The sequence below is a fragment of the Methylovulum psychrotolerans genome, from assembly GCF_002923755.1.
Taxonomy (GTDB): Bacteria; Pseudomonadota; Gammaproteobacteria; order Methylococcales; family Methylomonadaceae; genus Methylovulum; species Methylovulum psychrotolerans.
In genome coordinates this window covers 121,064-178,734 of sequence record NZ_PGFZ01000005.1, presented here as the reverse complement: position 1 = coordinate 178,734, position 57,671 = coordinate 121,064, and the positions used below count along the sequence as shown (strand labels likewise).

The 57,671-nt window shown below is 50.4% G+C and carries 57 protein-coding genes and 1 tRNA gene (2 of these 58 running past the window's edge); 26 read left to right on the top strand and 32 right to left on the bottom strand.

Features of this window, described 5'->3' with window-relative positions:
• From carB to carA, 4 genes are all read right to left on the bottom strand, one after another.
• Nucleotides 1–527, bottom strand: the 5' portion of a protein-coding gene (gene carB, locus AADEFJLK_RS12695; RefSeq protein ID WP_088620037.1) for a carbamoyl-phosphate synthase large subunit. 2,692 nt of this gene lie to the left of the window's left edge; the window shows 527 of its 3,219 coding nt (coding positions 1–527); the start codon lies at nt 525–527; its stop codon lies off the left edge, out of view.
• 167 nt (nt 528–694) lie between these two features.
• Nucleotides 695–946, bottom strand: a complete 252-nt coding sequence (locus AADEFJLK_RS25125) for a PIN domain-containing protein (RefSeq protein ID WP_103974533.1) — start codon at nt 944–946, stop codon at nt 695–697.
• A complete protein-coding gene (locus tag AADEFJLK_RS12680) occupies nt 943–1,176 on the bottom strand; it encodes a hypothetical protein (protein ID WP_088620039.1) in 234 nt (77 codons plus the stop codon). The genes AADEFJLK_RS25125 and AADEFJLK_RS12680 overlap by 4 nt, the downstream gene beginning before the upstream one ends.
• Before the next feature lie 314 nt (nt 1,177–1,490).
• Nucleotides 1,491–2,615, bottom strand: coding sequence for a glutamine-hydrolyzing carbamoyl-phosphate synthase small subunit (gene carA, locus AADEFJLK_RS12675; protein WP_103974626.1), 1,125 nt, complete (start codon nt 2,613–2,615; stop codon nt 1,491–1,493).
• A 272-nt stretch (nt 2,616–2,887) separates the two neighbouring features.
• Between carA and mtnA the strand changes: the two genes are divergently transcribed.
• The 9 genes from mtnA to AADEFJLK_RS12630 all read left to right on the top strand — a co-directional run bounded on the left by mtnA (nt 2,888) and on the right by AADEFJLK_RS12630 (nt 11,896).
• Nucleotides 2,888–3,913 (top strand): S-methyl-5-thioribose-1-phosphate isomerase, encoded by a 1,026-nt coding sequence (mtnA, locus tag AADEFJLK_RS12670; RefSeq protein ID WP_103974532.1) that lies wholly within the window; start codon nt 2,888–2,890, stop codon nt 3,911–3,913.
• Nucleotides 3,910–4,632, top strand: coding sequence for a sulfate transporter CysZ (gene cysZ, locus AADEFJLK_RS12665; protein ID WP_103974531.1), 723 nt, complete (start codon nt 3,910–3,912; stop codon nt 4,630–4,632). The genes mtnA and cysZ overlap by 4 nt, the downstream gene beginning before the upstream one ends.
• A 167-nt stretch (nt 4,633–4,799) precedes the next feature.
• Nucleotides 4,800–5,288, top strand: a complete 489-nt coding sequence (locus AADEFJLK_RS12660) for a protein YgfX (RefSeq protein WP_088620043.1) — start codon at nt 4,800–4,802, stop codon at nt 5,286–5,288.
• A gap of 99 nt (nt 5,289–5,387) precedes the next feature.
• Complete coding sequence (gene hfq / locus AADEFJLK_RS12655; protein WP_088620044.1) at nt 5,388–5,630, top strand: RNA chaperone Hfq; 243 nt, start codon at nt 5,388–5,390, stop codon at nt 5,628–5,630.
• A gap of 56 nt (nt 5,631–5,686) precedes the next feature.
• Complete coding sequence (hflX, locus tag AADEFJLK_RS12650; RefSeq protein WP_088620045.1) at nt 5,687–6,952, top strand: ribosome rescue GTPase HflX; 1,266 nt, start codon at nt 5,687–5,689, stop codon at nt 6,950–6,952.
• Nucleotides 6,953–7,179: 227 nt separating this feature from the next.
• A complete protein-coding gene (hflK, locus tag AADEFJLK_RS12645; RefSeq protein WP_103974530.1) occupies nt 7,180–8,409 on the top strand; it encodes an FtsH protease activity modulator HflK in 1,230 nt (409 codons plus the stop codon).
• Complete coding sequence (gene hflC, locus AADEFJLK_RS12640; protein ID WP_088620047.1) at nt 8,406–9,266, top strand: protease modulator HflC; 861 nt, start codon at nt 8,406–8,408, stop codon at nt 9,264–9,266. Before hflK ends, hflC begins: the two co-directional genes overlap by 4 nt.
• A gap of 86 nt (nt 9,267–9,352) precedes the next feature.
• Nucleotides 9,353–10,555, top strand: a complete 1,203-nt coding sequence (locus tag AADEFJLK_RS12635) for an ATP phosphoribosyltransferase regulatory subunit (RefSeq protein ID WP_088620048.1) — start codon at nt 9,353–9,355, stop codon at nt 10,553–10,555.
• Nucleotides 10,556–10,603: 48 nt separating this feature from the next.
• Nucleotides 10,604–11,896 (top strand): adenylosuccinate synthase, encoded by a 1,293-nt coding sequence (locus AADEFJLK_RS12630; protein ID WP_088620049.1) that lies wholly within the window; start codon nt 10,604–10,606, stop codon nt 11,894–11,896.
• 244 nt (nt 11,897–12,140) lie between these two features.
• Here the strand turns inward: AADEFJLK_RS12630 and AADEFJLK_RS12625 are convergent, their stop codons facing one another.
• The 12 genes from AADEFJLK_RS12625 to AADEFJLK_RS12575 all read right to left on the bottom strand — a co-directional run bounded on the left by AADEFJLK_RS12625 (nt 12,141) and on the right by AADEFJLK_RS12575 (nt 22,923).
• Nucleotides 12,141–12,377 carry a BrnA antitoxin family protein gene (locus AADEFJLK_RS12625; RefSeq protein WP_249028040.1) on the bottom strand — a complete coding sequence of 79 codons (237 nt, stop codon included), beginning with the start codon at nt 12,375–12,377 and terminating at the stop codon, nt 12,141–12,143.
• Nucleotides 12,346–12,681 (bottom strand): BrnT family toxin, encoded by a 336-nt coding sequence (locus AADEFJLK_RS12620; RefSeq protein ID WP_103974528.1) that lies wholly within the window; start codon nt 12,679–12,681, stop codon nt 12,346–12,348. The genes AADEFJLK_RS12625 and AADEFJLK_RS12620 overlap by 32 nt, the downstream gene beginning before the upstream one ends.
• Before the next feature lie 331 nt (nt 12,682–13,012).
• Nucleotides 13,013–15,091, bottom strand: a complete 2,079-nt coding sequence (pnp, locus tag AADEFJLK_RS12615) for a polyribonucleotide nucleotidyltransferase (RefSeq protein ID WP_103974527.1) — start codon at nt 15,089–15,091, stop codon at nt 13,013–13,015.
• Between the two features lie 81 nt (nt 15,092–15,172).
• The gene (gene rpsO, locus AADEFJLK_RS12610; protein WP_088620051.1) at nt 15,173–15,442 is read right to left on the bottom strand and encodes a 30S ribosomal protein S15; all 270 of its coding nucleotides are present in this window, start codon (nt 15,440–15,442) and stop codon (nt 15,173–15,175) included.
• 149 nt (nt 15,443–15,591) lie between these two features.
• Nucleotides 15,592–16,494 carry a tRNA pseudouridine(55) synthase TruB gene (gene truB, locus AADEFJLK_RS12605; RefSeq protein ID WP_103974526.1) on the bottom strand — a complete coding sequence of 301 codons (903 nt, stop codon included), beginning with the start codon at nt 16,492–16,494 and terminating at the stop codon, nt 15,592–15,594.
• A gap of 42 nt (nt 16,495–16,536) precedes the next feature.
• Nucleotides 16,537–16,818 carry a hypothetical protein gene (locus tag AADEFJLK_RS23940; RefSeq protein ID WP_088620053.1) on the bottom strand — a complete coding sequence of 94 codons (282 nt, stop codon included), beginning with the start codon at nt 16,816–16,818 and terminating at the stop codon, nt 16,537–16,539.
• Nucleotides 16,790–17,176: a 30S ribosome-binding factor RbfA gene (gene rbfA / locus AADEFJLK_RS12600; protein WP_103974525.1), complete on the bottom strand. Its 387-nt coding sequence runs from the start codon at nt 17,174–17,176 to the stop codon at nt 16,790–16,792. The genes AADEFJLK_RS23940 and rbfA overlap by 29 nt, the downstream gene beginning before the upstream one ends.
• Before the next feature lie 3 nt (nt 17,177–17,179).
• Nucleotides 17,180–19,951 (bottom strand): translation initiation factor IF-2, encoded by a 2,772-nt coding sequence (gene infB / locus AADEFJLK_RS12595; protein ID WP_103974524.1) that lies wholly within the window; start codon nt 19,949–19,951, stop codon nt 17,180–17,182.
• A gap of 12 nt (nt 19,952–19,963) precedes the next feature.
• Nucleotides 19,964–21,478, bottom strand: coding sequence for a transcription termination factor NusA (gene nusA, locus AADEFJLK_RS12590; protein WP_088620056.1), 1,515 nt, complete (start codon nt 21,476–21,478; stop codon nt 19,964–19,966).
• On the bottom strand, nt 21,468–21,968 hold the full coding sequence (gene rimP, locus AADEFJLK_RS12585; protein ID WP_088620057.1) for a ribosome maturation factor RimP: 501 nt from the start codon (nt 21,966–21,968) through the stop codon (nt 21,468–21,470). The genes nusA and rimP overlap by 11 nt, the downstream gene beginning before the upstream one ends.
• Before the next feature lie 124 nt (nt 21,969–22,092).
• Nucleotides 22,093–22,169, bottom strand: a tRNA-Met gene (locus AADEFJLK_RS12580).
• A gap of 109 nt (nt 22,170–22,278) precedes the next feature.
• Nucleotides 22,279–22,923 carry a uracil-DNA glycosylase gene (locus AADEFJLK_RS12575; RefSeq protein ID WP_103974523.1) on the bottom strand — a complete coding sequence of 215 codons (645 nt, stop codon included), beginning with the start codon at nt 22,921–22,923 and terminating at the stop codon, nt 22,279–22,281.
• 198 nt (nt 22,924–23,121) lie between these two features.
• Here AADEFJLK_RS12575 and AADEFJLK_RS12570 point away from each other — a divergent pair, with 198 nt between their 5' ends.
• A complete protein-coding gene (locus AADEFJLK_RS12570; protein ID WP_103974522.1) occupies nt 23,122–25,344 on the top strand; it encodes a CHASE2 domain-containing protein in 2,223 nt (740 codons plus the stop codon).
• A gap of 95 nt (nt 25,345–25,439) precedes the next feature.
• Here AADEFJLK_RS12570 and AADEFJLK_RS12565 read toward each other — a convergent pair whose 3' ends face one another.
• Nucleotides 25,440–26,666 carry an aspartate kinase gene (locus AADEFJLK_RS12565; protein ID WP_088620060.1) on the bottom strand — a complete coding sequence of 409 codons (1,227 nt, stop codon included), beginning with the start codon at nt 26,664–26,666 and terminating at the stop codon, nt 25,440–25,442.
• Nucleotides 26,667–26,855: 189 nt separating this feature from the next.
• Nucleotides 26,856–27,521 (bottom strand): thiopurine S-methyltransferase, encoded by a 666-nt coding sequence (locus AADEFJLK_RS12560; RefSeq protein ID WP_103974521.1) that lies wholly within the window; start codon nt 27,519–27,521, stop codon nt 26,856–26,858.
• A 633-nt stretch (nt 27,522–28,154) separates the two neighbouring features.
• On the opposite strand from AADEFJLK_RS12560, the gene AADEFJLK_RS23935 reads away from it, so the two are divergent.
• Complete coding sequence (locus AADEFJLK_RS23935; protein WP_088620062.1) at nt 28,155–28,544, top strand: glycine zipper family protein; 390 nt, start codon at nt 28,155–28,157, stop codon at nt 28,542–28,544.
• Between the two features lie 159 nt (nt 28,545–28,703).
• Here AADEFJLK_RS23935 and AADEFJLK_RS12550 read toward each other — a convergent pair whose 3' ends face one another.
• Complete coding sequence (locus tag AADEFJLK_RS12550) at nt 28,704–29,048, bottom strand: NrtR DNA-binding winged helix domain-containing protein (RefSeq protein ID WP_249028039.1); 345 nt, start codon at nt 29,046–29,048, stop codon at nt 28,704–28,706.
• Here AADEFJLK_RS12550 and AADEFJLK_RS12545 point away from each other — a divergent pair.
• Entirely contained in the window at nt 29,035–29,340 is a 306-nt protein-coding gene (locus AADEFJLK_RS12545; RefSeq protein ID WP_249028038.1) for a hypothetical protein, read from the top strand. The genes AADEFJLK_RS12550 and AADEFJLK_RS12545 overlap by 14 nt on opposite strands.
• A gap of 88 nt (nt 29,341–29,428) precedes the next feature.
• On the opposite strand, the gene truA is transcribed toward AADEFJLK_RS12545, so the two are convergent.
• Nucleotides 29,429–30,259: a tRNA pseudouridine(38-40) synthase TruA gene (truA, locus tag AADEFJLK_RS12540; protein ID WP_103974520.1), complete on the bottom strand. Its 831-nt coding sequence runs from the start codon at nt 30,257–30,259 to the stop codon at nt 29,429–29,431.
• Between the two features lie 156 nt (nt 30,260–30,415).
• Between truA and AADEFJLK_RS12535 the strand changes: the two genes are divergently transcribed.
• Nucleotides 30,416–31,966, top strand: a complete 1,551-nt coding sequence (locus AADEFJLK_RS12535) for a cation:proton antiporter family protein (protein ID WP_103974519.1) — start codon at nt 30,416–30,418, stop codon at nt 31,964–31,966.
• 206 nt (nt 31,967–32,172) lie between these two features.
• Nucleotides 32,173–32,871: a TSCPD domain-containing protein gene (locus AADEFJLK_RS12530; protein ID WP_088618881.1), complete on the top strand. Its 699-nt coding sequence runs from the start codon at nt 32,173–32,175 to the stop codon at nt 32,869–32,871.
• Between the two features lie 116 nt (nt 32,872–32,987).
• Here the strand turns inward: AADEFJLK_RS12530 and AADEFJLK_RS12525 are convergent, their stop codons facing one another.
• The 4 genes from AADEFJLK_RS12525 to leuS all read right to left on the bottom strand — a co-directional run bounded on the left by AADEFJLK_RS12525 (nt 32,988) and on the right by leuS (nt 40,743).
• Entirely contained in the window at nt 32,988–36,557 is a 3,570-nt protein-coding gene (locus tag AADEFJLK_RS12525) for a transglycosylase domain-containing protein (protein ID WP_103974518.1), read from the bottom strand.
• Between the two features lie 67 nt (nt 36,558–36,624).
• Nucleotides 36,625–37,647, bottom strand: a complete 1,023-nt coding sequence (holA, locus tag AADEFJLK_RS12520) for a DNA polymerase III subunit delta (protein WP_103974517.1) — start codon at nt 37,645–37,647, stop codon at nt 36,625–36,627.
• A 1-nt stretch (nt 37,648) separates the two neighbouring features.
• On the bottom strand, nt 37,649–38,143 hold the full coding sequence (locus AADEFJLK_RS12515; protein ID WP_103974516.1) for an LPS-assembly lipoprotein LptE: 495 nt from the start codon (nt 38,141–38,143) through the stop codon (nt 37,649–37,651).
• Between the two features lie 11 nt (nt 38,144–38,154).
• On the bottom strand, nt 38,155–40,743 hold the full coding sequence (gene leuS / locus AADEFJLK_RS12510; RefSeq protein WP_103974515.1) for a leucine--tRNA ligase: 2,589 nt from the start codon (nt 40,741–40,743) through the stop codon (nt 38,155–38,157).
• An 82-nt stretch (nt 40,744–40,825) separates the two neighbouring features.
• Here leuS and AADEFJLK_RS12505 point away from each other — a divergent pair, with 82 nt between their 5' ends.
• The 4 genes from AADEFJLK_RS12505 to AADEFJLK_RS12490 all read left to right on the top strand — a co-directional run bounded on the left by AADEFJLK_RS12505 (nt 40,826) and on the right by AADEFJLK_RS12490 (nt 43,584).
• Nucleotides 40,826–41,311 carry a zinc ribbon-containing protein gene (locus AADEFJLK_RS12505; RefSeq protein WP_103974514.1) on the top strand — a complete coding sequence of 162 codons (486 nt, stop codon included), beginning with the start codon at nt 40,826–40,828 and terminating at the stop codon, nt 41,309–41,311.
• A 70-nt stretch (nt 41,312–41,381) separates the two neighbouring features.
• The gene (locus AADEFJLK_RS12500) at nt 41,382–42,164 is read left to right on the top strand and encodes a ParA family protein (RefSeq protein WP_088618875.1); all 783 of its coding nucleotides are present in this window, start codon (nt 41,382–41,384) and stop codon (nt 42,162–42,164) included.
• Between the two features lie 18 nt (nt 42,165–42,182).
• Nucleotides 42,183–43,325, top strand: coding sequence for a GNAT family N-acetyltransferase (locus AADEFJLK_RS12495; protein ID WP_088618874.1), 1,143 nt, complete (start codon nt 42,183–42,185; stop codon nt 43,323–43,325).
• Nucleotides 43,326–43,413: 88 nt separating this feature from the next.
• The gene (locus tag AADEFJLK_RS12490) at nt 43,414–43,584 is read left to right on the top strand and encodes a rubredoxin (RefSeq protein WP_088618873.1); all 171 of its coding nucleotides are present in this window, start codon (nt 43,414–43,416) and stop codon (nt 43,582–43,584) included.
• Here the strand turns inward: AADEFJLK_RS12490 and AADEFJLK_RS25120 are convergent.
• Nucleotides 43,581–43,757: a hypothetical protein gene (locus AADEFJLK_RS25120; protein WP_157679058.1), complete on the bottom strand. Its 177-nt coding sequence runs from the start codon at nt 43,755–43,757 to the stop codon at nt 43,581–43,583. The two genes, AADEFJLK_RS12490 and AADEFJLK_RS25120, sit on opposite strands and share 4 nt — an antisense overlap.
• A gap of 67 nt (nt 43,758–43,824) precedes the next feature.
• Here AADEFJLK_RS25120 and AADEFJLK_RS12485 point away from each other — a divergent pair, with 67 nt between their 5' ends.
• The 3 genes from AADEFJLK_RS12485 (at nt 43,825) to AADEFJLK_RS12475 (ending at nt 47,384) form a co-directional block, all read left to right on the top strand.
• Nucleotides 43,825–45,519: an ABC transporter ATP-binding protein/permease gene (locus tag AADEFJLK_RS12485; protein ID WP_103974513.1), complete on the top strand. Its 1,695-nt coding sequence runs from the start codon at nt 43,825–43,827 to the stop codon at nt 45,517–45,519.
• An 80-nt stretch (nt 45,520–45,599) separates the two neighbouring features.
• On the top strand, nt 45,600–46,721 hold the full coding sequence (locus AADEFJLK_RS12480) for a glycoside hydrolase family 5 protein (protein WP_103974512.1): 1,122 nt from the start codon (nt 45,600–45,602) through the stop codon (nt 46,719–46,721).
• Nucleotides 46,722–47,018: 297 nt separating this feature from the next.
• Entirely contained in the window at nt 47,019–47,384 is a 366-nt protein-coding gene (locus AADEFJLK_RS12475; protein ID WP_088618870.1) for a hypothetical protein, read from the top strand.
• A 54-nt stretch (nt 47,385–47,438) separates the two neighbouring features.
• Here AADEFJLK_RS12475 and AADEFJLK_RS12470 read toward each other — a convergent pair whose 3' ends face one another.
• From AADEFJLK_RS12470 to AADEFJLK_RS24510, 7 genes are all read right to left on the bottom strand, one after another.
• Nucleotides 47,439–47,945 (bottom strand): L,D-transpeptidase, encoded by a 507-nt coding sequence (locus tag AADEFJLK_RS12470; protein WP_103974511.1) that lies wholly within the window; start codon nt 47,943–47,945, stop codon nt 47,439–47,441.
• 118 nt (nt 47,946–48,063) lie between these two features.
• Nucleotides 48,064–48,921: an FG-GAP repeat domain-containing protein gene (locus AADEFJLK_RS12465; protein WP_103974510.1), complete on the bottom strand. Its 858-nt coding sequence runs from the start codon at nt 48,919–48,921 to the stop codon at nt 48,064–48,066.
• A gap of 716 nt (nt 48,922–49,637) precedes the next feature.
• Nucleotides 49,638–50,975 carry a 23S rRNA (uracil(1939)-C(5))-methyltransferase RlmD gene (gene rlmD, locus AADEFJLK_RS12460; RefSeq protein ID WP_103974509.1) on the bottom strand — a complete coding sequence of 446 codons (1,338 nt, stop codon included), beginning with the start codon at nt 50,973–50,975 and terminating at the stop codon, nt 49,638–49,640.
• A gap of 144 nt (nt 50,976–51,119) precedes the next feature.
• A complete protein-coding gene (cysM, locus tag AADEFJLK_RS12455) occupies nt 51,120–52,010 on the bottom strand; it encodes a cysteine synthase CysM (RefSeq protein ID WP_088618866.1) in 891 nt (296 codons plus the stop codon).
• Nucleotides 52,011–52,197: 187 nt separating this feature from the next.
• The gene (locus tag AADEFJLK_RS12450) at nt 52,198–52,545 is read right to left on the bottom strand and encodes a roadblock/LC7 domain-containing protein (protein WP_103974508.1); all 348 of its coding nucleotides are present in this window, start codon (nt 52,543–52,545) and stop codon (nt 52,198–52,200) included.
• Nucleotides 52,546–52,671: 126 nt separating this feature from the next.
• Nucleotides 52,672–53,085, bottom strand: coding sequence for a PilZ domain-containing protein (locus AADEFJLK_RS12445; protein WP_088618864.1), 414 nt, complete (start codon nt 53,083–53,085; stop codon nt 52,672–52,674).
• A gap of 66 nt (nt 53,086–53,151) precedes the next feature.
• Nucleotides 53,152–53,289 carry a hypothetical protein gene (locus AADEFJLK_RS24510; RefSeq protein ID WP_170065104.1) on the bottom strand — a complete coding sequence of 46 codons (138 nt, stop codon included), beginning with the start codon at nt 53,287–53,289 and terminating at the stop codon, nt 53,152–53,154.
• A 617-nt stretch (nt 53,290–53,906) separates the two neighbouring features.
• Between AADEFJLK_RS24510 and AADEFJLK_RS12435 the strand changes: the two genes are divergently transcribed.
• The 5 genes from AADEFJLK_RS12435 to AADEFJLK_RS12415 all read left to right on the top strand — a co-directional run.
• Nucleotides 53,907–54,773, top strand: a complete 867-nt coding sequence (locus tag AADEFJLK_RS12435) for a polysaccharide pyruvyl transferase family protein (RefSeq protein WP_088618863.1) — start codon at nt 53,907–53,909, stop codon at nt 54,771–54,773.
• Between the two features lie 173 nt (nt 54,774–54,946).
• Nucleotides 54,947–55,426: a Fe-S cluster assembly transcriptional regulator IscR gene (gene iscR, locus AADEFJLK_RS12430; protein ID WP_088618862.1), complete on the top strand. Its 480-nt coding sequence runs from the start codon at nt 54,947–54,949 to the stop codon at nt 55,424–55,426.
• A 4-nt stretch (nt 55,427–55,430) separates the two neighbouring features.
• On the top strand, nt 55,431–56,540 hold the full coding sequence (locus tag AADEFJLK_RS12425; protein WP_103974505.1) for a cysteine desulfurase family protein: 1,110 nt from the start codon (nt 55,431–55,433) through the stop codon (nt 56,538–56,540).
• Nucleotides 56,541–56,549: 9 nt separating this feature from the next.
• Nucleotides 56,550–56,876, top strand: a complete 327-nt coding sequence (locus AADEFJLK_RS12420) for a HesB/IscA family protein (protein WP_088618860.1) — start codon at nt 56,550–56,552, stop codon at nt 56,874–56,876.
• Nucleotides 56,877–57,063: 187 nt separating this feature from the next.
• Nucleotides 57,064–57,671, top strand: the 5' portion of a protein-coding gene (locus AADEFJLK_RS12415) for a GlcG/HbpS family heme-binding protein (protein ID WP_088618859.1). It continues 136 nt past the right edge of the window; the window shows 608 of its 744 coding nt (coding positions 1–608); its start codon is at nt 57,064–57,066; its stop codon lies off the right edge, out of view.

The following is a 57,671-nucleotide window of genomic DNA, read 5'->3' as shown; positions in this document are numbered from 1 at the left end:
CCGCCCATGGTAAAGGACGGGCGGATGACGGTCGGATAGCCGACTTCTTTTTGCGCCGCAAAGGCTTCTTCCATGGTATGCGCGGTTTTTGACTTGGCGACCTCAAAACCGATACGCGCCATCGCATCGTTGAACAATTGGCGGTCTTCGGCTTTGTTAATCGCTTCTTTGGTCGCGCCGATCATTTCGACATTGTATTTTGCCAAAACCCCGTGCTTGTCTAAAGCCAAGGCGCAATTGAGCGCGGTCTGCCCGCCCATGGTCGGCAAAATGGCATCGGGACGTTCTTTGGCGATGATTTTTTCCACGGTTTGCCAGTCGATAGGCTCGATATAAATCGCGTCCGCCATATCGGGGTCGGTCATAATCGTCGCGGGATTGGAGTTAACCAAAATCACGCGGTAGCCCTCTTCACGCAACGCTTTACACGCTTGGGTGCCGGAGTAATCGAATTCGCAAGCCTGACCAATAACGATGGGGCCTGCGCCTAATAATAAAATGGATTTTATGTCGGTTCTTTTGGGCATATTTTTGCTTTGTTAATATAATTAATCAGTTAAACCCACCAAGCCCTAACAGTTAACTATGAAGGGGTTTATTACATTTAAATGGGCAATCTCCGCAAAGTCTTTTACATTACGCGTTATGATTGTTGCGTTATAGCACAAGGCTGTTGCGGCTATAATGGCATCACCTAATGACATTTTACGTTGTGGCGCAGAAGGATTGCCCTATCGATAATGCTGTTATTTATTTCAATTAAATTAATAAATTGAAAACAGCTTACAAAATACTGCCTAGCTTCATCGTTCAATCGATGGAAGCCTAAAACTTCAAGCTGGGTGATTTTTGAAACGGCACTGTCTTGGTCGAAGATAAAGGGACGCAAATAAGCATATTCCGATAGCTGTGAATAAATCAGGATATTACTGTCCAGCAGCTTCATTCGTTTCTAAAGGGTAAATGCCTATCTTGGCGGCTATCATTAAATTCTTGCAAAAAACCATCAAAGTCAGCCATATCGACACCACGCTCAATAATCTGCCGATGATAAGCAAGGCTTTCATTATTATCTTCTTTTTTTAACGTTGAATACCTGATGCCCAACCTCTGTAACAACGGCAACAAAAGCATCTCATCTTCGTTATTTTTGAGTTCTAGGGTTACTTGCAGCATATCTAGCCTCCAAAGTTATTTTTATTGCCTTAAACGCCATGAGAGGCAATTTGCTTTGCTTCAACTCAACTGCTAGCCTTAGGTGGACAATCTAGCTTGATACTTTCAAAAATAGGCTTGACAGATAATAAACAGCGCGTCGCTTTGCATGAAAAAAATGAGTCAACAAGGAAAAATATCAGTTTGAGCAACTCCTTCGAGAAAACGGCCTCATATCCCTTAAGCCTATCCCGTATATTTTGACTCGTTGCAATTGATAATGTATAGCCACCGCACGATGGCTAAAAACACCATTATCCCAGCAAAACACGCATTTAATGCGCAGCCATCATCGCCATAAACTCATCAAACAAACCTTCCACATCATGCGGCCCCGGACTCGCTTCGGGATGCCCCTGAAAACTGAAAGCCGGCACGTCCGTCCGCTTGATACCCTGTAAGCTACCGTCGAATAACGAGCGGTGGGTGGCGATCAGGTTATCCGGCAAACTGGCCTCATTAACGGCAAAGCCGTGGTTTTGGCTGCTGATCATGACATGCCCGGTGGCGAGATTCTGTACCGGATGGTTAGCGCCATGGTGGCCGAATTTCATTTTCTCAGTCTTCGCGCCACTGGCTAAAGCCAACAATTGGTGGCCCAAACAAATGCCGAACACCGGAATCTTGGTCGCCAAAATGTCACGGATAGCATCAATAGCATAAGTACAAGGCTCTGGATCGCCCGGGCCGTTGGACAAAAATACCCCATCGGGGTTCAGTGCCAACACGTCGGCGGCAGGGGTTTGGGCAGGTACGACCGTGACACGGCAACCGCGCTTAACCAGCAAACGCAAGATATTACGCTTGATGCCAAAATCATAAGCCACGACATGCTTGCCCAGATTTTCACCCGGCAAATGCCCGTCTTGCAACGTCCAAGTGCTTTCTGTCCAGGCGTAACTGTCGGCGGTGGTGACTTCTTTCGCCAAATCCAAGCCTTTTAGGCCCGCAAAGCCAGCAATGGCCGCCGTGGCGGTCGCCACATCAACTTCTTCACCCGCCACTATCGCGCCACGTTGCGCACCTTTGTCGCGTAACAGGCGGGTCAGTTTGCGGGTGTCGATTTCGGCAATCGCCACCACGTTATTGTCCAGCAAATACTGCTGCAAGGTTTTCTCGCTACGCCAGTTACTGGCCAACAACGGCAAATCCCTAATCACCAGGCCACTGGCGAATACGCCCACCGATTCGTCATCTTCGGCGGTGGTGCCGACATTGCCGATATGCGGATAGGTCAGGGTGACAATTTGCCGGGCGTAAGACGGGTCACTGAGAATTTCCTGATAGCCGGTCATGGCGGTGTTGAACACCACTTCGCCGACCGAACAGCCGTCTGCCCCTACCGAGACACCGCTAAATACCGTACCATCTTCTAACACTAATAAAGCAGACTTAGTCAAACACGTTACCTCAAATATGCAAAACGGGATGAACCCAGAAGGACGCATCCCGTTATCAATAAACGAACTGTAACACTATACAAAATTATGCCGTTTTGGTCATTAACAATTTTGGGTAATCTTAAAAACAGTTAGCTTGCCGCACCGCCGCCGACAAAACTTCAGCGGTGATCCGCAAGTCTGTAATAAAATGCCGTTATAGTTTCAGGCCTGTTGCCCTAGATATCCGCAGCGGCCCACGCAACCCTAATTTTTACTGACAATTGCTATCAATGACTAAATTAACCGTACAAGCCCTAGAATGGACAGGCTCCGCCTTAAAAGTGCTGGACCAACGGCAGTTGCCGGACACGATCGCTTATGATGTGTATGATGACGCGGCGGGGGTGCATGATGCCATCGCCTCCATGCGGGTGCGCGGTGCGCCTGCAATAGGCATTGCGGCAGCTTACGGCGTGGTGTTGTCGGCTTATCGCCATTATCGGGACACACCTAGCCAATGGCAAGCCAAGGTAGCGGCGGACATGGCGTTTTTGGCGCAATCCCGGCCTACAGCGGTGAACCTGTTCACCGCCTTGGCAACCATGAAAACGGTGCTGGACAAGGTTTCCGAACAGCCATTGGCGGACTTATTAGCCTGTGCAAAAGCCATCCATGCTGACGATGTTGCGGCAAATCGCCGCATGGGGGAACTTGGTGCAGATTTAATCGGTCATGCTAAAGGCATCCTAACCCACTGCAATACCGGGGCTTTAGCGACAGGCGGTTACGGTACGGCCTTAGGGGTCATCCGCAGTGTCCGGCAACGCCAAGACGTGGCGGTGTTTGCCGGCGAGACCCGGCCTTGGTTACAAGGTGCGCGGCTGACCGTTTGGGAATTGGCGCAAGAAGGCATTCCGGTGACCCTCATCGCCGATTCGGCGGCAGCATGGCTGATGCAATCCGGGGCGGTTGACTGGGTGATCGTCGGCGCCGACCGGATTGCCGCCAATGGCGATACCGCCAACAAAATCGGCACTTATGCCTTGGCGGTGCTGGCACGGCAACATCAAGTCAAGTTTATGGTGGTCGCACCAACGACGACCATAGACTGGAGCATCGCTTCGGGCGTGGCGATTGACATTGAACAACGCCATGCCCGGGAACTGTTACCCGCCTGTTACCACACGCCCGACTCGTTGGTCACTGCTTGGAATCCGGTCTTTGACGTAACCCCCGCCGAACTGATTACGGCACTGGTCACGGAACGCGGCGTGGTGATGCAGCCCTCGTTAACCACTATGGAAGCCTTGCAATGAGAGTAAGCAAACAAACCAATAACCCGCTGGCGGCGACCCGCTATTTTTTCCAAGGTGTCGGTCTGCTGATGCGGCCTGAGTTACGGCCTTTTTTGCTCATGCCCTTGCTGATCAATTTTCTCATCTATGCCGTGGCCTTGGTATTGGGCTACCACTACATGGACGAACTGATCCGGCACTTTATCCCCGCGTGGCTCAATTGGCTAAGCTGGGTGTTATGGCCGTTATTTTTCATCTGTTTTTTTATTGCCGGGTTCTTTACCTTTACGGTGGTGGCAAATATATTAGCCGCGCCTTTTTACGGTAAGCTGGCGGCTAAGACCTTAGCGCTGGTGAGCGGCAACAATGCCGTTACGGTAGCGGAACTGCCCGTCGCCAAGGTGATGGCGGCCGAACTGAAACGGGTGCTATACCTAGCGACCCGCGCCCTGCCCTTGCTGGTGCTGTTTTTAATCCCAGGCCTTAATGTCATCGCCCCCTTTTTATGGGCATTATTTGGCGCGTGGGGCATGGCCTTGGAATATATGGCCTTTCCGCTAGAAAATGCCGGTTTCTTGTTTCCTGAGCAAAAACAACTGGCTAAAGATATGCGCTTAGGCTCTTTAAGCTTTGGCGGCATCACTATGATGGGGCTGACTTTGCCAATCGTGAATATCCTCGTCGCTCCAGCGGCAGTTATTGGTGCAACCCTTTATATTAAAGCGGTGCAAGAACAGTAACGGGCAGGCTTGAATTGGCAGGCGATTAGGCTATATTGCCGTAAAGTGCTCTAAAAATTGGCAACAGTGATGAAATTAATCTTTTGGCGGCCTGAGGTAAAGTGGGTGGTGCAACGCACAAAAGCCAGCCTTCCCTAAAGCAACTTAAACCAGTGCAGTGCGTAGCCATGACCGAATTTCCTTTAATTTGCTCAAAACGCTTAAAAATAGCCTTAACGGGCGGTTATACGCTGGCGGTGTGCGCCTGTTTCAGCAACGCCCTGCCACTCATGGTGCAAGGGTTGCTGGCAACGGCAGTGCTGAGCCACTATCGCCGCGCCCTCAGCTGTTGCCGGCCGATGTGGCGTACCTTAAGATACAGCACGGCTTTGGGCTGGGAAGTGGCCGATAGCGGCGATTTTAGCGCGGTGCAAATTTTACCCACGACCGTCATGACCACTTTTGCATTATTTTTGCATGTTGAAATTCGGGGCAACCATACCCATATCAAACCCACGGGCCTGTTTGACCGCATCATCCCGCCTAATCGGCATACGCTATTGCTGTTGCCAGATAGCGTATTAGGCCAAGGCGCGTATCGTCGCCTTGTTGTCAAACTAAAAACCACATATAAAATTAAAAGCAAGTCATCGAATCTATTGGTAAAATCTACCTAACCGACACAGCAAGCGTTTTGTTTGCCAGATTATGATTTGTATTGACTGATAATTGCAGTTATCTTAACCAGCATTTCTATAAAAATAAGGAGAAATCGGATGTCAAAAGGCCAAAATTTGCAGGACAACTTTTTAAACACCCTCAGAAAAGAACATACCCCCGTATCTATTTTTCTGGTCAACGGCATCAAGCTGCAAGGCAAAGTCGATTCGTTCGACCAGTATGTGATTATGCTGAAAAATACCGTCAGCCAAATGGTGTATAAACACGCCATTTCTACTATCGTCCCCAGCAAAGCGGTTAAAATGACCCGCGAAGGCGATGACAGCAGCGATGAGTAAGATGATGCCACATCGCCAACTTATCCCCTTATCCTTCTGCTTTAATGAGGCACTAATTGTTTGACCGTCCTGATTCAGGTGAACGGGCTGTTCTTGTTCATCTGACCTTTCATACCGGACAGGAAGATCTTGCAGAACTTAAAGAACTGGCTAAATCCGCCGGAACTGATCCTGTCTATGTTGTCACTGGTAGCCGCAAACGCCCCGATGCCAAATATTTTATGGGCACGGGCAAACTTGACGAGCTAAAACTCGCCGTCCAAGACTATGCCGCCGATGTCGTACTCGTCAACCATCCGCTATCGCCCAGCCAAGAACGTAACTTGGAAGGCTATCTGGGGGTGCGGGTAGTCGACAGAAACGGCTTGATCTTGGATATTTTTGCCCAGCGGGCGCAATCTTTTGAAGGCAAACTCCAAGTCGAATTGGCGCAGCTTAAGCATTTGTCAACCCGTTTGGTACGCGGCTGGACGCATTTGGAGCGGCAAAAAGGCGGTATCGGCTTAAGAGGGCCGGGTGAAACCCAGTTGGAAACCGACCGCCGCCTATTAGCCGGGCGCATCAAACAAATCCAACAACGCTTGGATAAAGTCGACAAACAACGCCACCAGGGGCGCAGCCAACGCAAAAAAGCCGAAATCCCTACCGTCTCCTTGGTCGGCTACACGAATGCCGGGAAATCGACGCTATTTAACCAACTGACCGGGGCGGGCATTTATGCAGCAGACCAATTGTTCGCCACCCTAGACCCGACCTTGCGTAGCGTCCAACTGGCCAACAATAGCGAAATTGTCTTAGCCGATACGGTGGGCTTTATCCGCCACCTACCGCATGAGCTGGTCGCCGCGTTTAAATCGACCCTACAGGAAGCCAGCGAAGCGGAGTTATTGCTGCACGTTATTGATGCCCACAGCGATGACCGTGATACCATCATTGCCCAAGTCAACCTAGTGCTGACCGAAATACAAGCCGATACCGTCAAGCAAATCGAAGTGTTCAACAAAATCGACCTGCTCGACGGCATCCTGCCGCATATTGACCGCGATGATGCGGGCAATCCGGTGCGGGTTTGGTTATCGGCGGAAACCGGTGCGGGCATGGAGCTTTTAGTGCAGGTTCTCGTGGAGCTGTTTGCCAGCACCAAAGTGACCCGCCGCTGCTTTTTGACCCCGCAACAGGGCGGCATCCGCGCTAAATTATTTACTTGCGCAAAAATCATTGCCGAGGATATTGATGAACTGGGTGCCAGCGAACTGGTCGTACAAATAGATGTTAAGCACTTAGGCCTGTTAAAAGAAGTTAAGACCGAAGAGCTGCCTTAACGAATGGCCTTAGCGGGCTTTGGCACAGACAGGCTACGACAGGCTAAACCTCAAAGCACTTGGAGATGTCTTACCTATCTCCGGGTGTTTTCGTGTTTTTAAGGCATTTACGCTAAAATAGCCGATAAGTATTGCTGCCTGTAAAGGCAAACGCTTTCATGCTGAAGGCCGACAACACATCCTACGGGATCAAATAACAGTAAAATAATCCATACGGAGCATAAAATATGTCGTGGAATGAGCCTGGCGGCGATAAAAAAGACCCCTGGAGCGGGCGGGGAGACAAGAATGGGCCTCCCGATCTTGATGAAGCCCTGCGGTCTTTACAAGAAAAATTAGGCAAACTGTTTGGCGGTGGCGAGGGCGGCGGCAATTCAAGCAACGATTCCAGCCCCCCAATGAAAGGCCTGACCGCCATTGCCGCCGGTGTGGCGGTTTTTTTATGGGGTATAACCGGCTTTTATGTCGTCGATGAAGGTAACCACGGCGTCGAGACCCGTTTTGGCAAATACACCACCATTACCCAATCCGGCCTGCATTGGCATCTGCCCGCCCCTATCGAACAAGTCAATATCGTCAACGTTAAGCAACAACGTTTTATCGAAGTCGGGTACCGTAGCGCGGGCAGCGAACAAAGCGGTTCGGTATTGAAAGAAGCGCTGATGCTGACCAAAGATGAAAACTATGTCGACGTGCGCCTTGCGGTGCAATACCAAGTAAAAGATGCCAAAGACTTTATTTTTAATATCGTCAACCCGGCCGCCACGCTGAAACAAGTTACCGAAAGCGCCCAGCGCGGCGTGATCGGCAGCAGCACCATGGATTTTGTCTTAACCGAAGGCCGTAGCGAAATTGTCACCCAGATCAAAAAAGAAATCCAAGACGTGATGGACAGCTACCATTCCGGCATCCAAATCACCAGCGTCAACCTGCAAGATGCGCAACCTCCCGAACAGGTGCAAAACGCCTTCGCCGATGCCATTAAGGCGCGTGAAGACGAACAGCGCCTGATCAACGAAGCCGAAGCCTACTCTAACGATGTTGTGCCTAAAGCGCGTGGGGCGGCGGCCAGAAAGATGCAAGAAGCGGAAGGCTACAAAGAACAAGTCATCGCCCAAGCCGAAGGTGAGAGCAGCCGTTTTGCCAAATTATATGCCGAATACAGCAAAGCCCCCGACGTAACCCGCAAACGTCTCTATATTGACGCAATGGAAGCGGTGTTCTCGGAAACCAATACCGTAATGGTTGATGTGAAAGGCGGCAACAATATGATGTATTTGCCGTTAGATAAAATGCTGCCGCATAAACCCGCCAGCCTGCCTGCCAACAGCAATCCGGTGCAAAACAGCAATGAACCCGCCGCAACGCCAGCCGCCGCCCCTGCGTCCGCAGCCGTCGACGAGCATAGTGTTGACCGGGCTACCAGTCGTGGTCGTGATGTAAGGGGCCGTCAATGATACAAAATAAAATAGCCGCCGGCGTTGCAGGTATCCTGCTGATCGCCGGCATGATGAGCCTGTTTACCGTCAAGGAAACAGAAAAAGCCATTAAATTCCGCTTTGGTGAAATCATTAAAAGCGATTACGCACCTGGCCTGCATTTTAGGATACCGCTGATCAACACCGTCAAATTGTTTGATGCGCGTATCCAAACCATGGATTCCAGGCCGGAACGCTTTTTGACCGCCGAAAAGAAAAACGTCATTGTCGACTCGTTCGTCAAATGGCGGATTGGTGATGTCACTAAATTTTATACCGTCGTGGCGGGTGATATTGACCAAGCCAATTTGCGCTTGGACCAAATCATTAAAGACGCTTTTCGCGGCGAATTCAGCAAACGCAACATCAAGCAATTGGTATCCACCGACCGCAGTGCTATCCGGGAAATTTTGATCAATAATTCCAAGTCCATAGCGGCTAGTTTAGGTATGGAAATTATTGACGTGCAAGTCATGCGCATCGATTTGCCTGACGAAGTCAGCGCCTCGGTGTTCAGCCGTATGGAAGCCGAACGTGAGCGGGTCGCGCGGGAATTCCGCTCCCAAGGCGCGGAAGCGGCGGAGCGGATACGCGCCGATGCCGACCGCCAGCGCGTCGTCACCTTAGCGAACGCCTACCGTGATGCCGAAAAATTACGCGGTGAAGGCGACGCGAAAGCCTCAGAAATTTATGCCCAAGCCTACGGCCAAGATCCTGAGTTTTTTACCTTCTACCGCAGCCTGAATGCGTATAAGAAAACCTTTACCAATTCCGGCATGATTGTGCTGGATCCTGACTCTGATTTCTTCCAATATTTTAAGAAACAGACAAAATGAAGTAAGCTATCGCCTCTACAGATTTTCAAAACACCAAAACGCTCCGCCTGTGCGGGGCGTTTTGTTTGAGTGGGACTTAAAAACACATGCAACAACAAAACTCGTGGCTTTTGCCCGAAGGCATTGAAGAAACTTTGCCGACTGAGGCCAAACATCTGGAAGCACTGCGCAACAAGCTTCTCGAGCGCTTTGCCTGCTGGGGTTATGACCTCGTCATACCACCTTTTATCGATTTCCTCGATTCGCTGCTGATCGGTTCAGGCCATGATTTGGACCTGCAAACATTTAAGCTGACCGATCAAATCAGCGGTAAAATGCTCGGCATCCGTGCCGACATGACTCCGCAAGTCGCCCGGATAGATGCGCATAACCTTAAGCACACCTGCCCTACCCGCCTGTGTTATGCCGGGACGGTGCTGCATACGCGTGGCGACCCGCTGGAAAAGACCCGCAGCCCTATGCAAATCGGCGCGGAACTGTATGGCCATGCGGGTAAAGAAAGCGATTTTGAAGTCATTTGCCTGATGCTGGAAATGCTCGCCGTCACTGGCCTGCAAAATGTGCATCTGGATTTGGGGCATGTCGGCATTTACCGCGCCTTAGCCGAGCAAGCCGATTTGTCCGTCGCCCAAGAAAGCGAACTGTTCGCCATTTTACAACGCAAAGCCAAACCGGAACTGGCGGAACTGATGGACGGTTATGCCATCAACGGCGACTTGAAACAACTCTTTTTGGCCTTGCCGGAACTCAACGGCGACCACACCGTATTGGTAAAAGCACAAACCTTATTGGCTCAAGCGGGCGATGCCGTCAACCAAGCCCTAGCAGACTTGACCGCCATCGCCGGACAACTAGCCAACCGTTTCCCGCACTTGGCGATCAGCTTCGACTTGGCGGAACTGCGCGGCTACCATTACCACACAGGTATGGTCTTCGCCGCCTTTGTCCCTAAGGTAGGCCGAGAAATTGCCCGGGGCGGACGTTACGACAATATCGGCAAAGTCTTTGGCAGGGCGCGTCCGGCCACCGGTTTCAGCGCCGACTTGAAACTGCTATCGGCACTCAGCAAACAAAGCTTTTCCTGCCCGCCCCGCGAACTGATTTTCGCGCCTTATCATGATGATGCCGACTTGGCGACCGCCATCAGAGACTTACGCGCCCAACAACGGGCAGTTATCCAGCAACTGCCGGGGCAAACCGGTGGGGCGGCCGAATATGGCTGCACCGCCGTTTTAGTGCAAGAACAACAACACTGGGTTGTTAAACCTTTAAATTCGGCAACGGCCTAAGGCCTTTGCCCTACCCGCTGCATTTATGCAGCCGTAATTGGAGTTATTATGGGAAAAAATGTCATTGTTATCGGCACTCAATGGGGTGACGAAGGAAAGGGCAAACTGGTCGATTTATTGACCGAACAAGCACAAGCGGTGGTACGCTTCCAAGGTGGCCATAACGCGGGCCATACCTTGGTCATCAAAGGCGAAAAAACTGTTTTGCATCTGATCCCTTCGGGCATCCTCCGCGACAATGTCCAATGCCTGATCGGCAACGGTGTCGTGCTCTCCCCCAAAGCTTTACTGGAAGAAATTGAGATCCTTGAAAAAGCCGGTATCAACGTCCGTAACCGCCTGTTAATCAGTGAGGCTTGTACCCTAATCCTGCCCGTGCATGTCGCCATTGACCAAGCCCGCGAAAAAGCGCGTGGCAGCAAAGCCATCGGCACGACCGGACGCGGCATAGGTCCGGCCTACGAAGACAAAGCGGGCCGCAGAGGTTTACGCGCGGGGGATTTTAAAAATCCTACCGCCTTCGCCGAAAAACTGAAAGAGTTATTGGAATACCACAATTTTATGTTGACCGAGTATTTCCATGTCGATGCCGTCGACTACCAACAAACCTTAGACGAAGCCTTGGCATTTGGTGAGCAGATCAAGCCAATGCTGTGCGATGTCAGCGAAACGCTGTACCAACATCAAGCCGAAGGCAGCAACCTATTATTTGAAGGGGCGCAAGGCGCGTTATTGGATGTCGACCACGGCACCTTCCCCTACGTCACCTCTTCCAGCACCACCGCAGGTGGTGCCGCCACAGGTAGTGGCGTAGGCTTGCTGAACTTTGACTATGTCTTAGGCATTACCAAAGCTTACTCAACGCGCGTCGGCAACGGCCCTTTCCCTAGCGAATTGCACGATGCCAACGGCGAACACCTCAGCGCCAAAGGCTTTGAAGTCGGTGCCACCACCGGACGCAAACGCCGTTGCGGTTGGTTTGATGCCGTCGCCATGCGCAAATCCGCCAAATTGAACAGCTTAAGCGGCATTTGCCTGACTAAACTGGATGTCTTAGACGGCATGGAAAGCGTCGGTATCTGCACAGGCTACCGCCTAAAAGGTGAAATCACTAATATCGCGCCGTTAGGGGCAGACCAATACGGAGAATGCGAGGCAATTATTGAACAAATGCCGGGCTGGAGCGACCCCACTGCCGGTATCACCGACTATGACGCACTGCCTGCAAACGCCAAAGCCTACATCAAACGTATTGAAGACCTGGTGGGCATTAAAGTCACTATTTTGTCCACAGGCCCTGACCGTGATGAGACTATTATCCTTGAGCATCCGTTTGCTTAAGGGTTAAACGGTAAGCCATAAACGGAGTGCAATGGTCTTTAGCCATTGCACTATGGCCGCCTATGCACAGCCAACGTTTAGCCCGTCACGCGTGCTTATAGCCATTTTTTGCTTCAATAACGATGGACTTGGTTGTTAGTTGTCGGTCAGTTTTGAGCCTGCCAACCGCCCTTAATGCCTAAAATGGGAATGCCGCTATAAACGGTGGCACATCAGTCATAATAGCCTATCTTGCCAACACGGGTTAAGCGGCAATATCCCGCTCAGCCTCTGCAATCAGGCTCTCAGATACCCCCCGTTTTTTCAGTGCGGCAATCAACCTGGCTTCTTTGCTTAACAGGAATTGCGCCTCATCACGCCGCAAACCGTCACTTAAATACGCTTTTAATAACGCTTGGTAGCCAGAAAAGCCCCTTTGCGGCGCAATGGCTTTCATCGACTCGACCACATCAGCGGGTATCCGCAACGTAATGGAAATCATTGGTCGGTCTTTGTTTAAGCGTTGTTTGATAGGTTCTGAAATCATAGTCATTGCGCTCCGTAAGGGTGGCTTTGCGGGCCGAAATAAGGCGGATAAACTCAGCTTCGACTTCGATATGCACAACAAACAATAAACGTCCTGATTCGTCATAGCCAATCACCGCGTCACGCGCTTCATCTTGCCGCCCGGCATCGACCAGTTTAAAAAAGGGGTCGAAGAAGGCTTCAGTAGCTTGTTCAAATGTTATGCCGTCATGCTTGTGAATGTTGGCCACCGCTTTGCGATCATTCCAGACAAAAGCCACACCGTTTTTTCAAAGTGAATATTCATGCTAACCATTCTAAATAAGGTATTGACATTGTCAATACTTATTGGCGTACGATAAAGAAAAATCACCATGAAACCGATAGCCGATTCATTTTCGGACGGCGAAGCTATAACCCCCCTGTTATTGTACCCATCGGCTCCAACCGTTATCCTTGAACATCCATTTGTTTAAGAACCCATCCGGTTACTAAAACCTGAAAAGTCTCACTGGTAACTTTAGCGTGCTATGGTTATTTTCCGGCACGTTTCAACGGGCAATAAAAAAGGGTCTTGCGACCCTTTTTTATTGCCTGAAAAAACCGATAAACTTATTCTTTATCCGCTTCTTTCATGCTCAATCTGACCCGGCCTTGGCGGTCAATTTCCAGCACTTTTACGCGGACCATATCGCCTTCGTTCAGCTTGTCGCTGACTTTATCGACATGTTCATCGGAAATTTGCGAGATATGCACCAAACCGTCTTTACCTGGCAAGATAGTGACAAATGCGCCAAAATCCATCAGACGGACAACTTTGCCTTCGTAGACTTTGCCCACTTCGACTTCTTCGGTGATTTCGGCAATCATGCGGCGGGCTTCTTCGCCAGCGGCTTTATCAACCGAGGCAATCTTCACTACACCATCATCGCTCAGATCAACACTGGCACCCGTGACTTCGGTAATGCCGCGAATCGTCGCGCCACCTTTACCGATAACTTCGCGGATTTTGCTAGGGTCAATTTTGAAGGTAATGATGCGCGGTGCGAAGTCGGACATTTCTTCGCGGGTTGATGACAAGGCTTTGTTCATCTCGCTGAGAATATGCAAACGGCCTACTTTCGCTTGTTCCAAGGCAGTTTTCATGATTTCGGCAGTGATGCCGTCAATCTTGATGTCCATTTGCAAAGCGGTGATACCCTGTTCGGAGCCTGCCACTTTAAAATCCATATCGCCTAAATGGTCTTCATCGCCCATGATGTCCGACAAGACCGCAAAACGGTCGCCTTCCTTAATCAGACCCATAGCAATACCGGCCACTGGTGTACTGATAGGCACACCCGCATCCATCAGCGCCAAAGAACTGCCGCACACGGAAGCCATTGAACTGGAACCGTTCGATTCGGTAATCTCAGACACCACACGGATAGTGTAAGGAAATTCTTCCATATTGGGCAATACGGCGGCAACGCCGCGTTTCGCCAAACGGCCATGACCAATTTCACGGCGCTTAGGTGAACCGACTTGTCCGGTTTCGCCAACGCTGTAAGGAGGGAAATTGTAGTGGAGCATGAACGGTTCTTTATATTCACCCGCCAAAGCGTCGATGATTTGGGCATCGCGCTGGGTACCTAAGGTGGCGACTACTAACGCTTGGGTTTCGCCGCGTGTGAACAACGCCGAACCGTGGGTTCTTGGCAATACGCCCGTTCTGATACTGATCGGGCGGATAGAATCTAAGGCGCGGCCATCAATACGTTTGCTGTCATCAAGGATAGCGTTACGGACGATTTTCGCTTCCAGATGCTCGATAATTGCACGGATAGCATTGGCGGTATAATCACCGTCAGCCGTCAATTTTTCAACTACGGCATTTCTGATTGCCTTAAGTTGCTCTTGTCTGATCAGTTTTTCGGCGATTTGATAAGCTTCGGTGATGCTGGCTTCGACTTCGGCTGTCACTTTGCTGACTAATTCGACATTGGCTTCAGGGGCTTCCCAAGATACCGCACCTTTGCCCGCCGCATTGGCGAAATCATTGATGGCATCAATCGCCGTCTGCATTTGTTCGTGACCAAACAGCACCGCACCGAGCATGACTTCTTCGGACAAGCCGACCGCTTCGGATTCGACCATCAACACCGCATGGGCAGTACCAGCAACGACTAGGGTCAGTTGTGAGGTTTTTAGTGCCGCAGGTGATGGGTTTAACAAATAACCGCCGTCCTGATAACCGACACAAGCCGCACCGATAGGGCCGTTAAAAGGCAAACCGGATACGGCCAAAGCCGCTGACGCGCCTAACAGGGCCGGAATTTCTGGGTCTACTTCTGGGTTTAAAGACACCACAGTAGCGATAATTTGAACTTCGTTAGTATAGCCTTCAGGGAAAAGCGGGCGTATCGGTCTGTCTATCAAGCGGGACGTTAGCGTTTCTTGCTCGCTGGGCCGCCCTTCGCGTTTGAAAAAGCCCCCTGGGATTTTTCCGGCCGCATAGGCTTTTTCTTGATAATTGACGGTTAACGGGAAGAAATCCCCGCCAGTGGCTTCTTTTTTAGCAACGACAGTCACCAATAAGGTGGTGCCGTCAACGTCGATTATCACAGCGCCGTCAGCTTGACGTGCTATCTCGCCAGTTTCCAATGTTACTGTGCGTGCGCCGTATTGAAATACTTTCCTGATAGGATTCACTATAAGATTCCTTTGTGTAGAGGTTCGGGTAGGGGTATTGCAACAATACCCCTACTGAGGTTGTAGCGTTTCTTGGTTGGCTTATTTACGCAGACCCAGACGTTCGATCAATGAACGGTAACGGGCAATATCTTTGTTTTTCAGATAATCTAACAGCTTACGGCGTTGGTTAACCATACGCAACAAACCACGGCGGGAGTGGTTGTCTTTTTTGTGTGCCGCAAAATGCGGAGTCAAATGGGTGATATGGGCAGTCAGTAAGGCAACTTGCACTTCTGGGGAGCCTGTGTCGGTTTCTGATAAACGGTAAGCTTCAACAACGGCTTTCTTTTGTTCTGCGGTAAATGGCATTTTTTGATAATCCCTATAAGATTAAAGTATAAAAAATAAAGCCGCCTTAGGCGACTTAAGAAAATCCTGCCCCGCGATAGGGTGTAGGGCAGGCTGGCAGGGCATAAAATTTATGCCCTTAAAAGGCAGAGCGGTGGATTTTCGCCCCTCTACCCGTTAATATTAAACAACTTTTTCGGGGCTATTTTACCATCCAATAGCATTTCCCCCAAACCCAAAAACAACGGGCCTTCATATAAGCGGACACTCCCTTCGATGCTGGCCGGATAAGCAATCGTTTGCCCATAACGGATACTGATCGCTTGCGCCTCGGACAACTGCACCGACGGCAAGCCTGCTAAAGGCTTATCGACAGCAATTAAGGTAGCCAATAAGGTCGGCATGTCCATCGCCGCCAATTCTTCCAGGGTTTTGGCCTCAGCCAAGGAAAACTGCCCAGCCGCCAAGCGCCGCAAAGCCGTCACTGTGCCGCAAGTGCCTAAGGCATGGCCGATGTCTTCCGCTAACGAGCGGATGTAAGTGCCTTTGGAACAGGCCACTTCCAGCATGAGCTGGTCGGCGGTCGCGCTGAGCAAAACCAGTTCATAAATATGGATATGCCGGGCTTTGCGCTCAACCGTAATGCCTTCCCTAGCCAATTCATAGAGTTTTTTGCCCTGATGCTTTAAGGCCGAATACATCGGCGGCACTTGCTCGATGGCACCGGTAAACTGCCGCAAACAGGCGGCAATAGCGTCCTGGGTCAATGGCGGTACAGGCAGGGTGGCAATCACCGCCCCTTCGGCATCGCCCGTGTCGGTCATCACCCCTAACTGCACCGTCACCTGATAACGCTTATCATCGTCCAACATCAGCGCCGACACCTTAGTCGCCTCGCCAAAACACAGCGGCAGCAAACCGCTGGCTAAGGGGTCTAACGCCCCGGTATGTCCGGCTTTATTGGCATTAAACAAGCGGCGGACTTCCTGTAAGGCTTTGTTGGAAGACACGCCTAAGCGTTTGTCCAACAAAATGATGCCGTGGATATTAAGGCCAGAGGTACGTTTGCTCATTGATTAAAAAACGCTGTAAAAATACCGATAGTTGACTGATAGTCACATATCATCAATATTAAATTGATAACCGGAAAAATAGGTAAACGCTTTGGGGTTTCTTTGCCAAATGTCATTCAATATCGGCGTAATCAGCAATTCCGATTTGGCCTTTTCCGACTGTAACGGCAATTGCTGGTTGTTCGCCAGCACCTGCCGCAATAAATCACTAGGCTGTATAGGCAGGATGTGCGTGAATAATTTCAGCCCTACTACATCAATCGCTAACTCTTTTAAATCGGCGTATCCGTTGACATTATGATTCGTCTTCCGGCAAATCTTCAACCGGCAAGTCCTTCGCCACCTCGCTTAACAACGCCGCCACCCGCATCCCCGTATCAAACGAATCGTCGTAATGGAAACGCAACTCAGCAATATGGCGCAGGCGCATCCGTTTGGCGAGTTCGTGGCGGATTTGCGGAGCCAGTTCGTTCAGGCATTTTTGGTTGGCGCGTTTGCCTGCTTCATCGGTATTCAATACCGTGAAGTAGACTTTCGCGACGGCGAGGTCACGGGTGACCTCGACCTCGTTAATGGTGACAAAGCCTAAGCGCGGATCATCAATATCCCGTTGCAGAATGAACGACAGCTCTTTCTGCATTTGCGAGGAGACACGGTCTTTACGACCATACACGTTACCCATACTTTACAATACCCGTTTGACTTCAGTGCGTTCAAAGACTTCGATTTGGTCGCCCGCCTGCACGTCGTTGTAGTTTTTCACGCCGATACCGCATTCCATGCCCATTTTGACTTCTGAAGCATCGTCTTTAAAGCGGCGTAAGGATTCTAACTGGCCTTCAAAAATCACCACGTTTTCGCGTAGGACGCGGATCGGCAGATTACGTTTAACAAAACCGTCAATGACCATACATCCGGCAATTGCACCGAATTTCGGTGAGCGGAACACATCCCGCACTTCGGCAAGACCGACGATATGCTCCCTAATTTCAGGAGCCAACATACCGCTGATGGATTTTTTGACTTCATCAATCGCATCATAAATGACGCTGTAATAATGCAAATCCACACCTTTTTCTTCGATCAGGCGGCGTGAAGTGGCATCGGCACGGACGTTAAAGCCGATCAGGATAGCGCCCGAAGCCAAAGCCAAATTGACATCGCCTTCGTTGATACCGCCGACCCCGCCAAAAATCACCTTCACTTCGACTTCGTCGTTGGACAAAGCCACTAACGAGCCGCGTAAGGCTTCCAAACTGCCTTGCACGTCGGTTTTAATGACCAGATTAACGCTGGCAAGCTCTCCGGCGGTCATGCGCGAGAACACTTCATCCAGTTTAGAGGCTTGTTGCGCGGCTTGACGGCTGAATTTCTTCCGGTCTTCACGGTGTTTCGCCAAATCTTTAGCGACCCGTTCGTTTTGGACGACCAAGAACTCGTCGCCCGCAAACGGCGTACCCGACAGGCCTAAAATTTCCACCGGCACCGAAGGGCCGGCTTCTTTAATGGCTTTGCCGTTTTCGTTAAACATCGCGCGGACGCGGCCATATTCATGGCCACATAAGACCATTTGGCCGTTTTCTAAGGTACCTTTTTGGATTAGCACCGTCGCGACTGCACCACGGCCTTTATCCAAACGCGATTCAATGACGATACCGGATGCCGCCCCTTCAACAGGCGCTTTTAACTCAAGAATTTCCGTTTGGACAATCAAAGCCTCGATCAGGTCGTCGATGCCCGCGCCAGTTTTGGCAGAAATCTTCAAGAATTGGACATCACCGCCCCACTCTTCCGCCAAGACGTTAATAGTCGACAATTCCTGCATCACCTTGTCGGGATTGGCTTCCGGTTTGTCGATCTTGTTCATGGCGACAATAATCGGCACATTGGCGGCCCTTGCGTGTTCCACCGCTTCTTTGGTTTGCGGCATCACGCCGTCGTCGGCGGCAACCACCACGATGACCACGTCAGTGACATCAGCACCCCGGGCCCGCATAGCGGTAAACGCGGCGTGGCCTGGGGTATCAAGGAAGGTGACCGCACCGTGGTCGGTTTTGACCTGATACGCACCGATATGCTGGGTAATACCGCCCGCTTCGCCAGCGGCGACGCGGGTTTTACGGATATAATCCAGCAATGAGGTCTTGCCGTGATCGACATGACCCATGATGGTGACGATAGGGGCGCGGGGCAATTCCACGCGGTTATCTTCCATCAGCACCTCGGCAAGCATTTCTTGCTCAAGGTCGTCGTCGCTTTGCATGATAGGTTTATGACCCATATCTTCAACTAAAATCACCGCCGTTTCTTGGTCGATGCTTTGGTTAATGGTCGCCATGATGCCTAGCTTCATCAGATGCTTAATGACCAGCGCGGCCTTGACGCTCATTTTTTGCGCCAGGTCAGAGACGATAATCATCTCAGGAATGGTGACTTCTTTAACAATCGGTGCGACCGGCATTTCAAACTGGTGACGGTTTTCCGAAGGCATAGCGACACGCGGACTTTGCTTGCCTTTCTTCTTGCCTTTTTTATTGTCTTTACCTGATGAAGTCCGCGCAGGTGCAGCAGCACCTTCTTCTTGCTTTTTCTTATACAGTTCTTGCTGTTTGGCGGCGGCTTGTTGCCTGACTTTTTCGGCGTTCTTTTTGATGGATTCTTCGAGACGGCGTTCTTTTTCTTGCTGTTTTTTTCTGACTTCGTCAGACTCTTTCGCTTTGATGGGCTTATCCTGCTTAACTTTTTTATCGTCCTTAATTTTTATCGTCGCGAATTTATCTTCGGGATCATTATCGTCGATCAAATCAGCATCGACTGCTGCCACAGGACGCGCCGCATCCACACCTTTAGCCTTAGGCGCATGGTCAGGCTTGGCTTTGGGTTTATCTTGTGCTGTTTTTGTCGTCACGGTCTCAACCTCAGGAATAGATACAGGCTCATTAACCAGTTCCACCACTGGCTCAGGTACTGGTTCTGTGAGGGTCTCGACAACCGCAACCACAGCCTCTTGCGCAGGTTCAGATCCAGCCGCCCCAACCTGCTCAGGCAGTACAGCCTCGACAACCGGCAACAGCGGTGCTGCTACGGTTTCGATAAGCGCCGGCTGCTGGACAACTTTAGGCACTTCCGCTTCCTTGTGTTCAGGGCGTTTGATAAAGGTTTTCTTTTTACGCACTTCAACGCTGATGGTTTTTGCAGAATTGCCGGGTGCGGTGGCCTGCTTGATTTCCGTTACTTTCCGGCGCTCTAACGTCACCCGTCTAGGTGATCCGGCGGTATTGTCTTCGGGCTTACCGTGACGCTTGCGCAAATGCCCAAGCAATTGCATTTTTTCATCTTCACTGATGACATCATCAGGGGAGCTGGCAGATAATCCTGCTTCTTTCAGTTGTTCTAATAATCGTTCCAAAGGTATTTTTACCACCTCTGCTAACTGCCGTACTGTTTTATCGCTCATTTGCTCCCCCTTTTACTCACTCTTTGCCTCGGCAAACCAAGGCTCACGCGCCTTCATAATCAATTCTGCCGCTCTTTCTTCAGTGATCCCCGAAAAATTCAACAAATCATCAATTGATTGCTCTGCCAAATCATCCATCGTCACAATACCTTGGCTCGCCAACTCGTAAGCCAAATCATCATCCATACCCGCCATTGCCAACAAATCTTCCGCAGGATGCACGGTTTCCCTCGTTTCCTCGGCGGCAATCGCGCTAATCAGTAACGCATCTTTGGCACGGCTTCTCAGCTCATTGACCAAATCCTCATCAAAACCTTCAATATCCAGCATTTCACTGACCGGCACATAAGCGATTTCTTCAACCGTATTAAAGCCCACTTCCGCCAAAATCAAGGCCACGTCAGCATCAATATCTAATTGATCCATAAACATTTGCTTAACTTTGCCGATTTCCGCTTCGCTGTTCAGCTCGGCTTTTGAGGCATCGATCACGTTCAATTCCCACCCGGTCAATTGCGAGGCCAAGCGGACGTTCTGGCCACCCCGACCGATAGCTTGGGACAAATTATCCGAACCTACCGCCAAATCCATGCTGTGCTTGTCTTCATCGACAATAATCGACTGGATTTCCGCAGGCGACATGGCGTTAATGACAAATTGCGCCTCACTAGGATGCCAAAGAATAATGTCGACCCGCTCGCCCGCCAGTTCGTTAGTGACAGATTGCACTCTTGCGCCGCGCATACCCACGCAGGAGCCGACCGGATCTAAGCGCGGGTCATTGCTTTTAACCGCCAATTTGGCCCTAGAGCCAGGATCACGCGCCGCGCCCATAATAGAAATAGTGCCTTCGGCAATTTCCGGCACTTCCAAACGGAACAAAGCCACCAATAATTCGGGCGCGGTACGGCTGACGAACAGTTGCGGGCCACGTTGCTCCAGACGCACATCTTTCAGATAGCCCCTAATACGGTCGCCGATACGGATGGCTTCACGCGGGATCATATCTTCCTTAGCAATAAAGGCTTCGACATGACCGCCCAAATCCAAGAACACGCTGCCTTTTTCAATACGCTTAACGATACCCGTCACCAACTCACCCATACGCGATTGATACGCATCGACGATTTTCTTACGCTCGGCTTCGCGGACTTTTTGAATAATCGCCTGCTTGGCATGTTGGGCGGCAATTCGGCCAAAATCCACCGAATCGATCTCTTCCTCAACCACATCGCCGACTTTGATAGCCGGATCATCCAGTTGCGCCACTTCCAACAGCACTTGCGTGGTCGGAAATTCGACATCGCCGACGCAAGACGGATTAGGTGCAACCACATCCCATTGCCGATAGGTTTTATAATCGCCTGTTTTTCTGTCGATGGCGACCCGTGCTTTAATGGTGTTGATATGGCGCTTAACAGTAGCCGCTTCCAGTGCCGACTCTATCGCTTGAAAAACGACATCCTTATCAATTTCCTTTTCATTGGAAAAGACCTCTACCACCAATAAAATTTCTTTATTTGCCACTTCGAGCTCCTTTTTCGATGCTTTGATTAAATAAACTATTATCAGGTACCAAACGCGCCTTACTCATCGCACTGAACGGCACTGCAAAAATGTCTTCCCCTTCCTTAAGGGTAATCACATCATCCTCGACACCTTCAATCGAGCCTTTGATTTTTTTACGGTTGGCGATAGGCTTAAATAAATTGACCAAGACGGTGCTGCCGATATAGCGGGCAAACTGGCTGACCTTAAAAAAGGGCCTGTCTTCGCCCGGAGAGGAAACTTCCAAGTGATAGTTGTCGGGAATAGGGTCTTCAACATCTAAAATGCCACTGACCTGATGGCTGACCTTAGAACAATCGTCAACTAAAATGCCCTTGTCACTATCAATATAAATTCTTAACAGACCGTGCTTCGGATGCGGATGATAGTCGATGCCGACACATTCATAACCTAAACCTTCAACAACTGGCTCGATCAAGTTGACCAAATGCTCAGGAGCCTGCTTCATTGTTTTCCCCACTTACTTGCGCACAAAAAAAAAGAGCCAAAGGCTCTTCCATTAACAACCGATTGTAAGCTTCCACTATCCGAAGCCCTAAAAATAAAAAACCCCAAAATGGGGTTCCTTGATCTGGTAGCGGGGGCAGGATTTGAACCTACGACCTTCGGGTTATGAGCCCGACGAGCTACCAAGCTGCTCCACCCCGCGATTGATTTGAGTATTATAGACAGTTTATTTTATTTATCAAGCTATTTTTTAAATTTGTCATACAAATCACTTAATAAATCTGCTAGCGTCCGTCCACCTACGCGCCAGCCTATTGTTCCGTAAGCAATAACTGCTTAATAGCCGCAAAAACTTCGTGAAACATCGCCTGGGTCAGGCGTTTAGTTTGGATATTATAACGGCTGGTATGGTAAGAATCGACCAGCATCCGCCCGTCCGGTAGACGGTGCTGAACGTTATGCCCAAACCGCGCGTAACTGGCTTTTAAGCCATAAGCCTTTAAAACCGCTTGATGGGCAATCGTCCCTAAGGCTAAAATCACCGCATCGGGCGGCAAAGTTTGCAATTCGGCGGACAGATAAGCGTTACACTGCTTAATTTCCCCTGGCGTGGGCTTGTTTTGCGGCGGCAAACACTTAACTGCATTCGTAATGCGGCAATTGCGCAACAACAAACCATCATCTAATGAAGTAGACACAGGGCTGTTACCAAAACCGAAGGTATGCAAGGTCTCATACAGTAACAGCCCGGCATAATCACCCGTAAAAGGCCGGCCTGTAGCATTCGCCCCGTGCATCCCCGGAGCCAGCCCCACCACCAGCAACCGCGCGGCGGCATCGCCAAAAGGCGCGACGGGCAAAGCATGGTAAGCAGGATACTGTTGCTTGACGGTACAGAGAAAATCCGCCAAGCGCGGGCATTGGCGGCAATCTTGGGCAAAAGGGGTTGCGGTCACGGTCGTTTAGAAAGTAGCGGAAATCCTGCCATAATAAATGACTTTGGCATATTATCAAGGCAAACCTGCCTAAACCTCAAACCGCAGCCCTCATAACAAAAACGGGGGACGCTTAGGACTCGGCATTTACCAGACAGGTTTTATTGACATACTTATTACCCCATTCCTTAGCCCATTCTTTCAAACAGCTACCTACCGATGCAATTCAGTAATAAATGGTTATCGTTTTACCGGATTTTGCTCTGTATGGGCATCACCTTAACCCTCATACTCAATATCGCCAACAAACTGCCGTTGCCGACCTTGGAACGTATGGAGCATATCCTTTACGATTTGCGCCTAAGCAAAACCGTCGTTAACACCATAGACCCGCGCATTGTCATTGTCGCCATTGACGAAGCCAGCCTTGCCCAAGAAGGCCATTGGCCCTGGCCCCGTGACAAGGTCGGCTATCTGGTCGATATGCTGTTTGACTATTATGGCATCAAACTGCTGGGTTTTGACATGACGTTCTCAGAGCCGGACACCAGTTCCGGCATTAACACCTTCAACCGCCTTGCCGACCAAGAACTGCACAATGATGCCGCCTTTTTAGCGGCATTTAACAAACTAAAGCCGCAACTGGCCTACGATGAGGTATTCGCCAAAAGCTTAAGCCGCCGCCCAGTGGTGTTAGGCTACTATTTCAGCCACATCCAAGAAAAATACCCCGAAATCGGCCAATTGCCATTGTCAGTCACCTCAACCGCCACCCTGCCCTTTAGCAACCTGTTAGATAGCCCCAAAAGCTATGTGGCGAACTTGCCCGAATTACAGACCGCCGCCGCCTCAGCAGGTTTTTTTGAAAACCCTTATATCGACAAAGACGGCATCTACCGGAAACTGCCGCTGCTGCTTGAATACAAAGGCCAGCTCTACGAATCCCTGGCCTTAGCCTTATTTAGAAGCCTGCTCAATTACCCGCCCATCCAATTTGAGACCAGCGAACAATATGGCAACAGCCGCTTAGAAAGCTTGCACATTGCCGGCATCCGTGTCCCCGTTGACGAAGCAGCGGCAATTTTACTGCCCTTTCGTGGCCGCGAAGGCTGCTTCACTTATATCTCCGCCACCGAAGTCCTCAACGGCACAGTCGACAAGGCTAAACTCCAAAACAAAATCGTCCTGATCGGCTCCACCGCCGTCGGCTTATTAGATTCACGCGCCACCCCCGTCCAGCACATCTATCCGGGGGTGGAAATGCACGCCAATATTCTGAGCGCCATGCTCGACGAAACCATCAAATCGCGCCCCAACTATATCGTCGGCTTGGAAGTGATCGAATTGGTGCTGATTGGCCTATTGATTATCTTTGTGTTTCCGCACCTGTCCGCCGCTTGGTCGGCCATTGGCTTTTTAGCGATTTTATCCGCCAGCGTTTGGGGCAATATTTATTGCTGGACACAGATGGGCGTGGACACCATTTTGGCCGCCCCTCTCGTACAACTGTTCTCGCTCTATGGCATCCAGATATTTTTTGGCTTCTTCCTGGAAAGCCGGAAAAAAAAGCACATTAGCGCCATGTTTGGGCAATACATCCCACCCGAACTGGTCGAACAAATGAGCCGTTCGGACGAAGCCTTCACCTTACAAGGGGAAAGCCGCAAAATGACCGTGTTCTTTTCTGACGTACGCGGCTTTACCAGCATCTCCGAAACCCAAGACCCCAAAGCCCTCTGCGAAATCATCAACGCCATCTTTACCCCCGCCACCCACCTGATACACGAAGCCAACGGCACCATCGACAAATATATCGGCGATGCCATTATGGCGTTTTGGGGCGCACCCATGCACAACCCCCAACACGCCTCAAAAGCCATACAATCCGCCTTGGCTATCGTCACCATGCTGGGCGCGTTACAAAAGGAATTTATCAATCGAGGTTGGCCCATCATTGATATGGGCATAGGCATTAACACCGGAACAATGAATGTCGGCAACATGGGCTCGCAATTCCGCATCGCCTACACCGTCATGGGCGATGCCGTCAATTTAGGCGCCCGCCTGGAAGGCCTGACCAAACAATACGGGGTAAAAATCATCGTCAGCGAAACCACCCGCCACGACGCACTCGAATTTGCCTACCGCGAATTAGACCGCGTCCGCGTCAAAGGCAAACAGCAACCCATCACCATCTACGAACCCCTAGGCCTGATAGACACTATCAGCCCCGAACAACACCAGGCGTTAAACAAACTGGATGCCGCCCTACACGCTTACCGCCAACAGCAATGGCCAGCCGCCACCGGGCTATTTACGGCTTTAGCCGGGCAATACCCCCATGACAAACTCTACCAGATATACTTAGAGCGCATTGCCTTTTACCAACAAAATCCGCCCGCCGCCGATTGGGATGGTGTAGAAACCCATACCAGCAAATAGCCTTTTATAAACCTACCCTCCAGAAATGCCGAAGGGGTAAAAAACCGTAGCTTCTTACCCCTTCCGAAAACCCATCTGCCAGCGGCAAAGCGGATTTAAGCCCCTACAGGCTGATCCAACTTAAATGCCGCATGTAAGGCCCTGACCGCCAATTCCATATACTTTTCGTCAACCACCACCGAAATTTTAATTTCCGACGTGGAGATCATCCGAATATTGATACCCTCAGAAGCCAAGGTTTGGAACATCGTACTGGCGATACCCGCATGGGAACGCATACCCACGCCGACAATAGACACCTTAACAATACCGTCATCACCCGTGACCTTTCTCGCGCCCAAGTCACCGCAGGTTTGCTCCAAAATAGCTTTGGCACGTTGATAATCGTTGCGGTGGACAGTAAACGTAAAATCAGTAGTCGCATCGTCGGCAATATTTTGGACGATCATATCCACTTCAATATTAGCATCGGCAATCGGCCCCAAAATTTTAAACGCCACGCCCGGCAGATCCGGCACACCCGTAATCGTCAGTTTTGCCTCGTCCCGATTAAAGGCGATGCCCGAAATTAAAGCACTTTCCATTGATGATTCCTCGTAAGTAATGAGCGTACCATTACCCTCTGTAAATGATGATAAAACACGCAGGGCAACACTGTATTTGCCCGCAAATTCGACAGAACGGATCTGTAAAACCTTTGAACCCAAACTCGCCATTTCCAGCATTTCTTCAAAGGTAATGCGTTCCAAACGGCGGGCTTTCGGCTCAACCCTAGGATCGGTGGTATACACGCCATCGACATCGGTGAAAATCAGACATTCGTCGGCCTTTAACGCCGCCGCCAACGCCACCGCCGTGGTGTCCGAACCGCCGCGCCCTAAAGTCGTGATATTGCCGTCCTCGTCAACGCCCTGAAAACCCGCCACGACCACAACCTTACCTTCATTAAGGTGGGCATGGATACGGCTATCGTCAATCTTGCGGATACGCGCCTTGGTATGGCTGCTGTCGGTCAAAATCCTCACCTGTCCGCCCGTATACGAGCAAGCGTCACAACCTATCTCATGCAGCGCCATGCTTAACAGCGCCACCGTCACCTGCTCCCCGGTCGAAATCAAGACATCCATTTCCCTCTCGGTAGGCTGCACCTGCATTTCTTTTGCCAAACCGATCAAACGGTTGGTTTCGCCGCTCATCGCCGACACCACCACCACTATCTGATCGCCCAAGGCCTGGGCTTTTTTAACTTTTTCAGCGACCGCCTTAATACGTTCTACCGTACCTACCGACGTGCCACCAAATTTATAGACATAAAGTGCCATTTTTAAACCTGTTAATGTGATTTGCTGCGAAGAATACGAAGACCCTCTCCGAACCCGCTATGGTAAAAGGTTTTTGGATTTTATTAAACAATTATGACAAGCGCGATGCTTTAAAAGCCGCGTAAACCAATCAAACCAGATAGCCTGTGCGCCCCGTCAACACAAAAAAACCACCCTCTTTAACCGCATTCATTTGCTGGAAAGCCGATAAACCTTGTATTCGGTACGCTCTGGCGGCTGCTCCGGCCATTCTGGATTGCGCTCAAAAACACTTTCCACATGCGTCAACTCAATAGCGAAACCTTCTGCATACAAAGCCGTAATCTCTTCGCCAACCCCCAAGGCCTCACCCAAAGTCTCATCCGCTTGTGCATCTTCCGTCGTCAGCAAAAAAACCTGGGCGGCCTGCGATACAATCGCCTGCAAATGGGCAATGTAAAGCATACGGATCGCTTCCGGCAAAGCCGTCAGCGCGGCGCGGTCATAGACCGTATCAATCTGCCCAAGCTCCGCCAGTGTCAGGGAGAAAAAATCCCCGCACAGAATACTTAAGCGGCCCTGCCGCCATAAGGTAAACTGCCCTACCCGCCGCCGCGTAGGCTTTAAATGGTTCTCCCGAAAAAACGCCCGGACGGCAATAGGGCTTAACTCAACACCAATCACCTCATGCCCCTGCTGTGCCAGCCAGATCATATCCAAACTCTTACCGCACAACGGCACAAACACCCGGCTACCCCGCACCAAACCAAGGCCAGGCCAAAACCGGATAAGTAACGGGTTTACCGATTTTTGGTTAAAATCCGTCTGCTGATCGCGCCAGCACTGCAACCAAAGCAAATTGTCCCGACTGGTCATAATGACTCCAACGTCAACGATAGTGTAGAATGTCAGAGAATGCCCTTAAATGGGATAAAGACATCAAGAGGAATGAGCAAGTATCTTATTGCATCATAGCACCCGAAGAACCAAATTCAGCCTATTGAACAATCCTTGCAAGACAAATAAGGCAATTTAGCCCACTGATTGAACCGTATTCATGGCTATTTGTCAGATAATCAACCTCACCGCCGTTTCCCTGTTTCCAAACCCGCCAACGTTTCGATTCGGATTGACAGCCGCCACCAGTAAAAAACAAGCCCAATTTTAATGCCTCTGCCCGGCCAAAACCGCTCTCCCTATCAATACCCCCCTGATTAACGGAAGCTTAAAAGTAAATGACGACAAAACACTTTTTTTAATCTTCTCTTAATCTTTTACTCAGCTTAAATTCATCTTCGCAGCTTACACTGTCTTTGCATCGTGAATTAACCTGCCCACGCGCTTGAAAAAGCCCCGTGATTTATTGTTAGGAATACCCGCCGGAACGGGTTAGCTCAGGAATATCGCCCGCATTTATGACATAACAGACCGATAAATGCGGATTAATCTAAAACACGTTATAAGCATAGACTTATAAATATTAATTTATAGCCATTTTTGGAGAACATCATGAAAACAACTTATTTATCAACAATAGTCGTGCTTTCTGCATTAGCCACTGGCTGTGCATCCATGAGCGGCTGGAAACCTGTTGTCGATCCCCGTATGGATAGACATGCAGAAACCGTTGGACGCGACATGGGAGAATGCAAGGCGCTGGCTGAACAAGCATCGGACATCACAAAAGAAATCGCTTTAGGCGCTGGTGTCGGCGCGGTGACTGGTGCCGCAGGTGGCGCAGCCGTTGGCGCTGTCGCGGGCAGTGCGGCCACAGGCGCGGCAGGTGGTGCTATTTTGGCCATTCCCGCTGGCTTGTGGGAAGGTTATCAAGCTAACGAGAACTTTAAACGGGCATTCAAAAACTGTATGCGCCAGCGCGGCCATACCGTCGTCAATTAAAGACAGGCTTAAACACCGTTCCTGAAAAAAACTGACCTTGCTTGCGGGCGTAGCATCAGACAACCCATAAAAACGGTGTGCCTGATGTGTACGCTCAATACCTGCCAAAATGCAAACATTTTGGACAAGCCATAAAAAAGCCTATACGCCCCAACACACTCAATCTTCCAAATTACGCACAAACGTATAACTGTCAGAGGCCTGTTTCATCCGGTATAAAGTGGCCGGACGGCCTCCTTCCGAACGTTTTTCTCCGGTATCCAGCAATAATTCCGCTTGCTCGATGCGGCGGATGCGGCGGCGGAAAGACTTTTTCTGCAAGCGTTTACCGATCAACACCTCATGCAAGCGCTGAAGCTCCGGCAGTGTGAAGGTTTCCGATAGCGCGTAGGCGGGCACAATCGAATAAAGCGCCTTTTGCCGCAGACGCTCCCGCGCCAAACCAATCATGGCCTGATGGTCGGAAGCAAAGACTAACAACAGCCAACAGATGCTGGCGGTCAATGACCTGTTTATCGGCCCGAAAAGCCATACCTCGGCCCACTACCGACTATCATGGAACGGCCAAGAAACCCAATCATCATCAGGAATTATCATTGCCACAGGTTTCGGCTCAACAGGCTGGTTCCAGTCGCTCCTTGCCGGTGCCTTGGGGGTTTCAGGCACTACATCCCATCCGCTCAAAGAGGGCTTTGCCTGGCACGAAAAACGCCTACAATTCACCGTCTGCGAACCGTTTCCAAGCCGAAGGCTGGTTTTCTCAACCATTGATGCCCATCCTCCAAAATTTCGATAATCGATATGTCCAAAGCCCCTTTCACCGTGCCAATTTTGCCTTTGCGGAACAGTGTCTCTAAGCGGCGAACAGACAACAAGTTCAATACCTAAAGCCCAATAGATTTGTTAGCCCAACCGTCATCAAAGCGTTTGGCATCGTCGGGTAACTGTGCGAACACCGGATTTTTTACCAAACCAAACTGTTTCGGGTAATACACCCCACCCAAATATAAGCCTTGGGGCGGTGCGGTGCGGGCGGCCAGTTTGCGGTCTTTGGCAGCCAGTAAAAACTGCGTCCAAGTGACGGGTTGCTTGCCCATGCCTATTTCCATCAGCACCCCGGCAATATTCCTGACCATGTGGTGCAAAAAGGCATTGGCGGAAATATCCATAATCACTTGGTCGCCCTGCCGATAAACCGTAATAAAATACAGCATCCGCCTAGGGCTTTTCGATTGGCAACCTTGCGCCCGGAAGGACGTGAAATCATGCTCGCCTAGTAGGGCTTGTGCCGCTTGGTGCATTTTTTCCGCATCTAAAGGTTGCGGACACCATGTCGTCTGCTGGTACAGCAAAGCCGATTGGGTGGCGCGGTTACTGATAATGTAGCGGTAATAGCGGGCGATGGCGCTGTAACGGGCATGAAAACCCGCTGGGGCGGGTTGCGCCCAAAGAATCCTGACATCATTCGGCAAATGGCTGTTACCGCCCAAATGCCAAGCCTGCAAAGGCCGTTCCGCCGAGCTGTCAAAATGCACCACCTGCTCTAAGGCGTGTACGCCGGAGTCGGTGCGTCCGGCGCATAACACCGTGACCGGATGCTGGGCGATGTTGCTTAACGCCTGCTCCAACACTTGTTGGACGCTACACGCATGGGCTTGCGCCTGCCAACCGTAGTAAGCGCTGCCGTTATATTCTATGCCGAGGATAATACGCATTAATCAGATAATCAGAGGGGAAAGTTAAAACCGTCTATTTTAAACCACCCAAGCCTAGCAGTGACGATGAATTCAACCGCGCTTTTTAGTGCCAGCCAAATCTGTGGCTTCACGCTATAATCACCGTATCACTTACCCGAATCAGGAGCAGTCACTATGGAATTAGAGTTAATTTTGGTAGGTACGGCGTATCTGGCAGGCTTAATCACCAGCCGCTTATATTTCCCGCCCTTGGTCGGCTACCTTATCGCCGGCTATGTTTTACACGCCCTAGGCATCCACCCCGACGCTACCTTGGCGCATCTGGCAGATATTGGTATCCAACTGCTGCTGTTTACCGTTGGCCTGAAACTGAAGCTACACTCATTATTAAGGCGCGAAGTGCTGAGTGTCGGTGGTTTGCATTTGCTGATCGTAACGGCGGTGTCGGTGGGCATTTTCTTTGCCTTAGGCGGCCATTTGTCCGGCGGGCTGGTGCTGGGGATTAGTTTGGCATTTTCCAGCACGGTGTTGGCGATTAAAGTGCTGGAAGATAACGGCGAATTATCCACCCTGTACGGGCGGGATGTGCTAAGCATTTTGATTTTGCAAGATATTGTCGCCATTGGCCTGCTGGCTGTCACCAGCGGCAAACAACCGACTCCGTGGGCATTGGGGCTATTGCTGCTGCCCTTATTGCGGCCTGTTGCCTACCGCTTCCTGAATGCCAGCCGTGCCGCCGAACTGAAATTGTTGCTGGGGGTTTCCTTAGCGTTGGCGGGCGGCATGTTGGCGGAAAAAGTCAGCATTTCCAGCGATATTGGCGCGTTACTGATGGGGGTCATGTTGGCGGGACACCCTAAAACCGATGAGCTGGCCGCTAAATTATGGGGCTTAAAAGAGGCCTTTCTGGTGGCGTTTTTCCTGCAAATCGGTTTGACCGACTTGCCCGGTTATGACGAACTGATACAGGCTTTATGGCTGTTGGCGGCCTTGCCTTTACAAGGCTTGCTGTTCTTCACCTTATTTTTGTTGGTCGGATTACGCGCCCGCACCGCCTTCATTTCTTCGCTGGCTTTGATGACGTACAGCGAGTTTGCCTTAATCACCGCCTCGGCAGTGGTTGATGCCCATTGGTTGCCGCCGGTTTGGGAAGCGACCATTGGTTTGGCGGTCGCGTTGTCGCTTGCGGTCGCCGCGCCCTTAAACCGCGTTTCCCATCGCTTATTTGCCCTGCTCGCGCCTTTTTTAACGCGCTTTGAGCGCCAAACCAACCACCCCGACCGCTTACCGGGCAGTGTCGGCATTGCCGAATGGCTAATTATCGGCATGGGGCGCACCGGGTTATCGGCATATCAGGCCTTTTGCCAACAAGACAAGCGGGTTTTGGGTTTGGATGCCGACCCGACCGTTTTGGAAGCCTTATTAGCGGAGGGCCGCCGGGTCATTTATGGCGATGCGGAGGATAACGCGCTCTGGGAGAGCCTACCCCTAAACAAAATCAGGGGGATTATCCTTGCTGTCCCCGATTTTGAGCTACGCGCCTTAGCAATTACCCAACTGCAATTACGCCAGTTCCAAGGCCATATCGGCACCGTGTGTCTCCTGGATGATGAAGAGGCAAAGTTACGCGCCTTAGGCGCTGACTTTGTGATACACCCTTTTATTGAAGCGGGTACGCAACTGGCGGCGCAACTGTTAAGCAGTCCGGCGGCGGACAAAACCTAAACCTTGGTTTACGCTATAAAACCGCCCGCCATAACAGCAAAATAATAGGCATAATTTAGGCTTTGCCTTGAAATTTACTCTATATAATCTATATTTTGTGTTAATCTTTGTTTTTTTAACTATATGCAGTGTTAGCTTGGCCTAAAGACCAGCAAGTCCGCTTATCAATAGCCCGCTAAACCCTAATAACTGATCCCGACAATATTATGATCCAGCAAATTAATAAAAAAATCACCGGTTATAAAGTCTTGACCCCTAACACACCGGCAAGCAACGAAGACGAGAATCCGGTCCAAGAATCCATACCCGGGCTGGAAAGTATGCACGAAAACATGGCGCGGCCAGAAATTTTGTACGGCTCGACCTACAAAATCAAAACCCCGCAGTCGGAACACGCGCTGTATATCACCATTAACGATATGATTCTCAACTTAGGCAGCGAACATGAAGAGCGCCGCCCTTATGAGGTGTTCATTAACTCGAAAAATATGGAGCATTTCCAATGGGTATTGGCCTTGACACGGGTCATCTCGGCGGTGTTCCGCAAAGGCGGCGACGCCTGTTTCTTGGTGGACGAGCTTAAGGCTGTGTTCGACCCGCGCGGCGGCTATTTTAAAAAAGGCGGCGTGTTTATGCCGTCGCTGGTCGCGGAAATCGGTTGCGCCATTGAGTCGCATTTAAAAAATATCGGCATGTTAAAAGACACCGAACTGGATGCCCACCAAAAACAGTTTTTGGCGGAAAAACGCCGCGAATTTAACACCCTCCATGCCGAAACCGCTAACCAGGACGATTCCAGCTTTCCTGCTAAAGCCTTATTATGCGGCAAATGCCAAACCAAAGCCGTGGTGCTGATGGACGGCTGCATGACCTGCCTGAATTGCGGCGAGAGCAAATGCGGTTAAAGACAGGCTACAAAACCCGTTAACCAGTCCGACCTTTCAGGTTTTAGCAACCTGAAAGGTCGGCGGCGGTTCGGTTTGCGGTCTCTTGACCATAAACGCTAACCGCCCCTGCCGCCCTAAGGCGCTGGTGCAGCTGGCGGCACTGCCGCTGGCTGCGGCTTAGGTGGCTTAACGACAGGTTTGGCCGGGGCTGGTGTGGCCGCTGGTGGCTTAACAGGTTTAGCTGCTGGCTTCACTGCCGGACGGCTAGGCACAATCACGGGGATGTTAACCGTCGGGCTGGGCTTGGGTGGTTTGGGTAACGGTTTCACCACGGGTTTAGTCGCCGCTGGTGTGGCCGGGATTATCGGCTTCACCACTTTTGGCTTGGCCACAGGCGGCTTATTTTCACCGTTAGCATCAACTTCAGGTACAGAGGGTTTAACGGTTTTAGGCTTAGCTGTCACTGGCTTAGGGCCCGCCTTAACTGCCGCCGGAGTGGCGGAAGGCGTTAAGGATGCCTTAGGTGGCGATACTTTTACAGGCTTAGGCTTAGTCGGTTTATGTATCGGCTTGGCGGCTTCCAAGGGCTGCACGGTTTTCACGGCGGCGGGTTTGGCCGCTTCGGTGATAGTTTTGGCATCCATATCCTCAGACACTACAGGTACGCTCATCCCCTCTTCGGTTTTCAGGCCTTCGCCTCCAGGGGAGGTATTAATCAGTGGCGATAAAGTCGGCTTAAGGTGGCGCATGATCTGCACGGGCAAGGAACTGGTAAAATGATAGCTACCCGCATTTTCTCCGGCCACATAAGCGGTAATGACCCCGAAGAAACGCTCGCCAATAAAGAACGTAAACACCGCCGCGCGGCTGACAAATTTCGATTCGATTAAGCGCCCGCCTGCCCCCCATACTTCTTTACGGTGGTCGCCCGTACCCGTTTTACCGCCCACCGCTAAAGGTTGTCCGGCGAGATTAGTATAAACACCCCTCAAGCGCGAAGCCGTACCGCCATCCACTACACCGATGAGGGCTTTTCGTGCGGCAATGGCGATTTCTGGGGCAAACACCTGCTGGCCTTGGCCAAGGGTTTTATGCAAAACCGTTTCATACGGTGTGCCTTGGGCAAAGTGCAGGCTGTCAAAACGCACTATCGGCAATTTTCTGCCGTCATTGCGCAGAATGCCCATCAGTTCCGCCAACGCGACGGGACGGTCGCCGGACGCACCGATGGAAGTCGCATAAGAGGGGGTCAGTTCTTCAAAAGGATAACCGACTTTTTGCCACGCCTTGTGGATCTCCCGAAACGCCTCAATTTCCAATAAGGTCATAATACGCCGTTGCTGGGCGTTTTTGCGGCCATTTTTAAATAACCAACGGTAGACATCCTGGCGTTGTTGGGCACTGGCCGCCATCATGTCATCACGGTCAATTTTAGCGTTTTGCACCAAATAACCGACCAACCACAATTCCAGCGGATGGATTTTGGTGATGTAGCCTTGATCCTGCAAATCGAAGTGCTTAACCGTGTATTTGTCATACAGGCTATAAATATCGTCATCGGACAACTGGCTGCCTTCAAGCCGCTGGAGCAAGAACTTTTTTAACGCCTGCTCATCGGCATCAGGGTAAACCGCCCGGAACAGCATGGCCAGCCGCGACGGCTTGGCAAGCACCCTATTGGCCAAAATTCCGAAAGCCTCTTCCGGGGTTTTGTCCTGATATTTATTATAAAAACGCTGCAAGTAGACGCTGCCCTCATTATCGGCAAAGCGGTGCAGGTATTCTTTGCGGCGCGTGTCGTCAGGGCTTTCCAGCCAACGCGCCAAACCGTCCGGCTTATAGAGGTGATGGTACACTTCGTCACGCATCAGCCGGATAAACACTAAATTGACCGAATCCCGCAACGCGTCGCGGATGGACATGATTTTACCGTTGTCGGTGTTGCTGAAATTGCTGAAGGTATGCAACCCGCCGCCAGTAAAAAAGCTCTCCCCAGGGCTAGATGAGTAACGCCTGTCTAAGGCTTTGTCCAACAAAGTCTGTAGGTCAATTTGCGGGTTAGCGGTCAGTTGCTCGATAACCCATTGGGAGAGGTAGTCACGCGGATGTAAAGGAATTTGGCGTAAGGCGGCAGCGGGCCGGTTTTTATAATTTTCGTAAATGTCGGCCAGCAATTCCAGATAATGCACCATGGTGCGCAATTTGGCGGTGGAGCCTAAATCTATGCGGATACCTTCGTTAATGTCCAAAGCTTGGTCGTAGTTGTCGGTTTGGACGCGCAACAGATTGCCGCTTTGCCCGCGTTCAAACAGCATCAAGCTATAGACGATCGGGGCCAGCTTGGTATTTTCGTTCAGCATCCGCTTGCCTAACAACCCGGCCGCTTGGGCATATTCCGGCTCGCCCAAGCGCCGCAACTCCTGATTGACCGCCTGTTGGGTATTAAAATCCAGCGTGGTTTGCACGGTCAAATCCAACCTGTCCAAATCATAATTAGATTTGACGCTCAACATTTTCCCCAAGCGGCTACGCAACACCGCTTGGGTTTTTTTCTCGGCGGCAAATTTACTGGGAATGATAGCGGCTTTACTCGGACGCAGCGTCGTCTCACGCAATGCCGCATCGCGCAGGGCATTGGAAATTAGGCCTTGTTCCGCCAAAATCCGCAAATAGCTGTTGGTTAGGTTTTGCAGGGCATCAAAACCTGGCCCCAATAAATAAGTAGGCCGCCGTTGCGACAACAAAATCCCCAACACTTGCCGATAGGCTTGCGCCTGTTGTGGGCTGACACGTTTTGCCGCTAAAGCCCTAGGCGACAGCAATTTATTAATTTCGTTAAAATCCGCCCCAAACCAAGCCGCCAAACCATCACCTAAGCCATGGATTTCGCCGGATTTTGGTGTTGCCGCCAGCGGCATGGAGTTTAGGTAAGATAAGGCGATTTCTTGGCGCATGGCGCGGGTATCAGGGCCTTTGAGATAAGCCCGCACCGAAGCCGTGCCCATTTGCCGGAATTTATCGACAATAGAATTGGTATAGCCGTTTGGGGAATGGCGGTATTTTTCGATTTGTGTCGCCAAGGTACTGCCGCCCGGCACGGTACTGCTCGCCCCTAGCTTATGTGCCATCAGTTGCAAACTGGCAAAACCCAACCGATCCCACTCAATGGCCGGATTGACTTGAACGTTCTGCTCATTGAGCAACTCACGGTTTTCAATAAACAATAAGGTATTGAGGATGACAGGCGGCACCGCGTCGAAATTCGGATACCCATAAGCCGGATACATCGCTTTGAACACCAATTGGTTACGGCGGTCAAGAATGCGCAGGCCTGCTTGGGTTTTTTCATGATAAATGGTGAACAAGCCATAGTCGACCAGTTCCGCCATCATGGGCGAAAAATCTGCCTGGGCGGTGATGTCATAACCGGCTTTTTTTAAGCCATCAATGGTTTCAGGTAACAAGGTGTAACCTAGCCGTTGGTCATAAGGGCCAGATTTCGGATAGCGCACGGAATTACTCGATCCGTTGACGAGTTTAAAACTGAGTTGTTTGCTGATCTGGGAAAGATACTGCGCCTGATATTTTGACGTTTTCACTTCCTGCTGCACCAACCGGGCGATAACCGCTATCACAACGACCAACACAACGACAATGTAAATTGTCAGAACCCGCTTAACTAATGAGTGTTTTTTTTGCTTCACGCGCCTTTTCCGTTACAACGAAAGAACAGGTTCTTTTTCACTTGCCATAACCCCCCATAAACCCATCCTATTGTTGCTGGATAACGGGGATTGACGCTAACATCAGCGCTAACGCCCGCAACGTTTCCCAGACATCGCCCGCTTGCTGGCCCTTGCTTTGCCGATCTGCCCTGGCGCTTAACACCAGCACTTGGCTTAACTCATTTTCAGCCACCCTGTGCAAGGCTTCGCCCACTAAGACCTTGCGTTTATCCCAGATTTGATTGTTTTTAAACGCCGTCTCCAAGCTCTGCCCCTGCGCCAACGCCCATTTTATTTTCATCAGTGTCCTGGCTTCGCGCAGGATAGCCCATAACACCACTTGCGGGGCGACCCCTTCGGCGTGCAGGCCTGCCAACACTTTTAAAATCCGGTTGGCCTTACCCGCCAAAATGCTGTCCATCAACTTAAAGACATCATAACGGGAACTGTCCGCGACAGCGGCTTCAACTTGTTGGACGGTCAGCGCACCATTGCCATACAGCACATACAATTTTTCAATTTCTTGCGCCGCCGCCAGTAAATTGCCTTCAATGCGCGAAGCCAATAAGCGCAGGCCCGCCGCCTCAACCTGTAAGCCGCGCTGTGCCAAGCGCTGTTGCAGCCAGCGCAATAAATCCTGGCCTTCTAAAGGCCATATTTGCATGACCACACCCGCTTTATCTAACGCCTGAAACCATTTTGTTTTCACCGATTCCTTATTGAGTTTACCGGCGGTTATCAGTAATAACGAGGTGTCAGGCAAACGCTCACAATAGGCCATTAACGCCTTCGCACCTTCCATGCCAGGGGTACTGGCGGACAACCGTAACTCGATAATTTGTTTATCGGCAAAAATGGACATGGAATCCGCCGCCAAGCTGAGCTGCCCCCAAGCAAAACCTGCATCAACAGAAAAGACTTCGCGTGAGGTAAATCCGGCCTGCCGCGCCGCCGCCCTGATGGCATCGGCCGCTTCGCCTATCTGGAGAGGTTCGTCACCACTGATAAAATACACTGCCGCCAAACGTTTTTGTAAGGCGGGGTTCAGTTGTTCAAGCCGTAACTGCATCTTATTTTTTGTCGGTAGCCAAACTGAGCCGGATACGGTCTAGCATTATCCGTACCGCTTGCTGGAGCATTTCGTTACGGATAACCTGCTGCTCGTTATCCTTGGCGACAATATCTTGCTGATTATTAAAATATTCGCGCTTAATCTCCACAGGCAAGCCTTCCAGCACGACCACCCCGTCGGCTTTAACCAGGGTATATTGCAGACGGTAGTACAGTTCCAACTCGTTAGAGCGGCCTCTGGCACTGAGCGACAACACCCGTTGGTCGCTAATTTCATTAGCCACATTAATGACGACACCGGCAGCTTCTGGGCTTGTGGTCAGTTCACCGGAAACCCCACGCAAGACTTTTCTGAATTGCTCACGCAACTGCATGGACGCACCGTTCAGATAGACTTTTTTCAGGCTGTCCGGCAAATCGACCGCACCGCGCAAATGATAGCCACAGGCGGCCAACAGTAAGGCTACGACCACAATAAAGGCTTTAGGTGCCATCACTTTATCCTTTAAATAACGATATTCACCAGTTTTTTAGGCACGACAATCACCTTTTTAATCGGGGCATTGTCAATAAAACGCACTATATGCTCATCGGCAAGGGCTTTGGCCTGCACTTCGTCGTTAGCGGCATTGGCCGACACGGTGACTTTACCACGCAGCTTACCATTAACTTGCACCATAATCTCCAACTCATCCTGCACCAACGCCGATTCGTCCGCTTGCGGCCACGCTTGTGTCACCACCGCCCCGTCATGGCCCAAAGCCTGCCATAAGTGGTGGCAAATATGCGGCACGATAGGCGACAGCATCAAGACGATCGCTTCCAAGACTTCTTGGCTAATCGCTTTGCCATTGGCCGAATCGTCGGTAAATTTCGCCAGCGTGTTAATCAGTTCCATATTCGCGGCAATGGCGGTGTTGAAGATGGTACGCACACCGACATCATGGCTGACTTTTTGGATAGTTTGGTGCAATTGCCGCCGAACGGCGCGTTGCTCGGCGGTTAAGGCGGCTTTATCGACCGCTACCTGGCTTAAGCCAGCGCTCACATGCAGGTAAACCTGCCGCCACAGCCGTTTCAAAAACCGTGATGCGCCTTCGACACCACTATCGGACCACGCTAACGACTGTTCCGGCGGCGCGGCAAACATGATGAACAGGCGCACGGTATCGGCCCCGTATTGGTCAATCAGCACTTGCGGGTCAACACCGTTATTTTTCGATTTGGACATTTTTTCAATATTGCCCACCGTGACTTCCGAACCGTCCGCCGCCAATTTGGCGCTGATGATCTTGCCCTTCTTATCGCATTCGACCTCAACCTGAGTCAAATTATAATACTGTTTATGGCCGTGGCTGTTGATTTGATAAAAAGTTTCCGCCACCACCATGCCTTGGGTCAGCAATTTTTTAAATGGCTCATCACAGGCCACCAAGCCTTCGTCACGCAGCAACTTGGTATAAAACCGCGCATACAGCAGATGTAAGATCGCATGTTCGATACCGCCAATATAATAATCGACCGGCAACCAATGGTTAACCTTAGCATCCAGCATGGCCGTATCCGGCTGGCTGGCAAAACGGGCAAAATACCAAGACGACTCCATAAACGTGTCAAAGGTATCGGTTTCGCGCCGTGCGGGCTGGCCGCAGGTCGGGCAAGTGGTCTTGGAAAAGGTCGGATGCGCCACCAGCGGCGATTGCGAACCGTCCAACACCACATCGCGCGGTAAAGTGACAGGCAAGTCTTGCTCAGGCACAGGCACAGTGCCACAGCCGTCACAATAGATGACCGGAATCGGCGCCCCCCAATAACGTTGCCGCGACACGCCCCAATCACGCAGACGGAAATTGACCTTACGCAAGCCCTTACCCGCTTGCTCAAGGGTTTCGGCAATACCGACAAAGGCCTGTTCAGAGCTTAAACCGTCAAACGGGCCGGAATTTTTTAACACACCTTTGGCGGTATAGGCCTGCTGTGCACAATCGGCCTCGTCGTCACCCGGTTTGGCGAAAATCACTTGTTTGATGGCAATGCCGTATTTTTGCGCAAATTCATAATCGCGTTGGTCGTGCGCGGGTACAGCCATAACCGCACCTGTGCCGTAGCCCATCAGGACGAAATTGGCAATCCATACCGGCACTTGTTCGCCAGTGATGGGATGCAGGGCGTAGAGGCCGGAAGCAATACCGCGTTTTTCCATGGTCTCCATGGCCGCTTCTGACGTTTCCATCAGCTTGCATTCGTCGATAAACGCCTGGATGTCCGCATTATCGGCAGCCGCCGCCAACGCCAGCGGGTGTTCGGCAGCAATGGCGAGATACGTCACCCCCATTAAGGTATCGGGGCGGGTGGTGTAAATCCGCACCGCCTGATCACTGTCCGGCAAGGCAAAATCCATTTCCACGCCTTCCGAACGGCCTATCCAATTCGCCTGCATGGTCTTGACCTGCTCAGGCCAGCCATCCAGCGTCTCTAACGCCGATAACAGCTCTTGCGCATAATCGGTGATCTTTAAAAACCATTGGGCAATTTCTTTACGCTCGACCTGAGTGTCGCAACGCCAGCAACAGCCGTCTATCACCTGCTCGTTCGCCAAGACCGTCAAATCGTTAGGACACCAGTTAACCGGAGCGGTCTTTTTATAGACCAGCCCTTTCGCCAGCAATTTTAAGAACAGCCATTGTTCCCATTTATAGTATTCAGGGTCACAAGTGGCGACTTCCCTATCCCAATCATAACCGAAGCCTAAGCGTTTGAGCTGGTCGCGCATATAGTCGATATTGCTGTACGTCCAATCGGCAGGATGTACGCCGTTTTGCATGGCGGCATTTTCGGCAGGCAAACCAAAGGCATCCCAGCCCATAGGCTGCAAGACGTTTTTGCCGAGCATCCGTTGATAGCGGCTAATCACATCGCCTATCGTGTAATTACGGACATGGCCCATGTGCAGTTTGCCGCTAGGATACGGGAACATGGATAGGCAGTAATACTTATCCGCAGGCGAAGATTCCGAAGCTTTAAATACGCCTGAGGCGGCCCAGACATTTTGTGCGTCTTGCTCAATGATGAGCGGTTGATAATTTTCTTGCATCCTTCTCGTCTTTTACCGATCAAAAGCGTTAGAATACCGTACAGTTGCTTAAATCTAAAGCGTCATTTTCAGGAGTTGGACTATGAATAAAAATAATCTTATCAATGCATATCTCGATTTAATGGGACATCTTTACGAAGTCATGGACGATACCTTGCATTCGTTTGCCGACAGCTTGGATATTGCCAAAGAAAAGATAAGCAAAGTCAGCGACTTGACTAATGAAGAGCTGGACAAGGTCGGGCATTTCCTCAAGCGCGACGTGGAACATGCCGCACAAGGCTTAGCGGGCGATGCGGATAACGAATCCTTAAGCGAGTGGTTTAAATTTGACGTGCAACTGTTGGAAAACTTCACCTTGGATGCGTTTCTAGGTTTGGCCGACAAAACCCGCATCGAACTAGCCAAGCTGGAGCAGTTAGCGACCAAACACGTTTACCATAGCGGTGACATCACCAGCCCAGGCACCTTTATCTGCGACGCGTGCGGCAAAGAAATCGCCTTTAAGGCCGCCAGCGAAATCCCCGAATGCCCGGCTTGCCATAGCAATACCTTTGTCAGAATCTGACCTAAACCCTTAGCAAGCCCCCCAGCGGGGGCTTTAAAGCACAAATTATTAATTTAAAACAGGAACAACCATGCGTAGAGTGATTTTCAATCAAAAAGGCGGGGTCGGCAAATCCACCATCACCTGTAATCTGGCGGCAATCAGCGCCGTTGAAGGCAAACGGACTTTAGTGATTGATTTAGACGTACAAGGCAACTCTACGCAATACCTGTTAGGGGCGAAAGTCAGCGAGAGCGACAAAACCATCGCCCTTTTCTTTAAAAACTGCCTAAGCTTATCCCTATTCGGCGGCGGCAATAACGATTCGGGTTTGGAAACCATCATCCATGAGACCCCCTTCCCTAACCTGTTCGTTATCCCCTCGCACCCTGAGCTTGACCCCCTACAAAGCCGCTTAGAAGCCCGGTTTAAAATCTTTAAACTCAAAGAAGCTCTGGAAAAACTCCAAGGCTTCGACAATATCTTTATCGACACCCCGCCGATTTTAAATTTCTACAGCCAATCGGCATTGATTGCCGCCGAAAAATGCCTGATTCCGTTTGATTGCGATAGCTTTGCCAGAGAAGCGTTGTACACGCTGATGCAATCGGTCGCCGAAGTCAAGGCCGACCATAACCAAAACTTGTCAGTAGAGGGCATAGTCGTCAACCAATACCAAAAACAAGCGAACTTGCCACGGCAATTGGTCGAAGAGCTGATCGCCGAAGGCCTACCCGTCTTGGCGGCGATGATCTCACCATCGGTGAAAGTCAGGGAATCGCATTCCGCCTCGCAACCGCTCATCCATTACGCGCCTGCCCATAAACTCAGCGACGAATTCCGCGCCCTCTATGCCGAACTGCATAGCCTGTAAGTTCTTGTTGGCCAAGCCATGCGGATACAGCAGCTAGATAGCCTAGCCCACGTCGAAGCCGCCGCCTGGAACTGCCTGGCGGGCACGGCCTATCCGTTCCTGCGCCATGAGTTTCTGCTCGCCCTAGAACAATCGGGAGCCGTGTCCGACAGCACCGGCTGGCAGCCCCAACACTTATTGCTCAGCGACGCGGACGGGCTGTGCGCCATTATGCCCTTGTACCTGAAAAACCATTCGCGGGGTGAATTTGTTTTCGACCAACAATGGGCGAATGCCTACCGCCAACACGGCCTGAACTATTATCCGAAATTACTGGCCGCGATCCCCTTCACGCCCTGCCCAGGGCCGCGCTTTGCGGTCAGGCCGGATATTGACCCAGACCGCGCCCTGCAACTGCTCTTGGCCGCGTGCCAACAACAAGCCCAACAACAGGGTATTTCTTCGTGGCACTGCCTGTTTCCCGAAGCGGGACAACTGGCGCAACTGCAACGCCTGCCCGTCAGTATCCGTACCGGCGTACAATTCCAATGGTTTAACCCTGGTTACGCTGACTTTGAGGCATTTTTACAAACCCTTAATGCCAGTAAACGCAAAATGCTCAAACGCGAACGCCGCCGGGTCGGCGAACAAGGCGTGGTGCTGCAACAACTAGCTGGGGCCGACATTAGCGACGCGCAATGGCGGGTGTTTTTTCAATTCTACGCCCTCACCTACCTGAAAAAAGCCTCGCAACCCTACCTGAACTTGGCGTTCTTCCAACAAATCGCCCAGACCATGCCCGAACAGCTCCTAATGGTAATCGCGCTTAAAGACGGTAACCCCGTCGGCACGGCCTTAAGCTTTATCGGTGCCGACACCCTGTATGGCCGCTATTGGGGCTGTTACGAAGAATACAATTCCCTGCATTTTGAAGCCTGTTACTACCAAGGCATAGACTACTGCATAGCACACCAACTCGCCCGCTTCGATTCCGGGGCGCAAGGCGAACACAAAATCGCCCGTGGCTTTACCCCCGTCACCACCACCTCCGCCCATTGGCTACAAGACGCAGCCTTTGCCGAAGCCGTCGACGATTTTGTCCGGCGCGAGCAGGCGGCAGTACAGGTTTATAAAGCCGAGGCAAGCACTTACTTGCCTTTCAAAAAGTGCGGCACAGATTAACATTGAAAATCACACAGGAAATGTTACATTCAAATAAGCCCACCACCGTTGCGGTGGCCTGTTCTTTAAACCATAATGAGGAAACAACATGTCTGATTATAAAAAATACGAATGTGAAGTCTGCGGCCATATTTATGACGAAGCCGAAGGCGATCCAGATTCTGATATTGCCCCCGGCACACGCTGGGAAGATGTGCCAGAAGACTGGCGTTGCCCAGACTGCCGGGTCGGCAAAGAAGATTTTGTGTTAATGGCTTAACGTGCTAACGGCATGGGTTTGCCGCCATCCTGCAAAAAAAATGCAAACCCATAGCCTACTAATTTAAAAGACGACACCTTGATAAAAATAGCTAAACGCAGTGCAGATGCGGCCTTGACAACAATAAATAAACGCCAACCAGCACACGCTACGTTTTTACCTTCATTCAGCACCGCACAGGATCAATAATAACCGACAAGCAAGCCTGTGCAGATGCTACCTTTACTTGGAGTAAGGCTTATGCAGTTTAAAAATGGATTTTTCACGCAATTTTTACACCTGGCAGGGCCGTTCTGGTCTGGGGAAAACCGCACCGAAGTCCGTCGGCAAACCCTGTTTCTGATTGGCCTGACCATTTTGCAAATGGTCATCGCTGTCCTGATTACCGAATGGAGCGCGGCTCTGTTTAATGCCCTAGAGCAGCATTCCATGTCGGGCCTACTGCAAGAAATGGCTTTATTGGTGCTGATTTTTATCGCCAATATGACCGTTACCGTCAAGCACCTGAAAATCAAACGGCAGTTGCAAATCGGCTGGCGGGAATGGCTGACCGGACAAGTCACCGAACGCTGGATGCACCAAGGGCGGCATTATCAGGTTACCCACATCAAAACCGCCCGACACGACAACCCGGACGGGCGCATTGCCGAGGATATCCGCATCGCCACCGAAGATGCCATTACCCTATGCCATACGCTGTTCTACAGCCTGCTGTCCTTGGCCAGTTTTTCGGTCATACTTTGGGGCATTTCCGGCACTGTTACCTTGGATTTTGGCCTGTTCACCTTCACCATCCACGGCTATCTGGTATGGGTGGCGATCATTTATGCCGTCAGTGCGTCTTTCTTGGGTTGGCGGATTGGCCGCCCGTTAACGAAAGCAACCGATGCGCGGCAGACGGTCGAAGCCGACTTCCGTTTCGATTTGGTCACCGTCCGCGAAAACTCCCAAGCGATTGCCTTGATTAAAGGCGAAGCCCAAGAGCGCAAACGGCTACGGAATTTGTTCGACGACATTATCCGTGCCTATCATCGGCAAACCCAAGCCATGGCGAACATCATCCTGTTCTCGTCCGGCTACTCGGTACTGTCCATGGCCTTCCCGGTACTGGTCTCCGCGCCACGTTACATCTTGGGCAACATTAGCTTGGGTAGCCTGATGCAAGCGGTGCAAGCCTTCCAACAAACCACCTCAGCCCTGTCCTGGCCTGTTGACAATATGTCGGCGGTCGCACAATGGCGGGCTTCGGTCGAGCGGGTGCTCAGCCTGATGCAAGCCTTAGAAGACTTGGAGCAAGAGCTCGCCCGCCCCGACCCTTACCGCATTGTCCTGGAAAAATCCGAGCAACCCATCCTGCGCTTCCACAAGCTGTGCATAGGCAAACTCGACCGCATGGTTTGCATGTCGGTCTTTGATGAATTCATTCGCCCTGGCGAACACCTGCTGATTACCGGCGATACCGCGACCGGCGCGAAACTGTTTAAAGCGGTCGCCGGTTTATGGCCGTGGGGTGAAGGCCGTATCGAACTGCCCGATGACGAACCGATGTTTTTTATGCCGCCCCGCCCGTATTTGCCCACGGGCCGCTTGCGTGATGCCATTTGCTACCCCGATGAAGCGGACACCCTGAAAACGGGTGAATTGGAACAGCTCATGGAGTGGGTCGGCCTTAAAAACCTGACCGAACAACTCGAAAAAACCGACATTTGGTATAACGCTTTGGCACGCGAACAGCAGCAACGCCTAGGCGTGGTGCGGCTATTGCTGAAAAAACCCAAATGGATTTTGTTACAAGAAGCTTTTGATTCCTTGCCGCCTGATGGCGAAACCGATATGTACCGCCTCATCAGCCAGCAACTGCCGGACGCGACCCTGCTGACCATCAGCAACCAGCCGACCGCCCACGCGTTCCATCAGCGGCGGATCACTTTATAGCCTTCTTAAAGCCGGCAACGGCGGTGAATAATGCGGCGACGCCTTGGGCATAGCCGCCCTAAATGATGAGGAGAGTTAACATGCACACCACTTTCACCAACCCATTGGGCAAAAAATTGCGCGGGGTTAATCTTGGCAGTTGGCTGGTCATTGAAAAATGGATGGTACCCAGCCTCTTTGAGGAACTAGCCGCTACCGACGAAACCTCGTATTGTGTTGAATTAGGCGATAAGGCCGAAGCCGCACTGACCCGGCACTGGAACACCTTCATCACCCGTGACGATTTTGCCTGGATAGCCGCGCGGGGCCTTAACGCCGTACGTATTCCGGTGGGGCATTGGATTTTTGGCCCCGACTACCCGTACCATCCCGCTTACGGCGATAAGCCATACCCCTTTGTACAAGGCGGCATTGCCATACTGGATCGGGCATTTGTTTGGGCCGAAGAACTTGGCCTGCATATTGTCTTGGATCTACATGCCGCCCCAGGTTGCCAAAATGGCTTTGACAATGGCGGCATCAAAGATGTGTGCGAATGGCATACCCAAACCGCTTATATAGACCATTCTTTAAGCGTTTTGGAGCGGCTGGCGGCACGTTACCATCACAGCCCTGCCCTCCATGCCATTGAAGTGTTAAATGAGCCGCGTTGGGACATTCCTACCGCATTTTTGCAACACTACAATACCGAAGCCTACCGGCGCATCCGCAGCCATTGCCCGCCCGAACAGGTGGCGGTGATGTTCCATGACGGTTTCCGGTCTTATACCGAGTACAGCGGCTTTATGGCCGAGCCGACGTTTTCCAACGTAATTTTCGACATCCACCGTTACCAATGCTTTGTCCGTGAAGACATTGACCTGGACGTGCAAGGCCATATCGAAAAGTCCGTGGTCGAATGGAACAACGAAGCCGACGCGATTAACCGTGACCGTGGCGTCTCGACGGTGGTCGGCGAATGGAGCTTAGGCATCGATTTGCGGGTCGTATCACTATGGGCAACCGGGCCTTTTAACCATGCATTAGAAGGTCTTGACAGCTTCCAAACCGATGTCGCCTACCGCGCCCACGCCAGCGCCCAACTGATCACCTTTGAAAAATATCTGGGCTGGTTTTTCTGGAGCTACAAAACTGAAACGACGCCGGCGTGGTGTTTTCGGGATAGCGTGGAACGCGGCTGGCTACCCGACAAATTTGCCTGATTAAACCGCTAAGTAAGGCGTTATTTGAAAAAACAAGCATAAATTCATAAAAAAAGAACCCGAAAAGCTTATTTTTAGGGTTCTTTTTTTATGCTAAAAAAATTAAATTTTTCTTTTAAAAACAGCTACATGACATTATTTTTTGATTTTTTTAATACAATTTTGTGAAAAATTACTTTTTTTATAGGTACTACTTAATATTTTTTCGGCTATTTTATTGTTAACCTAATGGGGAGACATTTGTAGCTAGCTAAATGCTGGCATTAAGAGAATACCATCCGTATTCGGGAGGCCATTATGGCAGGTTATAAAGTGCTGACGATAACCGACAAAAATGAAACCGTAACAGATTCTTGCCGCTTTCTAAAAGAAATGGTGGTGGTTCTGGATGTGGGTAAAAATCATTTACAGCCCATCGTTAAAATCAAACTCTATAAAAGTTCTGTCCGCATCAACACCCCCTACGGTTTTGAGGTCAGCCATCATGCCCATATACCTACCGAAGCAGGCCCTTGCATGCCTTCAAAAGTGTGGTCAATGTCAGAGGGCGAAGCCGTTTCCAAGGCAATCAGCAAGGTAAAAAACCATATAAAAACAGCCATCGGCACAGGCCATCAACCCTCATCAAACTGGTTGCCCAGCAACTTATCGTCCAGGCATTAAAAACCACGCTACCCACACGGTGCGGATGGCCTTACCTGTCTAAACCCTAGCGGCTTATTCATGAATATAAACGCAAATGCCAGCTTCGACACAATCGAATAAATCGGCGATATCGGCATTGTGCATACGGATACAGCCGTGAGATTCCGGTAAGCCGTTCATCCGTTCATCAGGGGTCCCGTGTAGGTAAATGTACCGCCAAGCGGTATCGACATTGCCATAGCGGTTACGTCCAGGTTCCAAACCGCCTAACCACAAAATGCGGGTAAGTATCCAGTCGCGTTCCGGGTGCTGTTGCTTAAGGGTATCATTATAGATTTCGCCAGTGGCGCGTCTGCCGATAAAAACGGCGTTCAGCGGTTGCCCGGCACCAATTTTGGCGCGGATCTTATGCCACCCTCTAGGCGTACAATAACTGCCCTTGAGTTCCCCCAGGCCTTTTTGGGCGGTGGAGACCGGATACGTTCGGATGATTTGCTGGTTTTCGATCAGCCGCAGTTGCTGGCTGGCAATAGCGATATCAATAAAGCTATCGGGCGGGGATGACGAAAGATAAGCCATAACGCTCGGTCTGGGAAGTGGTGGATGAGGTGGCTATTATCACCCATCCGTGGCGCGACCGAAACCTTTTCATCAGGCCATGCGCCGACACCACCTGCCCTTTCCGCTTTCTGTACGCTTAGCGCATTATGCTAATCTCTGTCCTGCCGGTACCGGTTTGGTTTTTCTTGATCACCGCCAAATCGGTGTTGCCTTGCCTATCCCAAGCCGCCACGGCAAAAGCAAACTTATGGTCGGTCTCATGCTGGGGCGTACCGGTTTGCAGTAAATACTGTTGGAAATTGCTGGCACCGGACAAAACACTCACTTCGGTGCTACCCGTACCCGTGTGGCTTTTTTTGATGACAATCAAATCTGGCCAGCCGTCACCGTTCCAATCTGCCACCGCAAAATCAAAATTAGCATCGGTCTGATGTAGAGGGGTACCGGTTTGCAGCAAATACTCTTGGTAGTTGGATGCGCCGGACAAAATGCTCACTTCGGTGCGGCCCGTACCCGTCCCGCTTTTTTTGATAATAAACAAATCTGGTTTGCCGTCACCCGTATAGTCCGCCACAGCGAAAGTAAACGTGTCATCGGTTTGGTGCAAAGGTGTACCGGTTTGCAATAAATACCGCTGAAAATTGCTGGCACCAGATAAAATGCTCACTTCGGTACTGCCCGTACCCGTGTTGCTTTTTTTAATGATAAACAGATCTGGCCAGCCATCGTTATTCCAATCGGCAACGGCAAAGACAAAGGTATGGTCGGTTTGATGTAAATCTGTCGCGGTTTGCAGCAGATACTCCTGAAAACCGGAAGCGCCCGATAAAATACTGACTTCGGTCATGCCCGTACCCGTATTACTTTTTTTGATATTAAACAAATCAGGCCGACCATCGCCATTCCAATCGGCTAAGGCAAAGGCAAACGTATCATCAGTTTCATGTAAAGCGGTACCCGTTTGGAGAAGATAATTTTGAAAATTTGCAGCCATAAAATATCGTGAATTACAAAAAATAGAAAACGAAGCATGTTAAGGGCATCCCAATGGCACTAAAACTAGCAGTATCCTTGACGAGGGGGAGATGTCGCAAGCGAGGTTAGCATCAAAAAAGCCCGGTGACTTGAATGGGAGGTAATTGTGAAAATTGGGATGCGCGTAAATGACAAAGCAATATACATTCCATCATGTTATGGAATGGCAAAACCAACAGCCTAACCAAATTTAGGCCATAAAAACCTCAAACCAAACGATTTACCTTAGCGTTTCCCTCATCTTTTAGCGTTATAGACTACTTGTTAAGTATGACAATTCCTTTACAAGCATAGAAAATCGGCAAAAAAGCCGCCAAGCAACCTAACGTTATTATTTTGGCGACTAATTAGGCGAAACTAAAAAGATTATTCCGCGCTATTTTATGCAGCTGCATATTAACAAACACCCGACCAACACTTAAGCAACTATGGCCAATGTTCCTATGGTAAGTTACCGCAAGGAACGGGCATAAAACACATCGGAAGCTTGCAAGGCTGAGCCGGATAAATGCCAAATTCATTTCGTCGCCATTTTTAGACAAATAGGCATATAAACACGCATACGCTTTATATTGGCGCACTAAGCGCACTAAGAATGGTCAAAAAAAGCCTTTATTGGCTAAAATCTGCGTCTCCGTCAGGATACGCAGAGCGTTTTCAGTTTTCTAAAAACAACTAGGCCTTTTTAAACAATGCCATAGACTCGACATGTCCCGTCTGCGGGAACATATCCATAACCCCGACCCTAATTAACCGATAACCCAGCTCATTAACTAAAATACCGGCATCGCGGGCCAGCGTTGATGGGTTGCAAGAGACGTAAACAATTTGCTCCGGTTGCCATCTGGCAATATTAGGCAACACCTCAGACGCACCCGCCCGCGAAGGGTCCAGCAGGATCTTATTGTATTTGCGCATTGCCCACGGCTGGTCGCTAACGTCTTTGCTTAAGTCGGCAGCATAAAACTCCACATTAGCAATGCCATTATGGGCAGCATTGGCTTTGGCATGATTAACTAAGGGCTGGTCGCCTTCAATGCCGACCACATGCCCTGCCAAGGTCGCCATCGGCAGCGTAAAGTTACCCAACCCACAGAATAAATCCAACACCTGATCGTTGGCATTTAAATCCAATGCCGCCAAAACACGGTTAATCATTTGCCGGTTAATGTCATAGTTCACTTGGGTAAACATGGCCGGGCGAAAGAGAAACTCCAACCCTTGATCAGGAAGCCGATAGCTTAAAGGGATTTCCGGCTCCCCCGGTAGAGGCGTTATGGTATCGGGGCCTTTGCTTTGCAAACACAGGCTAATGCTTTCGGCATGGGCAAAGCGGCGCATTTTTTCAATATCTTCCGCACTGGGCGGGGTGAGTACGCGTACCGCCAAAACACAACTGTCATCACCGATAGCGACTTCAATTTGCGGGATTTGTTCGCGTATCGACAGCCCCGCTATCATCTCGCCTAAAGCCAGCAAGCGCGTCCCTACTAAGGGGTGCATAACTACACAACTGTCAAGTTCCGCCAAATACTGATGCCGCCTTTCCCGAAAGCCGACCAATACCCGACCTTTCTTGGCAACATATTTAACCCCCATCCGTGCCTTACGCCGATAACCCCAATGCGGGCCTTGCAAAGGCTCCCATAATTCGGGGATGGTCACTTTACCGATCCGTTTGAATTGCTCCAGCAGCAAATCCTGCTTAATACGGATTTGCGCCGCCGATTCGACATGCTGGAAACTACAGCCGCCGCAAGTGCCATAATGCGCACAAAGAGGCTCGACACGGTCAGCGGCACGGCTTAATAACGTAACCACCTTGCCTTCGGCATAGTCTTTACGGCTGTCGGTATAGATAAACTCTACGGCTTCGCCAGGCAAAGCCTCATCAATAAAAATCACTTTGCCATCGACATGGGCGACCCCACGGCCATCATGGGCTAACGATTCGATAGTGACGGTAACGGGCTGATCGGGTAATTTACGGGTTTTGTTTCGGGTACGGGCCATGCTTAAGTTTTACGGATAGGTTAGTGGGAAAAGCGATTTTAGAAGTCTTTAGGGAAGTTTTAGGAAGAAGGGCTTCTGAGGATACCCGCTGTGCCTACAAGTAGCCATAGCGGGAGGCAATACCATGCAAAAGATGGGCAACCGTCAACCAGGAAACACGCCTGTCGATAGGTAGCGGTCACCACGGTCGCAAACAATCGCCACAATCACCGCATTTTCAAGCCCGGCGGACAATTGTAACGCGGCCGCGACCGCCCCACCCGAAGAGATGCCCGCAAATATACCTTCTTCAGCGGCCAAAGCGCGGGTAGTTTGTTCGGCCAACGCTTGTCCCATACCAATAATACGGTCAACCCTATCGGCTTGGTAAATTTTGGGCAAATACGCTTGCGGCCAACGGCGGATGCCGGGGATTTTCGCATCGCCCTCTGGCTGCACACCGATGATTTGAATAGCGGGGTTTTGCTCTTTAAGAAAACGTGAATTGCCCATAATAGTACCTGTCGTGCCCATGGCACTGACAAAATGGGTAATCTGCCCTTGGGTATCGCGCCAAATTTCAGGGCCTGTGCTTTCATAATGGGCACGCGGATTGTCGGGATTAGCGAATTGGTTAAGAATTTTACCCAGACCTTGCGCTTCCATGCTGTTGGCCAAATCAATTGCCGCTTCCATACTGCCCGCCGCAGGCGTCAGAATAATCTCCGCCCCATAAGCCTTCATTGAGGCCCTGCGCTCTTCGCTCATATTATCGGGCATAATCAAGGTCATCTTATAGCCTTTGATTGCCGCCGCCATCGCCAAGGCAATACCGGTATTGCCGCTGGTCGCTTCGATAAGGCGGTCGCCTGGTTTGATGTCACCCCTCGCCTCGGCATATTTAATCATGCTCAGGGCAGCACGGTCTTTAATGGAGCCGGCGGGGTTATTGCCTTCGAGTTTAACAAGGATGGTGTTGGAGGTAAGGCCCGGCAACCGTTGCAGCCTAACTAAAGGCGTATTGCCGACAAAAGATTCGATGGTAGGATAATTCATGGCTGGTCACAACGTAAAAAATGGAAAGCCCAGATTATCCCATAAAAGCGCGGGATAAAAGTTGTGTTTTCTTAAGGCAAGAGAGTATTTCCTGGACAACAGGCAAAAAAAAGCAACCTCAAGCCGAGAGGCCCGAAGTTGCCGTCCAAACCGAACCGATCATAATAAAAACTTTTCCAAAGAGTGATTAGGCAACGAGCAGCATTTTTTCAACGGCATTTTTAACATTTGATATAACATGCTCCAATTCAGTATGTGATTTCATGATAACGGTCAATACCAATTCTTCACCCGCTTGAGTCATCAGGATGTAATTTCTGGAGCTTTTCACCATAATTTGCTCCAAAACGCCATCGGCAAGGTCACGGATACTTTGGATGCCCACCGAATTGAGCGCGGCGCTCACCGCACCAAAGGTATCCTCATTCATACCCTTAGGCAAAACCGAGGCAATAACCATACCATCAGTTGAGATCAGGGCAGACGCTTCAATATTACTACAGGCATTGTTCAAATCTTCGAGTATAGAGTACATGACAGTATCCTGGGCAGTTAAGGAAAGGCGGGGATACGGCCAATATTATTGGCCGCTATTACATAATACCAATAAAATCAAATAATACTATTAATTTTCAGACGAAAATAGAGTCAACATGGCTCATCAGAAATCTTCAGGGGGGATTTTCTCCAATGAACACAGGTATTCTTTAATATTAAAGCGGCCCACTAAAGCAGTTAATTTTGCCACCGCATGGTTAGTTGCCGCGTCAAGATCACAAAAAACCACGGCGATACCTGCCGGAAACGTTTTATTGCTTAAAGGTGAGGTGTAAACCGCTTCACATTTCAACGCTAACCTTTCTACGTTAAACACAATTTCAATATCGCCGACATCAGCAATCTCCCTAAGCGTCAGCTCAACGCCGGGGTGTGTTAAAAATGCGCCGTTTAGGCTGATATTCTCGACTGTCCCTGTATAACTGCGGCCCTGTATGACCATTTGGTAAGTCAGTCCGATAACGGCGGTGTCAGGATGATAAGTCGGCTGGGATTGGGTATGGGTAGGAGTTTGCATAACGTTGTCCTCATACATTCAGAGACAACTTTGCTTTATCAGCAAAGTCTGTTTTTTATTGGGGAGTTACAGGGCATTATTGTGCCAGATAGGGCAAATGCCATTAAAGATAGCGTCAAAATAGTCTGAAGGCAGCATCCAATAGAGGCCATTTGAAAGCATTTTGACTTTCGCACGGCGCATGAAATAAATTTGCCATTTCATGCTCACCTCCCTAATTAGCCTGCTCAGGTTCATGTTCTGGCTCAATCCAGCCGTAGCCATGTTAACAAAAAAAAATGCCAAAAAATATTAAATATCACCTAAAAAGTAGTGATATATTTCACAAAATAGCCGATTCTGCCTTATTTTTACGAAAAAAACATCTAAACGGGCAACATCATCAAGACCAATATGAAAGCCATAATTCTATTTAATAGCATTAAAGCTTAATAAGCCCTATATTTTTTATGGTTAGGGCACTTAAAACTATGGCTTTCATAATCAATGAGGTTTAACATCAACTAAAAACAAGCTGCTTTTAAGATAGGGACACAAAAACAGGCCGGCTTTTATGTTTTTTTCTGCCCTTAAATTATGAATTGGCCGCGCCTTATCCGTATCGAATAATGATACAACTTTTAGCAATCAATTTATAGGCCGAAATTTATCTTTTTGTCTTTATTAAAGAAATTGCGTTTTTTTTACAACCCGCTGTTGCACAGGCAACAAGCAATGCTGGCCTGCTGCTATTTTATGCGCTTTTCCAAAATGGTTACTTAAGAAAAAACCTCATTTAGCCGTTATCATTGACAACACGACCGAAGGTACATTACAGAAAGATGAAAATAGTTCATTATCAAGCCCTAAATGGCAATTATGGCGACGAATTAAATAAATGGCTATGGCCAAAAATATTTACCGGGCTCATCCGTGGCTACTGTTTGCATGGGATTGAGTTTCAACAAGTTAACAATCAAGAATCCCGACTTTTTTATGGTATCGGCACTATTCTTGATGACCGTATCCCTCCGGCGCCGCAAAAAATCATTTTCGGCGTAGGTACAGGTTACGGCTCTCCAGTGCTGATCGACAGCCAGTATGCCATCTCTTTTGTCCGCGGCCCGTTGACGGCCAAGGCACTGAGAATAGACCCTTCTTATGCGGTAACCGACCCCGCCATCTTGCTACGCAATTATATCGAACCCGCCCATAAGATCCATCGCGTGTCTTTTATGCCCCATATCGACTCGGTAGCGGCGAGTGATTTTTGGCAAACCGTTTGCCAAAAGCTGGATATTCATTATATTTCGCCAAGAGGCCAGGACGTGGCGGCTATCTCTTCAGCGATCGCCGCATCAGACTTGCTCATTACCGAAGCCATGCACGGGGCAATTGTTGCCGATACCTTACGCGTTCCTTGGGTGCCTGTTTGCTCCCGTCATATCAACAACTTTAAATGGACGGACTGGTGCCTGTCTCTCGGTTTGGAATATAAGCCTATCCGTATCGGCGAATTCTATGCCTCAAGCCGCCCCGATAAAAAAGCCATTAATGCGATTAAGACACAATTCGCCTTACAAACGTTCAAAAAAATTCTCCGGCAACCACAAGCCTATTTGAGCGACGACCGGGTTTCCGGCCAAAAAATAGCCCAGATAGAAAACCATATAGACGCGCTTAAGTCATTGCTATCTAAAGTTAATTAACTGTATATCAAGTCTTTTATGTTAACGGTCTGGCTTGGGACAGCAATGCCAATCCCGAAAATAGTGGCGGACAGCGATTTATTCACATACTTATGGCAGGGTAATAGTTGACTATTCCACTAGGTTAAGTATAGTAACTCCAATCATAACTGGATTCATAAAAGGATAGTCTTGTGCGCTTAACTACTAAAGGTCGCTATGCAGTGACGGCTATGCTTGATTTGGCTTTTCACAGCCAAATCAAGCCTGTCACGTTGACGGAAATTGCCGCCCGCCAAACCATTTCACTCTCCTATCTGGAGCAATTATTTGCCCGCTTACGCCGGGCCGGCATGGTCAAAGGGGTGCGCGGCCCGGGTGGTGGCTATACCCTGTGCGGGGAAGCCGCCGATATTAATATCGCCGATATTATTGCCGCTGTGGATGAGCAAGTCGACGCCACCAAATGCGGCGGTGAAGAAAATTGCCAACAACATCAGGCTTGCCTGACCCATGATTTATGGATGGGCTTGAGCGAGCAAATCAGGGAATATTTAAAAAGCATCACCTTGGCAGAATTGCTGGACAAACATCAAGTCCAAGAAATTGCTAAACGCCAAGACCAAGATGTGCAGCATATTATCGAGATCCACCGCTTAAGCGCCAGCGCCTAAGTAAATGCTCTATCTCGACCATAACGCCACCACCCCGCTGGACGAACGGGTGCTGGCGGCCATGTTGCCGTTCTTGACCACGTTTTACGGTAATCCCTCCAGCTTGTACCGTCAAGGGCGGCTGGTCAGAAGCGCCATCGACACGGCCCGTGAACAGGTCGCGGCCTTGGTCGACGCGCCGGCCGCTTCGGTCATCTTCACCAGCGGCGGCACCGAGGCCAATAACTTGGCTTTGGGTAGTATTCCTAACGGTGCCGGACTGGCAATTGCCAGCACCGAACACCCGTCTGTCACCGAACCGGCCCTACGGCTCAGCCACCAAGGCCATGCACTGACGCGCTTGGCGGTTGACGGCCAAGGCCTGTTGCTTGATCATGCCCTACCCTTAACCACCGCCCGCCAACCGCAATGGGTTTCGGCAATGCTAGCAAATAACGAGACGGGCGTTATCCAAGATATTGCCCGTTATGCCCAATTATGGCGTGATCAGGGGCGGATTATCCATACCGATGCCGTACAAGCCGTCGGCAAGATACCCGTATCGTTTAGGCAATTGGGCGTACACCTGCTATCCCTTTCCAGCCATAAAATTTACGGCCCCAAAGGCTGTGGGGCATTGGTTTTTGATAAGGCCGTCCCCATAACGCCTTTACTGGTTGGTGGTGGCCAAGAATACAATCTGCGCTCAGGCAGCGAAAATGTCGCGGCCATTGTCGGCTTTGGCAAAGCCGCCGAATTGGCCAAAGCTGAATTGGCCGAACGTAGCCGCCAGCTTTTCGCGTTACGCACACAACTGGAAGCCGGCCTTGCTGAGATACCCGGCTTAACGGTATTTGCCCAAGCGGCGGAACGGCTACCCAATACCGTCCAATTTGGCCTGCCGGATAGCGATGGGGAAATGCTGCTGATGAAGCTGGACAAGCACCGCATCGCCGTTTCCAGCGGCTCGGCCTGTGCCAGCGGTGGTGGCCAACCCAGCCCGGTGTTACTGGCAATGGCGGTCGAACCCCAGTTCGCCAAAAGTGCCTTGCGTATCAGCTTAGGAAAAACCAATACCGACGCGGAAGTTTTTCATTTTATTAGTGTCTTAAAAGACTTGGTTCGCCAAGCATAGGAGTTTGTTATGTCTGTTTCCCTCACCGAAAGTGCCGCCCGGCAAATCCAAAAACAATTGGCGAAACGCGGCCAAGGTATCGGCTTGAAACTGGGGGTCAGAAAATCTGGCTGTTCCGGTTACGCCTACGCGCTCGACTATGCCGACCAACTGGCCGAAAATGATGTTATTTTTGAAGGTTTTGGCGTGAAAGTCATCGTCGGGGCCGATGATCTGCCTTTGGTAGACGGTATCGAACTGGATTACCGCCGCGAAGGCATTAACGAAGCTTTTCAATTTAACAATCCCAATGTCACCGGCACTTGCGGCTGCGGTGAAAGTTTTTCCGTGCAATAGCCGCCCCACTATTCTTCCCCCGTTATCAGGTTATTTTTTATTGCGCTAAGGCCGATAGACAAATGCCCGGCCAGACACTAGACTTAATGGTGAAGCCATCCAAAAATGCTTCACTCTATCGCCTGGTCATAACTTCCGGCCATAGTTTTAATAAAAAAAATAAAGTTAACCTATTGCGAGGACTATCATGAAAAAAACTATCCGCTCTTTACTGCTTGTCGGCACGTTGGCCTTAACATCTAATGCCGTCCTAGCAGGCTGTAATAGCCTACCTGATTACACTACCTTAAGCAGTGCCTTATCAACGGCACAAAAAGAAGCCAATGGCGGTTTTTCCCTGAACATGTGGGCGACCATTGTCGATAGGGACGGCATTGTCTGTGCAGTCACCATGACCGCACCTAACCGAGGTGGGCAATGGCCGGGCAGCCGTGTCATTTCCGCACAAAAAGCCAACACGGCCAATGCGTTTAGCTTAGCGCACTTAGCGCTTTCCACCGCCAATCTGTACTCCGCCACCCAACCCGGCGGCAGCTTGTTTGGCTTACAAGAAAGCAATCCTGTGAATGTGGTTGCCGCTTATCAAGGCCCCTCGAAAAATTATGGCACGGTCAGCGACCCATTGATTGGGCAGAAAATAGGCGGCGTTAACGTTTTTGGTGGTGGCTTGGCACTCTATGATGCGACCGGCAACCTCTTAGGCGGTATCGGCGTCAGCGGCGATTCTTCTTGCGCTGATCACAATATTGCCTGGAAGACCCGCAAATTATTAAACCTTGACCATGTTTATAAAGG

Bases quoted from the DNA above. Each gene is read 5' to 3' on its own strand.
- AADEFJLK_RS25125 (WP_103974533.1), bottom strand. From the start codon at position 946: ATGAAGCTGCTGGACAGTAATATCCTGATTTATTCACAGCTATCGGAA.
- AADEFJLK_RS12680 (WP_088620039.1), bottom strand. From the start codon at position 1,176: ATGCTGCAAGTAACCCTAGAACTCAAAAATAACGAAGATGAGATGCTT.
- mtnA (WP_103974532.1), top strand. From the start codon at position 2,888: ATGACTAAATTAACCGTACAAGCCCTAGAATGGACAGGCTCCGCCTTA.
- cysZ (WP_103974531.1), top strand. From the start codon at position 3,910: ATGAGAGTAAGCAAACAAACCAATAACCCGCTGGCGGCGACCCGCTAT.
- AADEFJLK_RS12660 (WP_088620043.1), top strand. From the start codon at position 4,800: ATGACCGAATTTCCTTTAATTTGCTCAAAACGCTTAAAAATAGCCTTA.
- hfq (WP_088620044.1), top strand. From the start codon at position 5,388: ATGTCAAAAGGCCAAAATTTGCAGGACAACTTTTTAAACACCCTCAGA.
- hflK (WP_103974530.1), top strand. From the start codon at position 7,180: ATGTCGTGGAATGAGCCTGGCGGCGATAAAAAAGACCCCTGGAGCGGG.
- hflC (WP_088620047.1), top strand. From the start codon at position 8,406: ATGATACAAAATAAAATAGCCGCCGGCGTTGCAGGTATCCTGCTGATC.
- AADEFJLK_RS12635 (WP_088620048.1), top strand. From the start codon at position 9,353: ATGCAACAACAAAACTCGTGGCTTTTGCCCGAAGGCATTGAAGAAACT.
- AADEFJLK_RS12630 (WP_088620049.1), top strand. From the start codon at position 10,604: ATGGGAAAAAATGTCATTGTTATCGGCACTCAATGGGGTGACGAAGGA.
- AADEFJLK_RS12625 (WP_249028040.1), bottom strand. From the start codon at position 12,377: ATGATTTCCATTACGTTGCGGATACCCGCTGATGTGGTCGAGTCGATG.
- rpsO (WP_088620051.1), bottom strand. From the start codon at position 15,442: ATGCCATTTACCGCAGAACAAAAGAAAGCCGTTGTTGAAGCTTACCGT.
- truB (WP_103974526.1), bottom strand. From the start codon at position 16,494: ATGAGCAAACGTACCTCTGGCCTTAATATCCACGGCATCATTTTGTTG.
- rbfA (WP_103974525.1), bottom strand. From the start codon at position 17,176: ATGGGTAACGTGTATGGTCGTAAAGACCGTGTCTCCTCGCAAATGCAG.
- infB (WP_103974524.1), bottom strand. From the start codon at position 19,951: ATGAGCGATAAAACAGTACGGCAGTTAGCAGAGGTGGTAAAAATACCT.
- rimP (WP_088620057.1), bottom strand. From the start codon at position 21,968: ATGAAGCAGGCTCCTGAGCATTTGGTCAACTTGATCGAGCCAGTTGTT.
- AADEFJLK_RS12570 (WP_103974522.1), top strand. From the start codon at position 23,122: ATGCAATTCAGTAATAAATGGTTATCGTTTTACCGGATTTTGCTCTGT.
- AADEFJLK_RS12565 (WP_088620060.1), bottom strand. From the start codon at position 26,666: ATGGCACTTTATGTCTATAAATTTGGTGGCACGTCGGTAGGTACGGTA.
- AADEFJLK_RS12560 (WP_103974521.1), bottom strand. From the start codon at position 27,521: ATGACCAGTCGGGACAATTTGCTTTGGTTGCAGTGCTGGCGCGATCAG.
- AADEFJLK_RS23935 (WP_088620062.1), top strand. From the start codon at position 28,155: ATGAAAACAACTTATTTATCAACAATAGTCGTGCTTTCTGCATTAGCC.
- AADEFJLK_RS12545 (WP_249028038.1), top strand. From the start codon at position 29,035: ATGCTGGCGGTCAATGACCTGTTTATCGGCCCGAAAAGCCATACCTCG.
- truA (WP_103974520.1), bottom strand. From the start codon at position 30,259: ATGCGTATTATCCTCGGCATAGAATATAACGGCAGCGCTTACTACGGT.
- AADEFJLK_RS12535 (WP_103974519.1), top strand. From the start codon at position 30,416: ATGGAATTAGAGTTAATTTTGGTAGGTACGGCGTATCTGGCAGGCTTA.
- AADEFJLK_RS12530 (WP_088618881.1), top strand. From the start codon at position 32,173: ATGATCCAGCAAATTAATAAAAAAATCACCGGTTATAAAGTCTTGACC.
- holA (WP_103974517.1), bottom strand. From the start codon at position 37,647: ATGCAGTTACGGCTTGAACAACTGAACCCCGCCTTACAAAAACGTTTG.
- AADEFJLK_RS12515 (WP_103974516.1), bottom strand. From the start codon at position 38,143: ATGGCACCTAAAGCCTTTATTGTGGTCGTAGCCTTACTGTTGGCCGCC.
- leuS (WP_103974515.1), bottom strand. From the start codon at position 40,743: ATGCAAGAAAATTATCAACCGCTCATCATTGAGCAAGACGCACAAAAT.
- AADEFJLK_RS12505 (WP_103974514.1), top strand. From the start codon at position 40,826: ATGAATAAAAATAATCTTATCAATGCATATCTCGATTTAATGGGACAT.
- AADEFJLK_RS12500 (WP_088618875.1), top strand. From the start codon at position 41,382: ATGCGTAGAGTGATTTTCAATCAAAAAGGCGGGGTCGGCAAATCCACC.
- AADEFJLK_RS12495 (WP_088618874.1), top strand. From the start codon at position 42,183: ATGCGGATACAGCAGCTAGATAGCCTAGCCCACGTCGAAGCCGCCGCC.
- AADEFJLK_RS12490 (WP_088618873.1), top strand. From the start codon at position 43,414: ATGTCTGATTATAAAAAATACGAATGTGAAGTCTGCGGCCATATTTAT.
- AADEFJLK_RS12485 (WP_103974513.1), top strand. From the start codon at position 43,825: ATGCAGTTTAAAAATGGATTTTTCACGCAATTTTTACACCTGGCAGGG.
- AADEFJLK_RS12480 (WP_103974512.1), top strand. From the start codon at position 45,600: ATGCACACCACTTTCACCAACCCATTGGGCAAAAAATTGCGCGGGGTT.
- AADEFJLK_RS12475 (WP_088618870.1), top strand. From the start codon at position 47,019: ATGGCAGGTTATAAAGTGCTGACGATAACCGACAAAAATGAAACCGTA.
- AADEFJLK_RS12470 (WP_103974511.1), bottom strand. From the start codon at position 47,945: ATGGCTTATCTTTCGTCATCCCCGCCCGATAGCTTTATTGATATCGCT.
- AADEFJLK_RS12465 (WP_103974510.1), bottom strand. From the start codon at position 48,921: ATGGCTGCAAATTTTCAAAATTATCTTCTCCAAACGGGTACCGCTTTA.
- rlmD (WP_103974509.1), bottom strand. From the start codon at position 50,975: ATGGCCCGTACCCGAAACAAAACCCGTAAATTACCCGATCAGCCCGTT.
- cysM (WP_088618866.1), bottom strand. From the start codon at position 52,010: ATGAATTATCCTACCATCGAATCTTTTGTCGGCAATACGCCTTTAGTT.
- AADEFJLK_RS12450 (WP_103974508.1), bottom strand. From the start codon at position 52,545: ATGTACTCTATACTCGAAGATTTGAACAATGCCTGTAGTAATATTGAA.
- AADEFJLK_RS12445 (WP_088618864.1), bottom strand. From the start codon at position 53,085: ATGCAAACTCCTACCCATACCCAATCCCAGCCGACTTATCATCCTGAC.
- AADEFJLK_RS24510 (WP_170065104.1), bottom strand. From the start codon at position 53,289: ATGAAATGGCAAATTTATTTCATGCGCCGTGCGAAAGTCAAAATGCTT.
- AADEFJLK_RS12435 (WP_088618863.1), top strand. From the start codon at position 53,907: ATGAAAATAGTTCATTATCAAGCCCTAAATGGCAATTATGGCGACGAA.
- AADEFJLK_RS12425 (WP_103974505.1), top strand. From the start codon at position 55,431: ATGCTCTATCTCGACCATAACGCCACCACCCCGCTGGACGAACGGGTG.
- AADEFJLK_RS12420 (WP_088618860.1), top strand. From the start codon at position 56,550: ATGTCTGTTTCCCTCACCGAAAGTGCCGCCCGGCAAATCCAAAAACAA.